The sequence below is a fragment of the Mycetocola sp. TRD_SC_2 genome, assembly GCF_055361225.1.
The window spans coordinates 1414276-1471586 of the sequence record NZ_CM143954.1 but is presented as its reverse complement, the minus strand read 5'-3'; the positions used below and the strand labels follow the sequence as shown (position 1 = coordinate 1471586).

Sequence of the window (57311 nt, the reverse complement as noted above, 5' to 3'; positions counted from 1 at the left end):
TCTCCGGATGCATCATGATGCGGGTCTGCCACCTCGACACCTGTCCGGTCGGCGTCGCAACTCAGAACCCCGTGCTTCGCGAGAGGTTCACCGGCAAGCCGGAATTCGTCGTCAACTTCTTTGAGTTCATTGCCCAGGAAGTCCGGGAATACCTCGCCGAACTCGGCTTCCGCACGCTCGAGGAGGCCATCGGCCACAACGAGTTGATCGACACCAACACGGCGATCGCCCATTGGAAAGCGTCGGGGCTCAACCTCGAGCCGATCCTCGTCGGGCCCGAGTTCCAACCCGGCGAGCCTCGTACTCACGCACGCGATCAGGAACACGAACTCGACAAGCACTTCGACGTGGAGCTCATCAAGCGCAGCCATAACGTTCTCGCGCACGGGGGCCAGGTCCGCATCGACCTGCCGATCCGCAACACCGAACGGGCCGTCGGAACCATGCTCGGTCACGAGGTGACGGTTCGCCACGGCGAGAACGGTCTCGCGCCCGGCTCCATCGACGTTCACCTGACCGGGTCGGCCGGGCAATCGTTTGGCGCCTTTGTGCCTGCCGGGATCACGCTCCGCCTCGAGGGCGACTCGAACGACTACGTCGGCAAGGGACTCTCCGGCGGCGAAATCATCGTCCGTCCACCGGCCTCGTCGAGTTTCGAGGCCTCCGAGAATGTCATCGCAGGCAACGTGATCGGATACGGCGCCACCCGGGGAAGCATGTTCATCTCGGGAACCGTCGGTGAACGATTCCTCGTGCGAAACTCCGGTGCCACCGCTGTCGTCGAGGGCGTCGGCGATCACGCCCTCGAATACATGACGGGTGGGCTCGCGCTCATCCTCGGGGCGACGGGGCGCAACCTCGGCGCCGGAATGTCTGGCGGAACCGCATACGTTCGTAATCTGTCGACCGACTCGGTCAACCGCGAGGCACTCGCGACCGGCGAACTTCAGCTCACCGAGCTGGGGAGTGCCGATTCCGTGATCGTCCGTGATCTGCTCGAACGGCACCTCGCCGAGACCGGGTCCGAGCTCGCCGCACGACTGCTCTCAACCTTCGACGAGAGCATCCAAACATTCGTGAAAGTACTGCCCCGGGACTACGCAGCCGTGCTGCAGACCCGCAGCGATGCCGTCTCCGAGGGGCTCGACCCCGACGGCGACGTCGTCTGGGGCCGAATCCTGGAGGTAACCGGTGGCTGATCCCAAGGGATTCCTGAAAGTCACGGAACGTGAACTGCCGAAACGGCGGCCCGTTCCGATCCGCCTGATGGACTGGAAAGAAGTCTACGAACAGGGCGACCCGACGCAGCTGCGCCGGCAGGCCGGTCGTTGCATGGACTGCGGTGTTCCGTTCTGCCACCAGGGCTGCCCGCTCGGGAACCTCATCCCCGAGTGGAACGACCTGACCTGGCGCGGGGAAGGCCGGCAGGCCATTGAACGGCTGCACGCCACCAACAACTTCCCCGAGTTCACCGGCAGGCTGTGCCCGGCTCCCTGCGAGAGTTCGTGCGTGCTCGGCATCAACCAGCCCGCAGTCACGATCAAGCAGGTCGAGGTGTCGATCATCGACCAGGCCTTCGCGAACGGGTGGGTTGATTCGCACCCGCCGGAGAGCCTGACCGGCAAGACGGTCGCCGTCGTCGGCTCTGGCCCTGCCGGCCTCGCCGCCGCCCAGCAGCTGACGCGCGCCGGACACACTGTCGCCGTCTTCGAGCGCGACGACCGGATCGGCGGCCTGCTGCGCTACGGCATCCCCGACTTCAAGATGGAAAAGAAGCACATCGACGCCCGTCTCAAGCAGATGGCCGACGAGGGAACCCGCTTCCGCGCCGGCGTTCACATCGGTGTCGACATCAGCTGGAGCGACCTGCGCTCACGGTATGACGCTGTCGTCATCGCAACAGGTGCCATGGTTCCGCGCGACCTTCCCATCCCGGGTCGCGACCTCGCCGGCGTTCACTTCGCCATGGACTACCTCGTTCCGCAGAACAAGGCGGGCGCGGGCGATGACGTCCCCGGCCAGATCACCGCGGAGGACAAGCACGTCGTCGTCCTCGGAGGCGGCGACACCGGTGCTGACTGCATCGGCACCGCGCACCGCCAGGGCGCTGCATCCGTTACGAACCTGGCCATCGGCAAGCAGCCGCCACCGGCGCGGACCGACGCGCAGCCGTGGCCGATGATGCCGACGCTGTTCGAAATGCAGAGCGCGCACGAGGAAGGCGGCGAGCGGCAGTACCTCGTGTCGACCGTCGAGTTCCTCTCCAACGAGTCGGGCGAAGTGCGTGCGATTCGCGTTGCCGAAACCGAATTCCTCGACGGCCGTCGCGTGCCGAAGAGCGGTACCGAACGCGAGATCCCAGCCGACCTCGTCCTGCTCGCGCTCGGCTTCACCGGTCCTGAAACGGATTCGCTTGCACCGCAACTCGGCGTGCCGTTCGACGACCGCGGAAACGTCGAACGTGACAACGACTACCAGACGAGCGAGCCGGGTGTTTTCGTCGCCGGCGACGCCGGCCGGGGCCAGTCCCTCATCGTCTGGGCGATCGCCGAAGGGCGGGCAGCAGCAGCAGCTGTTGACAGGTACCTCGAGGGTGAGACGAGCCTCCCGGCACCTGTCCGCCCGACCGATCGCGCGATCTCGCTCTAGACTCGAAGGGCGCGGCCACCGTCCGCCCTCATTTCATCCCTCCGCAATCCCGCCAGCGCATCCCTGCGCAGAACATGGAGCAGCATCAATGAGACGTGCAAAAATCGTCGCGACCCTCGGCCCAGCCACCTCGAGCTATGAGGACATCCGCGCGATCATCGACGCCGGTGTCAACGTGGCTCGAATGAACCTCAGCCACGGCACCTACGACGTGCACGAGGGCGTTTACGCCAACGTTCGTAAGGCTGCCGCGGATGCCGGAAAGCCCGTCGCCGTCCTCGTCGACCTCCAGGGGCCGAAGATCCGCCTCGGCAAGTTCGAGGGCGGCCCCTACCACCTCGCCGAGGGCGACATCTTCAAAATCACCACCGAGGACGTCCTCGGCACTCGTGAACTCTCCGGCACGACCTTTAAGGGTCTGCCGAACGACGTGAAGCCAGGCGACTTCCTGCTCATCGACGACGGCAAGGTCAAGGTCAAGGTTCTCGAGACCGACGGCGTCGTCGTCACCACAGAGGTCGTCGTCGCCGGCGCCGTCTCGCACAACAAGGGCATCAACTTGCCCGGCGTCGCCGTCAATGTCCCCGCCCTGAGCGACAAGGACGAGGCCGACCTGCGCTGGGGCCTCAAGCTCGGTGCCGACTTCATCGCCCTTTCCTTCGTGCGCAACGCAGAAGACATCCAGCGGGTACACGAGATCATGGACGAGGAAGGCACGCGCCTTCCCGTCATCGCCAAGATTGAGAAGCCGCAGGCGGTCGACAACCTCGAAGAGATCATCGACGCGTTCGACGGCATCATGGTTGCTCGAGGCGACCTCGGCGTCGAACTTCCGCTTGAGGCTGTTCCGATCGTTCAGAAGCGCGCTGTCGAACTGTGCCGCCGCATGGCGAAGCCGGTCATCGTCGCGACTCAGATGCTCGAATCAATGATTTCCAGCCCGATCCCGACCCGCGCCGAGACGTCCGACGTCGCGAACGCGGTTCTCGACGGCGCCGACGCCGTTATGCTCAGTGGCGAGACGAGCGTGGGGGAGTACCCCGTCATCACCGTGCAGACCATGGCACGGATCATCGCGTCGACCGAGGACCACGGCCTCGACCGGATCGCACCGCTCGGCACGAAGCCGCGGACCCAGGGCGGCGCGATCACTCTCGCCGCGAGCGAGGTCGCCGACTTCGTCGAGGCGAAGTTCCTTTGCGTCTTCAGCGAGTCGGGCGACTCGGTTCGTCGCATGGCGCGGCTCCGCACCCAGATCCCCGTGCTCGGTTTCACCCCCGACGAGGGAATCCGCCGCCGGATGCAGCTCAACTGGGGCGTCGAGGCATTCCTCGTTGACCGGGTCACCCACACCGACGCGATGTTCAGCCAGGTCGACGACGTACTCATCGGCATGCAGATGGCAGAAATCGGAGACAAGGTCGTTGTGATCTCCGGTTCCCCTCCCGGAATTTCCGGTTCGACCAATGACCTTCGCGTGCACAAGGTCGGTGACGCCCACCAGGGCGCTGCCCCGGCTTACCAGAACTAGGTCGCGGTAACCACTCAGCGCGGGCCGGAATCGGGCCCGCGCTGAGTCGTTGGTGCTAGAGGTCGTCCGGATCGAGGTCGTCGTCCGATCCGAACTCGAGTTCGTCGATCGGCCGCTCTTCATCGGGGAGAGCGACGACGTCGAAATCGAGGTCCTCGTCATCATCCGGAAGGACTGCGAGGTCTTCGTCTTCGCTGTACTCCACCGGGTCTTCGTCTGGAATTCGGTTCATCATGATGCGAGTTCCTCCCATCCTGGTCAGGCAGCGGGCCCTGGCCGCGCTCAAACAGTAAGCTGGCAACCCACGCCGCTCAAGGACTTGACCCGGTTCCGCGGGCGGTGTTAACACGGAGCAGAAGGACATCAGGGTCCTGAACTGGAGGCGAGATCATGTCATCCGGGAGCCCGAACACCGACACGGAGGGTGTGCCCGCCCGACTGGGCCGGCACGAGACACAACTGGAACGCTCCGACCGCAACTGGGCCGATGTGCTCCAGGAGTTGCGCGTCCTGCAGGCGGGAACGCAAATCCTCACCGCCTTTCTCCTGGCCATCGCGTTCCAGCCCCGGTTCACCGAGCTGGACGACTTCCAGCTCGTTCTCTACCTCACCCTCGTTTCTGTTTCCATCACCACGACGGTTCTCAGCCTGCTGCCGGTCAGCGCGCACCGCATCCTGTTCCGCCATCTCGTGAAGAGCGCAACGGTGAAGATCGGGCACCGGATGATCCGCGCCGTGCTCGTCGGGGTCTCCCTGTCGATGATCGGAACCGCGATGCTCGTCTTCGACTTCGTCGTCAGCCGCGAGGCCGGGATCATCGCCGCCGTCTCCGTCGCCACGATCGTCCTGCTGCTCGGACTCGTTGTCCCGCTTCTGGTCCGTAATACCATGTCGCGGCGGGAATCCCGGGACAACAGCAAGGGCTAGTCATCCCCATCCGCTCTGGTGTTCACTGGGGTGCATGAGAGCTATATGGAAGGGCGCGATCACCTTCGGGCTCGTCAACGTGCCCGTCAAGGTCTACAGCGCCACCGAAGATCACGACCTGCCGCTTCACCAGGTGCACGACAAGGACGGCGGCCGGATCCGGTATCAGCGCCGCTGTGAAATCTGCGGAAAAATTGTCAAGTACGAAAACATCGACAAGGCGTACCAGGACGGCGATTCAACGGTGATCCTCACCGCCGACGACATGGCATCCCTCCCGGAGGAGAAGAGCCGCGAGATCGAGGTCGTCGAGTTCGTGCCGAGTGACCAGGTCGACCCGATCATGTACGACCGCAGTTACTTCCTCGAACCCGACTCCTCGTCTGCGAAAGCGTACGTGCTTCTGCGCAGAACCCTCGAGTCCACCGACCGCACGGCCATCGTCCAGTTCGCACTCCGCCAGAAGACCCGGCTCGCTGCACTGCGGTCCCGCGACGGAGTACTTCTGATTCAGACCCTCCTGTGGGAGGACGAAGTGCGCAAGGCCGAGTTCCCGTCGCTCGACGAAAAGGTGCGGATCTCTGCGAAAGAGCTGGAGTTGTCGTCGTCGCTCGTCGACAGTTTCGCCGACGATTTCACACCGGGCAAATACCGGGACGAGTACCAGGAGCAGTTGCGCAAACTCATCGAGGCGAAACTCGAACAGGGCGAAGCCGTCGACACGGATGCCACCTTCGGCGAATCAGGCGAGGACGCTGGTGAGAGCGGCGAGGTGATCGACCTGATGGAGGCGTTGCGGCGAAGCGTGGAGAAATCCCGCGACGCGAAAAAATCCGCCAAGAAGCCGACGAAGAAGACTCCGGCGAAAAAGGCGAGCAAGCCCGCCTGACTCAGTCGGCGAGCGGTTTCACCGCCGGACCCTCGAGAACGGCACCGTCGGGCGCGAACCTGGAGCCGTGGAGCGGGCAGTCCCATGACGTCTCAGCATCGTTCCATGTGACGATGCCGCCGAGATGGGTGCAGACGGCGGAACGGCGCCGGGTGATGCCATCGACGGTGCAGACCGCGACAGGAGCGACACCGTCGCGGACGACGATCCCCGTTCCTTCGGCTGGCGCGTCTTGTGGATCCGCGGACAGCTCGGCGCCGAGCCAGCCCTGCGCGAGGTCCCCTGCGACCTTAGCTCCAGCGCCCAGAGTGCTTCCCACAGCGGTGAACGCTGGCGGCCTGCTCTCCAGGGTTTCGGCCCATGCAGGTCGGGTTCCCGCGATGCGGGAGGAGATGGCGATGGCAGCGGCGATCCCGTTGGTGAGTCCCCACTTGGCGTATCCGGTGGCGACGAGAACCCGGTCGTCCCCGGCGGTGATCGGTCCGAAGTGGGGGAGCTCGTCTGTCGACCGGTAGTCCTGAGCCGACCAACGATGCGAAGCGACAGCATCCGGGAATTCCGCTCCTGTCCACCGCACCAGGTCCTCGACGTTCTCCGACGTCGGTGTGTCCTTGCCGACCCGGTGACCGTTGCCTCCGATGACGAGATAGCTGCCATCCGCGCGATGGGCGTCACGGATCGTGCGGGACGGCTCGTCAACGGACAGGTACATTCCCTCGAGAGATCGGCCGGGCCACCGGAAGGCAACGGCATAGGACCGCTGAGGTTCCAGGGTGGTGAAATGGCCGCCGCGTTTGAGGAACGGCGACCCTGTCGCGACGACGACCCGGTCGGCTCGCACATCACCCCGCGTGGTGGAGACCACGCACGGGTCGCCCGAGTCGATCTTCGTCGCCCGGACCCCCTCGATCACCAGCCCGCCGTGCCGCCGGATGGTGCGGACCAGCGAGTCGAGAACGTCGACCGCATCGAGCTGGAACTGGCCGGCCAGGGCAACGGCGGCCGTTACCGGGAACGGAAGGTCGAGCGTGCGCCTGGCCGTGACCGCCAACCCGAGATCGGATGCCGCGTCCAGCTCCGCTTCGACGGTCGGGGCTCCGGCATCCGTCGACGCGTAGGTGACCGCTGTGCGTTCGTCGAACGCGACACCGTGGTCGCGTACGTGCCGCAGGAGCCAGTCCTGACCGGCACGGTTCGCGCCGACGTAAGCCTCCGCGAGGTCGCGGGAGACGGCATCCCGGATCTGGGACAACCGGGACCCCTGCAGCAGCGTCACCTTGCCTGTGGTGTTCCCGGTCGTGACAGCACCGACAGAGCGCGCCTCGAGCACGACGACCGACCTGCCCTCCTCAGCGAGCATCGCCGCGGTGGCCAGGCCCGAGAGTCCAGCCCCGAGCACGAGCACGTCGACGGTGTCGAGCGCGCGCCACTCGTCGGTGTCGACCGGTACGGGGCGGTCGAGCCAGAGGGAACGGTGGAGCGGTGAAGCCGTCATGAGGGCACCCTTCGTTGTCGTGACGCGCGCGGGCGGGCCGCAGCCGCACAACGCTACTGGGGATGCCGCTCGACCCGCCACCCCTTCCACTGTGTTCAGTACGCGGCGTATGGTTCTACGCACCGTTCGCTGGACGCGGCATTCACGCCGTTCCTGACACCGAGAGAGGCCTGCCGTGACCGCTGGAAACATTGACCCAACGTCGAAGTACACCTCCGAAGACTTCCCCCGCCAGGAACAGGACCAGCCCGGTCTCACCGCGAAGACGGAACCGCGCCCTGACCACGGTGAAGAGACCTATGTCGGTACGGGAAAGCTCGATGGCCAGGTTGCGCTGATCACCGGAGGGGACTCAGGAATTGGACGGGCAGTCGCGATCGCCTTCGCGCGCGAGGGAGCGGATATCGCGATCTCCTACCTTCCTGAAGAACAGGATGACGCTGAAGACACCGCTGAATGGATCGAGAAGGCCGGCAGGAGGGCGCTCCTGCTCCCGGGTGACGCTCGCGAGGAGCAGTACAGCACCGACATCGTCGAACTCACGGTCGAAGAATTCGGCCGGCTCGACGTTCTCGTTCTCAACGCCGCGTATCAGGAGAACCGGAACGGTCTCGAGAACATCCCAACGGCCGAGTTCGACCGCGTGTTCAAAACGAACCTCTACGCCCCCATGTGGACGGCACGCGCAGCAATCCCGCACCTCAAGCCCGGAGCATCGATCATCACGACGTCGTCGATCCAGGCGTTCCAGCCATCGCCGCAGCTCATCGATTACGCGATGACCAAAGCCGCGCAGGTGGCGTTCACCCGAGCCCTCGCTGATCAGCTCGGCGAGAAGGGCGTCCGGGTGAACGCCGTTGCCCCCGGCCCCATCTGGACTCCGCTGATCCCTGCGACGTCCTGGCCGGACAAGGTCGAAACGTTCGGGCAGGACACGCCGCTTGGTCGTGCCGGCCAGCCCGCCGAGCTCGCGCCGGCTTACGTGTATCTCGCGTCAGAACACGCGTCGTACGTCTCCGGCGCGGTCCTTCCCGTCACCGGCGGCAAAAACCTCTGACACCGAGCTACCCAGGAAAGACGATGCCCCAGAAGAAAAATCCCAGCCTCAAGGACCCGGATTTGTACGAAGAGCTCCGGGAGGACGGCGCCTCGAAACAAAAGGCAGCACGCATCTCCAATTCGGCTGCGCAACGCGGCCGGAGCGAGGTCGGTCGAGCCGGCGGCGAATCAGGAAGCTACGAGGACTGGACGGTCGCGGACCTGAAGAAACGGGCGAAGGAAATCGGCCTCACGGGCTACTCCAACAAGCGCAAGGACGACCTGATCTCGGAGTTGAGAAATTCCTGAGTTCCGGCAGCACGGGGCGGCCTGATGCCCCGTTTGCGCAGAAGTGACACAACGGGCCCCGGGCTCGGCAGGAGAAGAACCCGCTCAGGGTTCCGGTATGTCGATGAGGGCGGGCATCCGCTCCGGGACGAAGAGACCATCGAGCGGATCACAGCGCTCGTCATTCCTCCGGCATGGACGGATGTGTGGATCGCGCCTCATCCGAACGCCCATATACAGGCGGTGGGGACCGACGGAGCCGGTCGACGCCAGTACCTCTATCACGAGGCGTGGTCGCGCAAGCAGGCGGAACGCAAGTTTGACCGTGCGCTCGACCTGGCGTCCGCTCTGCCCTCTGCTCGCCGTCTCGTCACTCTCGACCTGCGCAGCGTGCCCGGGTCTCGTGAGCGGGCGCTTGCGGCCGGATTTCGTCTCCTCGATTCGGCCCGCCTTCGCGTCGGGACGGAACGGTTCGCCCTCGAACACGGCAGCCATGGCCTCACCACGCTGCTCAACGCGCACGCGACCGTCAGCGGCGACACCGTTCTGCTCGACTTTCCTGGGAAAAGCGGCCAGGCCTGGTCGAGCGAAACCGAGGACGCGGATCTGGCTGCCGTGATCCGGTCCCTCAAGACCCGAGGGCCCCGGGCCCGGCTCCTCGCGTGGAAGAGCGGGGACACCTGGCGCCCGCTGCGACCGCAGGAGGTCAACGACTACGTTCGTGAGCGCACACGCGGTGACTTCACGGCCAAGGACTTCCGGACCCTGCACGGAAGCATCATCGCTGCGACCGCTCTCCGGCGGCTCGGCGTCGCGCCGAACGCAACACGATGTGCGAGGAACGTCGTCACCGCCGTGAAGGAGACGGCTGACGCACTCGGCAACACGCCTGCCGTCGCGCGAAGCAGCTACATCGATCCCCGCGTTCTCGACCGCTACCAGTCCGGTGAGATTCTCAACGGCCGGGGAGTGGCGCCCGAGACGGCGCTCCGCCGGCTCATCCTCGGCGCCTGAGCCCGGCATAGTGTCAACCCCCTGTGGCTGATCTCCGCACGAAGCGAGAATTCTTGCATGACCTCTTCTGACCCCAGCATCACCCAGGCCATCGCCCTCGCCGAGTCGATCGCCAAGGCCGTCGAGGGGACCCATCTCAAGATCGCGGTCGCGGAATCGCTGACCAGTGGCCAGATCGCCTCACGGCTCGGAGCCGCCAACAATTCTTCGGCCTGGTTCGCCGGAGGGGTGGTCGCGTACATGAGCGAGACCAAGCACAGGGTCCTCGACGTTGCCCCCGGCCCGGTCGTTTCTGCGCGGGCCGCGGAAGAGATGGCGACCGGCGTCGCTCGCCTGCTCGGCGCGAACCTCGCACTGTCGGTCACCGGTGTCGGGGGACCTGACGAGCAGGACGGTCAGGAGGTCGGGACGGTCTTCATCGGCATCCGTTCCCCACGGGGCGAGTTACACGTGGTCGAACGCCAACTCGGGGGCAGTCCGGAGGAGATCGTCGATTCGACGGTTGTCGCGGCGCTGCGTCTGCTTGAGTCGAGGGTCCTCGCGCTCGTCCAGCACTATGCTGGCGCTCACTGAACGGAGCGGAAGCGCCTGCGCTGTCCCAGGCGGAGAAGGATTCCGTCAGCGAGCACGGCGGCGAGGCCACCGACCGCGCCGGTGACAAGATCCGTCCACACGAACGTCGTGCCGAGCACGAAGCGGATGGGTGGGAAAACGGCGCCGAGCGCGCTCGGCAGCCCGGTCAGCTGCAACAGTTCGATGGCGGTGCAGATCACTACGGCGGCACTGCCGACTCGTGCAGCGGACGCGGCTGGCGTGACCATCGCGATCAGGGAATAGATGAGCACCGCATAGAGGATGCCTCCGACCGCGTCTCCGACGGGACCGTGGACGGTGCGCACGGCGAGTCCGACCGCAACAACGAGAAAAACGCCACCGAGCAGGACCGGACGCTTGCGAGGGTCTGTACGGGGCGCGAGCAGGGCCGCACGGAGAGTGGTCGTCACCGCTCCAGTCTGGCTGACACCGACGCGCGCGGCGAGCCGCGACGCAGCTCGGCGCGTATCCTGATCCGATGACGACGGAGCCTTCGACCGAGCTGAGTGACGTGCTCCAGGACCTCTACCTGAGAACGCCGACGGAATTCGTTTCGGTGCGCACCGCACGAGCTCGATCGTTGAAGGACGCCGGAAACGCCGATCTCGCCCGGCAAATCGGGCGTCTTCCAAAACCGTCAACGAGCGCCTGGCTCGTCAACCTTCTGGTGGCACGTCGATCAGACGACATCGACCGGATCCTCGAACTCGGCGCCCTCCTGCGGGATGCCGAGAAGAACCTCGACGGGGATGACCTGCGTCAACTGGGCAGACAGCGCCTCCAGCTGCTGCGCGCCATGGCACGACAGGGCAAGGATCTCGCCGCGGAGGACGACCAGAAGGTCAGCGCAGCCGCGATCGCTGACGTCGAACAGACACTTCAGGCGGCGATGGCCGATCCGCAGGCAGCCGACGCCGTCCTCAGCGGCCGCCTCGTTCGCGCGCTGTCCTCGAACGGGATCGAACCCGTCGACCTCGACGGTGCCGTCGCCGAACCCACCGTGAAGACGCCCCGTCGCCGCCGGCCTGCACTCCGGGTCGTCGAAAACAGGAAGTCAGCAGAACAGATCGCGGAGGCGGAGAGAAAAGCGGAGGAAGCGCTGGCGAAAGCCGCGGAGGCCGACGCCGCGCGTGACGTGGTCCGGAAGGAGCGGACCGCCCTGTCCGAGCGCCGGGTCGAGCTCGGCAGGCGCCGCCAGGCACTCGAGGACGAGATCGCCGAACTCGGTCGGGACCTCGCCGCGACTGACCGGGAGGACGAGTCGCTCGGCCGCGCCGCGGCATCCGCTGATCACGCAGCCGAGGTGGCCGCGCGTGCCGCCGAGCGGGCGTCAGAGAGGCTTCGCGGGCTGCGCGAGAGCTGACATGTGGGAACGGCCATTTCGACATCAATCCGGCCCCCGGGCGGGCTCGGAGACTATCGTGCTTAGTGGGGGATCCTGCCCCGCGCGAAAGGGAAATCATGGCAAAGCTGCTGTACGGACTTCCGGCGGTCGAAATCGACGCGACCGACCGTGAACTGGCCCACCTGAAGGTTGTCGTCGTGACCAAACTTCGGCGGGGCGAAATGTTCACCCTCGCTGTGAACGGCCGTATCGACGATGCGGGGCCGGGACGGCGGATCCTGTGGGTGCATCCGTCCATCCCGATTCAGTTCCAGTTCGATGGTGCCGTCGAAGAGAAGCTCAACAGGGAATGGCTCGAAGAACTGATGGCTGCCGCCAATGCCGGCGGCAACCTGCAGATCACCCCGGAGCCGACCCCTCAGAGCTGACGCACCAGCGCACCCTTTTCTCCCAGTCCGCTGAAGGTCTGGACCGCCGGGGATTCCCGCGCCTAAACTATTTGAACGGCGACCCCGGACCCTGGTAGCCCCCATCCCATTCTCGGTTTGGAGGACACCATGACGTCCCAGGTTCCCGCTTCAGCCCCCGCCGTGCGCCGTACAGGCCGCCAGGACGGGACAGGCGACTACGCCGAACTCGCGAAGATGATCCATGCCGCCGGATTGATGCGCCGCCGATACGGGTACTACTGGACCAAGCTGATCGCGGTTCCCGTGGTGTTCGCGGCATCCGTCGTCGTTTTCATCCTCGTGGGCGACACCTGGTGGCAGTTGCTCCTCGCCGCGGGCTTTGCCGTCATGTTCACTCAAACGGCGTTCCTCGGGCACGACGCCGCCCACCGGCAGATCTTCCGCTCCGGCCGGTGGAACGACTGGACCAGCCTCGTGATCGCCAACCTCTTCGTCGGCATGAGCTACGGCTGGTGGCAGCACAAGCACACGCGTCACCACGCCAAGCCCAATCAGAAGGACGCCGACCCCGATATCGAACTCCCGGTGATCTCGTTCACGCCCGAGCAGGCGACGAAGCGCCGGAATCCCCTGACCGCGTGGGCGATCGCCCACCAGGGTGTGTTCTTCTTCCCGATCCTTCTGCTCGAGGGGCTATCTCTTCACGCGTCTGGCGTCCGCCGGCTCCTCAGCCGGGAACCCATTGATCGACGGTGGCTCGAACTGGCCTTCATCGCACTCCGACTCGGTGGCTATCTCACTCTGCTGTTCGTTGTGCTGTCGCCGGGCATCGCGTTCGCGTTCCTCGGCGTGCAGATGGGAGTGTTCGGCTTCTACATGGGAGCCTCGTTCGCCCCCAATCACAAGGGGATGCCGCTCGTCCCGCGCGGGATGAAGATCGATTTCCTCCGCAGGCAAGTGCTGATGAGCAGGAACGTGAAGGGGAACCGGTTCACCGACGTTTTGCTCGGAGGACTCAACTACCAGGTGGAACACCACCTCTTCCCGTCGATGCCCAGACCCCACCTGCGCACGGCCGCCCCGATCGTCGCAGCCTTCTGCCGTGAACGGGGCGTCACCTACACGGAGACCGGACTGTTCGAGTCGTACGGGATCGTGCTGCGCTACATCAACCGCGTGGGTCTCGGCGAGAGCGATCCGTTCGAGTGTCCGCTCCTCGCCCAGCGCTCGGCTATCTGAGCGGGAGCGTCAGGCGCGCTCGCTCTCGTTCCCGGGGAGCGCTTCGTGGTGGCGTTTGCCGTGCGTCCGGCGGTCCTCCTTCATCTCCGCTTCGAACAGGTGCCGCTTGCCTCCGACGAGCTCGCCGCGTGCATGTGCCTCCGCGTCGACGAAAGGACGGTAGTAGTTGTCGTCATAGTCCTCGACGATCTGGAAGGTCCAGCGACCCTCGATGACGTTGCGGCCGACGATCCGCTTCTCAATATCGTCCGCGAAGTCATCGTGCCCGGCCTTGCGCAGCAGCTCGACGGCTTCGCCGAGAGCGAGGTCCGCCGTTCCGGTCAGCCGGTGGAATCCATAGAGCAGACCACGGGCATGTTCGACGACCTCGAGAGCCTCGGAAAGCTTGCCGAGCGCTTCGACGGTGGCGTCGCTCACCCCCTCGGGGCGACGGTGGGCGGCGTTCGGTCCGGAGTTCGACGGTGCGTTCATAGCGCCCGATTATGTCGTGACCGTCGTGTCGCGCGCCATCCTCTTGCGGAACGACCTTCGCCGGCGCAGCGCCGGGGCAAAGGAAAACCCCCGGCCCTCCCGGCGCGAACGCCGACATGACCGGGGGTCCTCATGCTGTACCGGTGGTGGGACTCGAACCCACACAACGCCCCTCTCCGAACCAACGTTTCCGCGCAATTCCGGGCTTCTACGGACCCAGCATGTCACGAAATGACGTCGAATGAAGGGATGATCCCTTCATGTTGAGCCAAGAAACCCACGCGCGACGATGCGAACGAGGATAATGCCGGGTCGACAAACTATCGACGAGTGCGCCGCTCGAGGTTTCTGAGCGCACCCGCAGTCAGGCCAGTGCGCGATGCGTCTGCCTCTGAAACGATCGACTGGCTCTTAGCCGTGATAAATTCCTGAATCGCGTCCTCTGGGAAAGCCCAAGAACGGGAAATCTTCATGCTTCTGATCTCGCCCCTCCTCGCCAGGGTGGCTAGGTGCCGCGGGGTTGTGCGCAGGATGGCTGCGGCCTCATCTGCGGTGTAGATCTGCTGGATTGACATGGCTTCCTTTCAAGCTCGTCCCTCCTGCTTCTATGCGCGCTCGGCGTACCCGGGTGCAGTAAGCCTGAGACCCTGCGACGACCCTCTGCCGTGAGTCGTGCAAAGCGATCCAAGTGCGACGAATTGGCCTCGCGGCCCCTCACGGTGCAAGAGGCGTCACTCGATGAAGGAGTGGGGCGGCCGGGTCATGTCGCGGGCGTTGAGCGCCATCAGGCGAAGACCGACGAAGCCTCCGGTATTTTCAATGACACGAACGACGGCAAAGGAGCAAGGCAAGCCCCGGTTCATCGTTGACCTACTCGCCCCGGATCGTGACGGTTAGCCTTGAGGCTCTGAAGATCGTCAGGACGCTGCCGCCGTTGGACGATCTCGCCTAGGAGCCCGGGATTCGGGTCATAGGCGCGGCAGTGCGTAATTGAAGCGAAAATTCGTGTACTCGTACGTGTCCTGGTGGTGCCGGTTCTCGATGCAGATGTACTGCTGGTGCGGCAGTGCGATCTGCCGAGCTGCTTCCCAGAGAGCCTGGTTGTCCTCGACCCGGGATCGGTCGCCGAGGCGAACCGTGATCCCGTACCCAATTTCGGTCGTGTTACTCGTCACACGGAACGGCAGGTCAGGAGCGAGCAGGCCCGTCTTGGCCAGAGATCGGAGCTCCGACGAGCATCGCTTTCCGAGCTCCTTGATTCCAGGGAACTCCCCGTTGAGGTAGGCATCGCCAAACTCAACGAAGCTTCCGCCGCCGAGGTCCCCCGTCCATCCGTAGCGTTTGGTTGGAACTGTGATGGTGGGCCACGACGGACACCGAGGTTGGATCTATTACCTCGCCGTAGGTGCGCGTCAGCGCGGCACCGGGCTGGGGCGACACCTGATGGCTGCCGCGGAACACTGGCTCCGCGAGCAAGGCGCTGTGAAGGCTCAGCTCATGGTCCGCTCAACCAACGAGGCTGTGCTGGACTTCTATGAGCACCTTGGCTACGAGGATGCCGAAGTCCAAGTTCGATCGAAATGGTTGGCGTAGCGCTACATCCGAAAGAGGGACCTTCAACGGGATCCTCTAGAGGAGCAAGCAGCAACGGGGTTCATCGATTGCGCTTCCACACGATAAGGCAGACGGCGGCTGCGATGACCAGCACCGCCGATGCAACAGGGACCGACCAGGCCACGGACCAGTCGACGTTCGCGTTGGTACTTACAGCTCCGTAGATCAGCCCAAAGATCATCACTAGGAATGCTAGGCCGATCAGAATCATCGCCGTCAGGCGCAAAGGGTGCATGGCGTTGAGCATCTCACAAACAGCCGCGTTCCGACCCGGGCTCGCTAAGCGACCCTATCGAGGCGATCAGTGGAACGCGAAGCGAGAAGCCTCCACCGAAATCCCGACAAGAAATCTCGACAGCCATCTTCGCAGCGGTGGATAACCGGAGCCCACCGAGGACAGGGGGCCTGCTAGCGTCGCTAACTATCGGAGAGGACCGTCGGTGGGTGCTGGCGATGGCGAGCGGTCAATATAAGGGAGCGCGGAGTTGATGGTTGATGACAAGCAACGTGCGGACGAATTCTCACGCCGAAGTGTCCGGATCTGGGTGATTCTGATTGTGCTGACGGTCGGGCTGGCGGTTGCGCAGTTATGGATCCTCACGATTCTCGCCGCCATCGCTCTCCTGAGTTGGGCCGTCTACTTCGCGATCACACGCCGCCGCCTCAGGTGAAGCGTCCCGTCCTCAAACTGTCGATCAGAGTCGTTAGGGACACACTCTCCAGTGCACACCCCAGGATCGCCGGGTGAATCGCCGGAGCAGGTATGGCGGCCAAGTAAACGCATGCCGCTCCGCAAGAGCTTCAGCGTTCGAGGGTCTTGCAAGGGGAAAACCTGCTGCCTCTGCCCGATAGCCGTACCCTCAGCGGGATGTCTCAGACGGAGTCCCTGGGAAGTCGAGCCAGCGCCACGATTGATCTCGGAAAACCAGGAAGCGATGCCAGTAGTTGGACCAAACCCACAGGGTATCCACGCCGTCGAAGCCCTTGGGCGAAAGTTGAGGCGTCTCGAAGTCATCCGTGAAGAACCGCGCCGGTAGTACGTCATCGAGCGGGACCAAAAACAGATGCCGCTCGGCAACGCCAGGAGCCTTCTTCACCTTCTCGATATGCGACGCCATGTGAGCTTGCTCGTGCCAGCTCTCCACGACGAGGGAGAAATCAGCCGGTGCCGATTCTACGAACTCAGTGCGGATACTCGGATACACCGTTACCCCCGCGCTGAACGGCGACCGTCGCAGACTTCCCGTTTCATCGGCGAGGAACGCGTTCACTTCGCTCTCTGTTGCTAAGACGCCTACCGGGAGGTCTTCAGGCGAGTCGACGGACCATTCGTCGCATAGCTGCACAGCGCGTAGAACTGTTCGTCGTGTCCGCTTGTAGTGGAAATTGAGCTCGGCGGGGCGGAAGTCCCAGGACGTTTCTGATGGCCACCGCCAGCCGTCCTTGGCGGCCTTGCCCTGCCATTCGATGGACGTCGGCTCGATAACGAGTGTCACCTCGAGTGCGCCTCGCCTGCCATCCGGCCACTCGAGGAGGTAATCCACGGCGGACTGGCGGCCGTCTTTGTCGTGAGGAACAGCTACAGCTCCGGTTTCGTGGGTAACGAGGTGGGCCGCAATCTGCTCGGCTCTCTCAGCGAATCCCGTCATGAACTCCCTGATGCCGTGATGCCCACGCGGTGACCTATCGCGCGTGCCCCAGTGATCGTTTGTCGGAGTGGAACCTCGGAACGTCGTGCCGTATCTAACCCTGTGCGGGCACATCGCAGTCCGGCCTTCCGCTCACCGTGCGGCTCACGCTCCAGTGACTCGAGGACGCCATCGTCGCAACACAGGAGGGACCATTCCCTGCCGGTCGGTGCCTAAGTCTCTCATGTCAGAGGTCTTTGTCCGGCCACCGCTTTTTCTGCCACCACCAATAGCCGGTCGTCGCCGCCGGGGCAAAAATTATAGGTATCCAAACGACCCACAACGGCCACAATTCGCTGGCCGCTCCCCAAAATAGCCCAACGATCAGCACTACCAAAACAAAGATGACAACAGCGAGGCCGATGACGCTCGCGCGCCGAGAGCGTAGATACTCGGGGTTCGACATGAAGACACCTTAGGGGGCTACATGCGCGAAGACAACGACTCGTCTCGTCTCGTCCATTTGTTTCACCGGGGCAGGAGCCAGCTCCAACGCGACTGCTAGGAGCGATCGACGGACGTCCACCGGCTGGGCAACCCTCATCGCGACAGATGAGGGCCGCGCAGCTTCGACACGACATGCAACCGCTCAGATGCAGCCTCCGTAACCGTGGTCATCCGGAGAAGAGCACCACGGCACCAGTAGTTGGCTAGTGTCGATTCATAGCCGTCAAGCAATCATCGAGGAATTGGGGTCCCGCGTGAGCGAGCACAAGGAGCATTTCAAGCACCCGTCCTACCCGCTGGGATTCGGCGCAGTCTCTTTGCTTGTGGGATTAGTCGCAATTCTGATGCCCGGTCGAGACTCGACTGAAGGTACTGGAATCACCGCGGCGCTCGGTATCCCGCTCTGGGGTCTCGGTATTGCTTTGCTCGTCCTAAGCGCGCTCATGTTCTTCTGGGGAATTGGCCATGTCATACGAAGGCGGAGAAGCCGGTCACTCAACACCGACTGATTGCTCTTGGAGTCTTACCGTCTCGTACTTCGCGCAGCTTGCCACCGCTGTATTGAAGCTGTGACCAAGCAGTGAAATAAGGAACCCTCAACGCGACGGGGAGTGCCGCGGCCGCCTGTACGTCTACTTCGAGCGCGGGTGCCCATCGACGTTGAACCCCCGTGTAGACGGCGTAATAAGATCGGGCCATGACCGAGACTCCTGCGCGCAGAACCTTCAAGAAAGTGCTGGCATGGATCGCGGTAGTGCTTTTCGGGGCATCGGCAATCTGGTACCTATTGAAGGTCCTGGCTGATTCCTCCGATCGCGGATCTTGGTTCGGGCTGGTTAGCTTCAGCATTGCGACAGCAGGCAGCATAGTGATCGCTGCGGCAATCGCTCGGCAGACTTCGAAGGAGTAGTTCCGCACGCTCGGAAGAAGGGCAAGGCGGGAACCCTCAACGCGATGCCCTCGACACCCGGTCACGTCATAATGGCCACATGACCCTGCCGAACCGAGGAGAAGCCAAGTTTGCGACTTCGCTGAACTTCGCTGGGGCACTGGCGAGTGTTCTAGCTCTGATCTCAGCAAGCCTAATCTTTGCGACCGGTATGGGTGGTGGCTCGCTGGCGTGGAGCGTAAGCCTCCTCGCCGCAGTTCTCTTCGCGGCTGTGACCGTGTTCGTTCTGGTCGCTTCCATGCGCCCGGAACCACGCGTGATGCGGAATGGGACCTTCCTTGTGCAACTCACGTTTGTAGGAGCGGCGGCGGCAGCGCTCTTCGCCCTCGTGACGAGCATCGCTGCCGAAGTGATGCGATCTTCCGACACGGCCGGGATGAGCTGGTTCTGGAGTGCCGTGTTCACATTCGCCGCGCTAGTGGTTACGGGTGTGCCGCTCTGGATCGGACTCTTGGGGTTGCTATTGAAAACAGCCTTCTTTCGCAAGTAGCGGGCGACACTCAGAGAACTTGACGAAGACGGATCCGTTATCGACGCGGATTTATGCCTGTCGACGGCATCAGGAGAGCAACCCGGTGCGGGCATCCCTTCAACTGGATGACGCGCGTCGGAGAGCGCCGCGGGAAGACGAAGCGGTGTGCCGAAAGGTTCGGACGACGAGAATGACAGCGAGGGTGATAAGCAGCAGGCCTACGCCGAGGGCGATAGTCAGTGCCCAGCCTGGGTACGCGGTGAAGGGACTCCCGGAGACGCTACGGTAGGTGCATTCGAGACCCAGAGGAAACCAAGACGTCTTGCCGTCTATCTCCGCTTCGAGCGGTGTTGCCTCGGGTGGCTGATTCATCGAGCATGTGTAGCCCGGGTCCCTAACGTTGTACCAGTACTGGTAGATAGACGCAGCAAGAACGGTGAGGACACCGACAACGAGCAGGGCGCCAGCTACAACGGGCCGTCCAACTTCTTTCCACGTCAGGGCACCCGAGTTCTCACGCTCACTTTCGCTCACGTGCTGACTCTAGAGGGTCGCGCAATGTTGGCCCCCACCCGATGTCGCTCAGAAATCCCGACGGGAACCTAGAAGACGCTCACCGGTCGCTCGAGCGGTCAGCTTTCTCGCCTCGTCGCTGGCGAGGCGCCAGCAACACCTGGATCGCAATTCAAGTGAAACGACTCGCACCGGAAAGTTCTCCGAATAAGGGGATTCATCGCGAGTTGATTTACTTCGAGCTCGCGGCTCGGGCGTTGGCTCGAAGCTTCATGAAATTGACTATTGCCAGAGCAGTGAAGGCAAGCGCAGTTATGCCTAGTGCCAATTTAGCGTCCGAAGAAGGAGCCACAATCATCAATATGAACCCGAGCGTGGCACCGAATGTGGACAGCCAAGCTAGAAATCGCATTCGTCTCCCAACCGCGTCGTCCTCTCGCAAACCGCTATCGGGTTCGGCCGAACCACCATGGCAGGCAAAGCGTCCCGTCACCAGCCCCCATAGGGGACCGTAAGCGCGACGTCACTTCAGGCGGATTGCACCGCGCCAACAGGGAACGTTCAACGGACCAGCAGCGGAACGTGCCAGGGGGAGATATCACTTTCGGTCCACACCCTCAGTGACGGTTGCTTCGGCCACATCCACACCGGTCGACATCGAATACAACGTCTGCAATCTCCGCAACCTCGAGGCGAAGATCCCACGACACTGTCTTGCCTTCACGGCACCACTTCGCTTCACGCTCCGGCGAGTCCCACCCATGGTCGTAGTGGAAATGAGATTCCCAGAAGTCGAGCCACATACGAAGCCGCTGCGTGAGCTCCGGCGACAGGTCGAGAGACTCAGGTGTGATTTCGCACTCGTCCTCCTCGATGGGCCACTCGTAGCCATAGTCGAAGGCTACTTTGACGGTACGGCGATCAGGCATGTCTGTCTCTCCTCAAAGCCCTCTCATTCTGGCGGAGTGCGAGCGATCCGTTCTACCTCCCGCCAAGCGGAACCCTCAACGGCTAGTGACGGTCAGAGGGAGCGTCCACCGGATTCCGGCGAGCCCACCTCTGGAAGGAAGTCAATGGTCGCTCGAGCGGTCGGCTTTCTCGCCTCGTCGCTGGCGAGTCACGACTGCCACCTGGATCAAGGCGATAGTCACCACCGACGCACCAAACACGATCGCTGCCAATGTAGCCAGCGAAGAGTCATTGTTGATGAGAATCAGGGCGACAAGCCCAATGATTGTCACTATCAAACCTGCGACGCTCAGCTTCGTGATCTTCAATGACGTGTCCTAACGCGTTGGTTGTCGACGCTACTCATCGCCGTGGAGTGTTCTCGGGCCGCGGCTCGGTCGAAGGTTCCGCCCCGCGGTGAGGTCCGGAAACAGCGGACTGGTTCCACAGGGTCCGGGCGCTGAGGAGCGCGGACGCTACGAGAAGGATCGACGCAGCCAGCAACAGCCATCTGGGACTCGTCTGGTCGAAGAAGAAAAACGCAAGCATCGCGCCCGCGACAATCAGCAAAATCATCGTCAACCACTGCAACCGTGAGACCCGACGCAAACGTGTCATGTGGTCATGCTGGCATACGTCGGAAAATCTAGATAGGCCGCGCACTCGCCGCTGCGGTCGGGCCGGGTTGCCGCACTAGCTTTACCCGCCCAATGTCAGGAGTGCCCGCAAGCCGGAGGGCAACCGCTAGCGAACACCGAGGGCATACCGAGCACGTGCCGACCGCCCCAACACCAATCCTTCGCGGGAAACGTGCTGCTGCAACGGAGATGCCGTTTGTCGTTCGACACGCGTTCAGTTCTAGGACGAGTTGCGGTGGAACCATTCGCGCAAACGCATGGCCATCGAGCCGCGGGGAACAGTCATCTGACCGCGCCGAGTAGATGTGTGCACGGTCTGGAGGTCATCGACAATCCGAACCTGACACCGCACCGGTGCCACCTGGCCGGCGCTCCAGTCGCCGACTTTTACATCGAGCGAAGCTTCGTCTACCCAATTGAGAGGTAAGTGACGGGCATCGAGGTGACGGGCGAGATCGCGCTGGAGCATTGTCGACAGCGACTTGATGTGCTCGGAGGGCGGGTCCGTCTCACCGCTGAGTAGATCGAAAGAGTATGAGGTCCCGCCGCCGGCTCGAACGGCGTTTGCCACGTGCGCCAGCGGCCAGTCGGGATTCGCCGGGGAATCGAACATGAAGTGTCCAGAGATGCCGTGCGCGACATCAGCTAGTTCCCGCCTTCGGGCCATCTGGACCTCCTGCCGCAACACTATCTAGAGCGACGCCAAAATGGAGCGAATGCCGGACCCGTCACGCGCTTCAAGAGCAAAGGGCCGGTGCCCGTGTCCCATCTAGACATTCGATTCGCATACGACCCGTCCGTATGAAATTTCCGCTACCCCACCTCTTACGTACAGCAGATACTGAACGGCTAAGGCATTGCGGCCGCTGGCCTGCCCCTTTTTTTACAACCCCGCAGGAGCCCACACCGCTCCGCAAGCTCCGCGGGAGTCACGAACAGTCGGCGCCGCGGAGACTGAACGGTGCGGGAGGTTGTGTCGGGTGGCGGGGTGGGGCTCGGTTCGGGCTGCGGTGCGTGCGTGGAGCTGAGCTGGTGGTGCGTTGAGAGCTCTTCGATGTCGACGAGTTGGTACGGGAGGACGCGACGACGGAGTCGGCGCGGGTGCCAGACTGCGGCCATAGTCGCGCCCACGTCGGAGAGTGGGCCCTCACACTTGGTGCCTATTTCGTAGGAACGCTCTTGTTAGGAACAATATGGCCGCATCGGCGTCCGACTGGCTCAGCCTGTTCTCGAGCTCTTCAATGCGCGATTCCAGCTCCGCGAGCGACGTCGGTAGCACCTCAGGTTCAGGGGCAGCGGCCTCAAGTGCGGGCAGTTGCGTCGGCACAACATCACCTGAAACGCTCGCTGTGAACGGCGTCATCTCAGCGAGGATCTTCGAACCAGCATCAGACGATGCGTTCATCCGCTCGGGGGCCAGGTGGGAATACTTTTGAGTCGTAACAATCGATGAATGGCCGAGAAGCCGTTGCAGCGCGTCCATCGCGATACCTCCCGCGAGCATCCACGAGGCAAAGGTATGCCGTAGGTCGTGGATGCGGATCTCTTTGCCGAGCACGAGATCCGTTGAAACGGGCAGCTTGTCCCAGTCACCGCTTTCCTTCGGCTTGTAAACACCACCGACCGCCTTCCCGCTGTACTCGAATGCAGGCCGTCCGTTCGCGAGATTCCGTGCCGGCACCCAAACCCATTGCCAGAAGTACTGCTGACGGACGGCTTCCCCGTTCTTCTTCGTGAACAGGAGGTCTTGCCGGTTCCCGGAATCGAGGTCAGCGGAGAGCATTCGCAGAATCTCCTGCGGAAGGCGAATGTGGCGTTTGCTGAATGCCGTCTTCGGCGGGCCAACCTTTATTCCGCCGGCTGCCTTACTATCTTTCACCCAGGCTTTGGCTACCGCGATCATCCCGGTCTCACGGTTCACATCGGCCTTCGTCAGGCAGGTGACCTCTCCCCACCGCAGTCCCGTGAAAGCCATCGTCATCACCAGCGCCTTGTAGTGATCCGGGATGAACGCTAGGAGTCGGCTGAATTCGTCCCGTGAAAGCCATTCCATCTCTCGCGAAACCGTCCGGGGGATCACCGTTTCCTTGCAGGGATTGACGCGGATGTCACCTCGATCACGTGCTCTGTTCATAACCATGGCCACGAAACCATGGCGATTCCGCATCGTCTTCTCTGCGAGCCCGGTCTCGCTCAGGCCAGTAATCCAGAGCTGTATGTCCTCGGCGTGAACGTCGCCCAGCTGCTTGAAACCGAACGCGTCCTCAATGCTCGAACGCATCCAGTACGAGTAGTCGTCGATGCTCTTCTGGGAAATGCCGCGCTTGCTTTCGATTACCTTCCACGCGTAGGCAGTAAACGTCATGCCATCTTCGACGTCCGCGAGAAGAATCTGCGTTGCCCTCTCGGAGCCCACCCGACGAGTGTTACGGGCGAACTCCTCAGCGGATCGATCATCGTCGAATGAGATGGAGCGCTGCTTCTGCCCTGGGTCCGTATATCGGACGACGAACTTGGTCGCGCCTGATGCTGTAGTTCTAGTTTGGACGTTCGCGTGGGCGACATCTTTCGGGTTCTTCTTTGCTGCGGGCATGGGTGCCTCCGGGTCAGTGTGTCTGTACCCGATCTATGCGGCGCCGTCAGTCCCTGGTGCGCTCCAAGAACCTATGAAGGGATGAATGAAGGGATGCCCTTCTGCACCAAAAGAAAACGACCCCTCGACTTCCGCGTAAACGTTGGGAAGTCGAGGGGTCGATCTGAAGTACCGGTGGTGGGACTCGAACCCACACGTCCTTTCGAACAAAGCATTTTGAGTGCTCCGCGTCTACCATTCCGCCACACCGGCGCGTAACAACGTGCACAAGAGTACCGTAGGATTGGGGCGTGACCGAGCCAAACGCAACACCCCCAGCCCCTCGTCGAGTCGTCGTAGCCGAGGATGAGTCGCTCATCCGACTCGACATCGTCGAGATCCTCCGAGACAACGGCTTCGAGGTCGTCGGAGAGGCCGGAGACGGTGAGACCGCTGTTGCGCTCGCGACCGAGCTGCGCCCCGACCTCGTCATCATGGACGTCAAGATGCCTCAGCTCGACGGCATCTCGGCTGCCGAACGCCTCAACAAGGCACAGATCGCCCCCGTCGTGCTTCTCACCGCGTTCAGCCAGAAAGAACTGGTCGAGCGCGCGAGCGAAGCCGGCGCCCTCGCCTACGTCGTCAAGCCGTTCACGCCGAACGACCTGCTGCCGGCCATCGAGATCGCGCTCAGCCGCTACCAGCAGATCATCACCCTCGAGGCCGAAGTCGCCGACATGGTCGAGCGATTCGAAACCCGCAAGCTCGTCGACCGGGCCAAGGGCCTGCTCAACGAGAAGATGGGCCTGACTGAGCCCGAAGCTTTCCGCTGGATTCAGAAAGCGTCCATGGACCGCCGCCTGACCATGCACGATGTCGCCCAGGCGATCGTCGAACAGCTCACAGCGAAGAAGTAGAAGGTCGCACGAACGGGCCGGTTTTCCGGCCCGTTTTGCGTTTAACGTGCGCGTGCCGGGCGAATGCCGTCAGCGCGAGGGCGCGTCCTTGATGAGGTTCGTGATCCGGATGGTGGAACACCGCCGGCCCTGATCATCGGTCACCACGATCTCGTGCACCGTCATCGACCGGCCGAGGTGAATCGGCGTGCAGACTCCTGTGACGACACCTGAGGTCGCCGACCGGGTGTGGGTCGCGTTGATGTCGACACCGACGGCCAGTTTGTCCGCGCCCGCCCAGAGGTTCGCTGCCATCGACCCGAGCGATTCACCGAGCACGACGTAAGCGCCGCCGTGGAGGAGCATCGCCGGCTGGGTGTTGCCAGCGACCGGCATGGTCGCGACCGCTCGCTGCACCGTGAATTCGGTGAACTCGATGCCCATCTTGGCGGCGAGGGCACCGCTCCCGCGCTCCAGGACGTAGTCGAGCGCGTTCTCTGTGGTGTCGGTCATCGTCGCCTTTGCTCGTTCGGAAGCCACCGTCGGATGTCGCTTGTAGGCTGGGGTGGTGTCGGACAACGAAAAGCCTACCCTCCTCGTCATTGACGGTCATTCCCTCGCATTCCGGGCGTTCTACGCCCTGCCGGTGGACAGTTTCTCAACCAAAGACGGGCAACACACCAACGCGATCCATGGCTTCCTCGCCATGCTCATCAATCTGATCCGCGACCACAAACCGACCCACATCGCTGTGGCGTTCGACATCTCGCGCTTCAGTTTCCGCACCCGGGAGTACCCGGAATACAAGGGAACCCGCGGAGAGACCCCGCCGGAGTTCATCGGCCAGGTCCCGCTCCTGCAAGACGCCCTCGCCGCGATGAACATCACGACGATCTCGATCGAGGACTACGAAGCCGACGACATCCTCGCCACCCTGTCCGTCCAGGGCAGGGAGCAGGGCTACCGGGTTCTCGTCGTGTCCGGCGACCGCGACACCATCCAGCTCGTGAACGACGACGTGACGCTGCTCTACCCCTCCCGCATGGGAGTCTCCGACCTGACGATGTACGACGCCGCGAAGGTGATGGAGCGGTACGGCATCCAGCCCCACCAGTACCCGGAGGTGGCCGCCCTCGTCGGAGAAACGAGCGACAACCTGCCCGGAGTTCCCAAGGTCGGCGAAAAGACCGCGGTGAAGTGGCTCAACCTCTACGGCAGCCTCGACGGCATTCTCGAGAACGCCGACAAGATCACCGGAAAGGTCGGGGAGAGCCTCCGCGAGCACAAAGAGAACGCCATCAGGAACCGCAAGCTCAACCATCTGCTCACCGATGTCGACCTGCCCGTGACGATCGGCTCGCTCGAGAAAAAGCCGATCGACGAGAACGCTGTGCGCGAGATTTTCGCCCGGCTCGAGTTCCGCACGATGCTCGACCGGCTGTTCAAGGCGGAGGGAATCGGGGAGAACGGCGATAGCTCCGGTGCGACCACGACGGCAACGGGCGTTGCCGCTGAAGCCGCCCCCACCCCGCAGAACCTGCTCGATGAAGAACTCGAAGCGTGGCTGAGCCGCGCCGTGTCCGCTCACCCGGACGGGCTCGGGTTCACCGTCGACGTGCTCGACGGCACACCGGCGGGCATGGGTATCTCCACCCCGACCGAGTGTGTCTCAATCGCATGGCAACCGGGTCGCGCCGACTACGCGCCATTCGAAGCGTGGCTCGCGAGCCCCGCGCCGAAACTGATGACCGACGCCAAACGGCAGCTCAAGGCGCTGAAGAACGCCGGACTGCCCTTCGCCGGCATCGCTTACGACACGCACATCGCCGGCTGGCTGCTCCGCCCGAGCGGGCAGGAGAAGACGCTGTCCGACCTCGTGAGCCGCTACCTCGGCGAGACTCTCCCGATCTCCGACCCCAACCAGCTCGTCCCGGTGAACGAACCGGCATCCGCTCCGGTCGAGGCCTGGTACACCGTCCGCCTGGTGGATGCCCTCAGCGACGCGCTCGACCCCGGCTCCCTGCACGTGCTGACGTCGATCGAGATTCCGACGCTGCTGACCCTCGTCGACATCGAACTCCGCGGTGTCACCGTCAACCACGAACAGCTGACAGAACTCTCCTCCGAACTCGCCGCCAAAGCTGCGGACCTGGCGTCCCGCGCGTACGCCATCATCGGCCACGAGGTGAACCTCGGGTCGCCGAAGCAACTGCAGGAAGTCCTGTTCAACGAACTCGACATGCCGAAGACCCGTGCCAACAAGACCGGCTATTCGACCGATGCCGGGGCGCTGGCCGACCTGCAGGCGTCGAATCCGCACCCGTTCCTTGGACTGCTGCTCGAACACCGCGATGCCACCAAACTGAGGCAAATCGTCGAGACCGTCGACAAGTCCATCGCGGCTGACGGGCGCGTGCACACCAGTTATGTGCAGACCGGGACGACGACCGGCCGCATCTCGTCGACCGATCCCAACCTGCAGAACATTCCGGTGCGCACCGAGGAAGGGCGTCGCATCCGTGCGTCGTTCGAAGCGGGCGCAGGCTACGAGACCCTGCTGACCGCCGACTACTCGCAAATCGAGATGCGGATCATGGCCCACCTCTCCGGTGACGAAGGACTGATCGAGGCGTTCCGCTCAGGGGAGGACCTCCACCGGTTCGTCGGCGCGCGGATCTTCGGGGTCGAACCCTCCGATGTGACCAACGAGATGCGCACCAAGGTCAAGGCGATGTCATACGGCCTCGCCTACGGCCTCAGCGCCTTCGGCCTGTCGAAGCAGCTCCGGATCGATTCATCCGAAGCCAAGAAGCTCATGACCGACTACTTCGCCCGGTTCGGCGCCGTTCGCGACTACCTGAGGAACGTCGTCGAGCAGGCCGTCGACGACGGCTACACGACCACGATCTTCGGCCGTCGCCGCCCGTTCCCCGACCTGAGGAGCCCCAACCGGGTGCTGCGCGACAACGCCCAGCGCGCCGCGCTCAACGCACCCATCCAGGGCTCCGCCGCTGACATCATGAAGATCGCCATGGTCAACATCGAGGCGGACGTAGCCGCGCAGGCACTGGGGTCCCGCATGCTCATGCAGGTGCACGACGAATTGATCTTCGAGGTCGTGCCGGGGGAGTGGGACGCCCTGGAGGCCATCGTGCGCAACCGGATGGCGAACGCGGCGGAACTTGCCGTTCCCCTCGACGTGCAGGTCGGTCGCGGGCACAACTGGGATGCCGCCGCGCACTGATTCGTGACGGGCGGGGCGGTGCTGTCGTAGGCTTCTGCGCATGACTGAACCCACGCGCACTCCGTCTGCCATCGACGCCATCGCCGAGGACTGGGTGGACACGCTCGTCGAACTCGATCCCCTCGTCGGTACCTACATCGGTCGCGCCGAGGCGAACACCAGGTTCGGTGACTTCTCGCCGGCGGGCCACGAGCGTTACGTCGACGAAGCGAAGCGGGCGCTTCGCGCCCTCGAGGCCGCGAGTCCGGTCGATGACGTCGATGCCGTCAGCCAGACGGACCTTGCCGCGGAGCTGCGTCTCGATCTCGAGAGCGCGGACGCGGGACTGCACCTGCGCGATCTGAACGTCATCGCCTCCCCGGCCCAGGGCATCCGGGAGATCTTCGATCTCATGCCGACCGCGACCGTGGACGACTGGGCGGACGTCTCCACCCGTCTGAAAGGCCTCCCAGCCGCGGTCTCCGGCTACATCGACACCCTGCGGCTCGGCATCGAGCGGGGGATCACCCCCGCGAAGCGCCAGGTCCGCGAGGTCTTCGAGCAGGCCAGAAAGTACAGCGCAAACGAGGGCTTCTTCGTCGAACTCGGAGCAACGGCAAGCCCCGCCGCAGGGCAACTCCCCGCTTCGCTCGCGTCCGACCTGTCCAACAATGCCGGGCAGGCGGCCGTTGCCTACCGCGCCCTCGCTGACTTCCTTGCCCACGAACTCGAGCCGGTCGCCCAGGAACAGGATGCCGTCGGCCGCGAACACTATGCGCTCCAGTCCCGCAGGTTCCTCGGCGCCACCATCGACCTCGACGAAACGTACGAGTGGGGGATCGACGAGCTCGCCCGGATGGTCGATGAGCAGGAGCGCATCGCTTCCGAGATCAAACCGGGCGCGAGCGTGGAAGAAGCGATCGCCTTCCTCGACGGTGACGCCAGCCGCAAACTTCATGGCACAGACGCACTGCAGAAATGGATGCAGGAGACCAGCGACCGTGCTGTCGCAGAGCTGGGGAAGAGCCACTTCGACATTCCAGACGAGATCCGGACCATCGAGTGCAAAATCGCACCGACGCAGGAGGGCGGGATCTACTACACCGGCCCCACCGACGACTTCTCGCGCCCCGGGCGGATGTGGTGGTCGGTGCCGGAGGGAGTGACAGAGTTCGACACCTGGCGTGAGCTGACCACCGTGTACCACGAGGGTGTTCCCGGCCATCACCTGCAGATCGGGCAGGCTGCGTACAACCGGGCCAGGCTCAACACCTGGCGCAGGCAGCTCGCCGGCACGTCCGGTCACGCTGAGGGCTGGGCACTGTATGCGGAACGGTTGATGGAGAACCTCGGTTACCTCGACGACCCGGCCGACCGGCTCGGAATGCTCGACGGGCAGCGGATGCGCGCGGCGCGCGTCGTGCTCGACATCGGTGTGCACCTCGGCAAGCAGCACCCCGACGGCACCGGCACATGGACCTCCGATGACGCCTTCGCCTTCCTGCGCAAAAACGTGAACATGAATGACGGGTTCGTGCGGTTCGAGGTCAACCGCTACCTCGGCTGGCCCGGACAGGCACCGTCATACAAAGTCGGGCAGCGCATCTGGGAACAGCTCCGTGACGAGTGTGCACGCCGCGAGGGCGACGCATTCGACATCAAGCAGTTCCACCGTCGCGCGCTCGATCTCGGCGGGGTCGGCCTGGACACCCTCAAGCGCTCTCTCCTTGCCGGTTGACCGGGGTGACAACGCGTATTGTCCTCGCGGGGGCATCCGGCTTTCTCGGGCAGCACCTCACGACGGCATTCCGGCAGGACGGCGCTCTCGTGCAGACGATTGGCCGAGCGACGGCGGATGCCACGTGGGGCGACAGCGCTGCGATCACACGACTGGTGGATGGCGCCGACCTCCTGGTGAACCTCGCGGGCAAAAGCGTGAACTGCCGATACAACGAGGCGAACCGGGCCGAGATTCTCCGCTCCCGCGTGGAGACGACGCGTGAGCTGAACGCCGCTGTCCGTGCCTCGGTCGAACCGCCCGCCCTGTGGGTCAATTCGTCCACGGCGACGATCTACCGGCATGCCGCTGATCGGCCGATGACCGAATCCACCGGCGAGATCGGGAGCGGATTCAGCGTCGACGTTGCCCGGGCCTGGGAACGCGAGTTCTTCGCCAACGATCTTCCTGGCACCCGCAGGGTCGCGCTGCGGCTCTCGATCGTCCTCGGCAATGGCGGCGCGCTCGCACCGCTCCGCCTCCTGACCCGGTTCGGGCTGGGTGGGTCCCAACGCGACGGCCGCTGGCCGACATCGGCGCGTCGCCGAGCGGCCGGGACGACCCACGTATTCGGGTCTCCTGGCGGACGCCAGAGGTTCAGCTGGATCCACATCGCCGACGTCGAGAGCATTCTCCGGTTCGTCCGCGCTCACCCCGCGATCGACGGCGTCGTCAACGCAACCGCCCCACATCCGGTGACCAATCAGGAACTGATGGCCACGTTACGACGGCACTTGCGGATGCCGGTCGGCCTGCCCGCGAGCCGGGGGATGCTTGAGCTCGGCATGGCCGTATTGCGCACCGAGCCTGAACTCGTCCTCAAGAGCCGATGGGTTCTTCCCGAACGACTGACCGAGGCTGGATTTGAATTCCGCTACCCCCAGCTCGATGGCGCCCTTCGCGACATCCTCGGCGATTCAGGTCGTTCCGGCGGGAGGGTCGCAGCATGACTGCGATCGCGCTCGTCAGCCATGGCCTGACGGACCCCGCCTACCGCGACGACGATCTCCCGTTGCTCGTCGACGGACTCAGCGCCGCAGGGTTCTCCGCCGACATCGTGCTGTGGAATGACCCGGGTGTTCCGTGGGCGGACTACGATCTCGTCCTCATCCGGTCCCCCTGGGACTACACGGACCACGCGGCCGCGTTCCTCGACTGGCTCGACTCCGTGGCATCCGTCACTCGCGTGCTCAACAGCCCGGATCTCATTCGCTGGAACATCGACAAGACCTATCTCAGGGACATCGCGGGCGTTTCGGCTGTTCCGCTCGTACCGACGACATTCTGCACCAGCGTCACCGAGGTGACGGCCGCTGTCGAGCGGGTGGGCGCACGCCGCATCGTCGTGAAGCCGACGGTATCGGCCGGATCGCAGAACACCGGGCTGTTCGACGCCGGCGATCCCGCCGCGCTGGCTCTTGCGGACCACATCCTGTCTCTCGGCAAGACAGTGATGGTGCAGCCTGCGATCGAAGGAGTGCAGGAACGAGGGGAGCATGCTCTGCTTTACTTCAACGGTCGGTTCAGCCACGCTGTCTCGAAAGGCCCCCTGCTCGCGGTCGGAGGGGGTTTGCGCGGCGGCGTCTACGTCGAGGAGATTGCGCTGGTTCAGCCGGGGGAGGGGGAGCTCAGCGTCGGCGCCGACCTCATCGCCGCCGTGCGCACCGTGCTTCTGGGGAGAGGGTTCCCGGAATCCGACGCCCTGCCCCTCTTCGCGAGGGTCGACATCGTCGACGACCCGGACCGCGGGCCGCTCGTTCTCGAGGCCGAATTGTTCGAACCGTCCCTGTTTCTTCCGTTCTCCGCGGATGCTGTTGGGAACGTTGTGACGGCGGTGCGGGAGCGCCTCACGACACCGCGCTGAGATCACCAAACGACCCGAAAGTGCCCATTTGCGGGGCGTCCCTGTTTCTCGATAGACTGACATGTCACTTTTGTGACGTTCTATCCGTTCGCCGTGTACGGAAACTACCCCGACAGTACTCAGCAGTCAGGGTCGTGCCGGCCTGATATCAGTCCTTACTGGAGCAACCACTACATGACAACCGCAACGACCGCCAAGCAGGTCGCTATCAACGACATCGGATCGGCTGAAGACTTCCTGGCCGCGGTCGAGAAAACACTGAAGTTCTTCAACGACGGAGACCTCATCGAAGGTACCGTCGTCAAGATCGATCGCGACGAGGTTCTCCTCGATGTCGGCTACAAGACCGAGGGTGTCATCCCCTCACGCGAACTTTCCATCAAGCACGATGTCGACCCGAGCGAGGTCGTTCAGGTCGGCGACATGGTTGAAGCCCTCGTCCTCCAGAAGGAAGACAAAGAAGGCCGCCTCATCCTCTCCAAGAAGCGTGCTCAGTACGAGCGTGCGTGGGGCGACGTTGAGAAGATCAAGGACACCGATGGCGTCGTGACCGGTTCGGTCATCGAGGTCGTCAAGGGTGGACTTATCGTCGACATCGGCCTCCGTGGCTTCCTTCCCGCATCGCTCATCGAGCTGCGCCGGGTCCGCGACCTCACGCCGTACCTCGGCCAGGAGATCGAAGCGAAGATCCTCGAGCTCGACAAGAACCGCAACAACGTTGTGCTTTCGCGTCGCGCGCTGCTCGAGCAGACTCAGTCCGAGAGCCGCACCACCTTCCTCAACAACCTCCAGAAGGGCCAGGTCCGCAAGGGCATCGTCTCGTCGATCGTCAACTTCGGTGCGTTCGTCGACCTCGGTGGCGTTGACGGTCTCGTCCACGTCTCGGAGCTCAGCTGGAAGCACATCGAGCACGCATCCGAGGTCGTTGAAGTCGGCCAGGAAGTCACCGTCGAGATTCTCGAGGTCGACCTCGACCGCGAGCGTGTCTCCCTGTCGCTCAAGGCGACGCAGGAAGACCCGTGGCAGGTCTTCGCCCGTACCCACGCCATCGGCCAGGTTGCACCGGGCAAGGTCACGAAGCTCGTTCCGTTCGGTGCGTTCGTTCGCGTCGCAGACGGCATCGAGGGCCTCGTGCACATCTCCGAGCTCAGCGGCAAGCATGTTGAACTCGCCGAGCAGGTTGTCTCGGTCGGCGACGAGGTGTTCGTCAAGGTTATCGACATCGACCTCGAGCGTCGTCGTATCTCGCTGAGCCTCAAGCAGGCCAACGAGGGCGTCGACCCCGAAGGCACCGAGTTCGACCCGGCGCTCTACGGAATGCTCACCGAGTACGACGACCAGGGGAACTACAAGTACCCCGAGGGCTTCGACCCGGAGACCAACGAGTGGAAAGAGGGCTTCGACACCCAGCGCGAGAAGTGGGAGCAGGACTACGCTGCAGCCCAGGCTCGCTGGGAAGCTCACAAGAAGCAGGTTGCCACCGCCGCGACGGAAGAGGCTACTGCCGCTGCCGCTCCCGCAGCAGGCTCGACCTTCTCCAGCGAGACCGCCGGCGCCGGCACACTCGCTGATGACGAGTCGCTCGCGGCTCTTCGCGAGAAGCTGACCAGCAACTCCTAAGCTCGACAATTCGGCGGCTGGCCGGTCCCCTTTTCGGGGCCGGCCAGCCGCTGTCTTATGCGTCCACGCGCTCCGCCCCCGCAAGTGGGGGACTGGGCATGGTTTTCCGACTGATAACGTTGGAGAACTGCTGCGGGGGCGGCTCCCTACTTTTCACTGACAATTTAAGGCGCGATGTGGACGTTAGTTCTCTGAGGCAATACCTGGCGGCAGACATTTCGAACGAGAAATCGCTGCGCAATAACCCCCAGCAGGAAAGAAGTCGCCAGAGCCTCGGCTCCATCCTTCGGGTGTGCGGCGAGATCATCGACGAGTCGGGTCACGCTGGCGTGACGACCGCGGAGGTCGCGAAGCGCGCCGAGATGGCCATCGGAACCGTTTACCGGTTCTTCCCTGACCGCATCGCACTCATGCTCGGCGTGTACCAGTACATGCAGGACCAGTACGTCGCCCTCTGCATCGAGAACCTTCTCGAGGCAGAACCGGAGACCTGGCAGGAGACGCTTCGCATCATGATCGACACGTCGGTCGGAGCCCGCCGCAGCATCCCCGGTTACAAGGCCACCCAGTACCGGATCCTCGGTGACGACGAAAGCCAGGAGCAGTACCTGCGTGGATCCCGCGAGTACGTCGCCGCGCTCGCCGGTCTGCTCGAACAGTTCGACTTCCCGCGCGATGAGCGCTGGCTCGTGCACCTCAGCGTCGCCGTGGAACTCTCCCGCGCCCTGCAGCGGCTCGCCTTCGACGCTTCACCCGACGGAGACCCGTGGCTTCTCGCCGAGGCGCGTTCCGTGCCCGTCGCCTATCTCGAGGGCCACCTCGTTCCCAGCGCCTCGGCCTCAGCCTGACATGCAGCTGATCGGCCTCACCGGTGGTATCGCGTCAGGCAAGTCGACGATCGCTCAACGGCTTGCCGAACTCGGCGCCGTCCATATCGACGCCGACCAGCTGTCTCGTGAAGTCGTCGAACCAGGCACGCCGGGTCTCGCGGCAATCGCCGAGCGGTTCGGTTCCGACGTCATCGCTCAGGACGGGAGCCTCGATCGTGCGGCGCTCGGCGCGATCATCTTCGCCGACCGGGCCGCCCGTGAAGACCTCAATGCGATTGTGCACCCCGCCGTCCGGAAGCTCGGGCAGAGACGCATCGCCGCCGCGGCCGAGGCGAACCCTGAGGCGATCGTCGTGTACGACGTCCCGCTTCTCGTCGAGTCAAGGAACCCGTTCAGCTTCGACCAGGTCGTCGTGGCGAGTGCTTCACGCGAGACGCGACTCGGCCGGCTGATTCACACTCGGGGGATGGACGCGGATGAAGCCGCGCGGCGGATCGATTCCCAGGCGAGTGAGGCCGAGCGTCTCGCCGTCGCCGACGTCGTGATCGACACCGACAGCACGCTGGAGCGCACTCTCGCCCAGACCGACGAGCTGTGGCGGAGCCTCACGGCCGAACGGCGAGCATAGCCCTCGCAGGTCGATGTCAGTGGTCGCGCCTAAACTTGAGGTATGCAACCCACCCGCTCCGTGCACCCGTTCGAGGTCATCAGCGAATACACCCCCAGCGGCGACCAGCCCAAAGCGATCGCAGAACTCAGCGCCCGAATCAATGCGGGCGAGACGGATGTCGTACTGCTCGGCGCGACGGGTACCGGCAAGTCCGCGACGACCGCGTGGCTCGTCGAAGCGGTCCAGCGTCCCACGCTCGTCCTTGCGCACAACAAGACCCTCGCCGCCCAGCTGGCCAACGAGTTCCGCGAACTCCTGCCGAACAACGCCGTCGAGTACTTCGTCTCGTACTACGACTACTACCAGCCCGAGGCATACGTGCCCCAGACCGACACCTTCATCGAAAAGGACTCATCGGTCAACGCCGAGGTTGAGAGGCTCAGGCACTCCACGACGAATGCGCTGCTGAGCAGACGCGACGTCATCGTGGTCTCCACGGTGTCGTGCATCTATGGTCTCGGCAAGCCGGAGGAATACCTCAACGCGATGATGGCGCTGCAGGTCGGCCAACGTGTCGACCGGGACTGGCTGATCCGCAAGTTCATCTCGATGCAGTACAACCGCAACGACGTCGACTTCTCGCGCGGTAATTTCCGCGTGCGGGGCGACACGATCGAGATCATCCCCGTTTATGAAGAGCTCGCCATCCGGATCGAGATGTTCGGCGACGAGATCGAGGGACTGTACTCGCTGCACCCGCTCACCGGTGACGTTGTCCGCAAACTGGAATCCGTTTCCGTGTTCCCCGGCTCGCACTATGTCGCGAGCACCGACGTGATGCAGCGGGCGATCGTCACGATCCAGGAAGAACTCGAGGAGCGTCTCGCCGACCTGGAGCGGCAGGGCAAACTGCTCGAGGCCCAGCGGCTGCGGATGCGGACGATGTTCGACCTGGAGATGATGCAGCAGATCGGGTTCTGCTCGGGCATCGAGAACTATTCGCGGCACATGGACGGCCGGGCTCCAGGTCAGGCACCTCATTGCCTCATCGACTACTTCCCCGACGACTTCCTCGTGGTCATCGACGAGTCCCACGTCACCGTTCCGCAAATCGGCGCGATGTACGAGGGCGACTCGTCGCGCAAGCGCACCCTCGTCGAACACGGCTTCCGACTCCCGAGCGCACTCGACAACCGACCGCTCAAGTGGAACGAGTTCAAGGACCGGGTCGGCCAGACGGTATACCTTTCCGCGACTCCCGGTCGCTACGAGATGGGTATCGCCGACGGAGTGGTCGAGCAGATCATCCGCCCGACGGGCCTCGTCGACCCGCAGATCATCGTCAAGCCGTCGAAGGGGCAGATCGACGATCTGCTCGAAGAGATCCGGATGCGGGCCGATCGTGACGAACGTGTGCTTGTCACAACGCTCACAAAGAAGATGGCAGAAGAACTCACCGACTTCCTCACCGAGGCCGGCGTCCGCGTGCGCTACCTCCACTCGGACGTCGACACGCTGCGGCGCGTTGAGCTGCTCAGCGAGTTGCGCTCTGGGCTGTATGACGTCCTCGTCGGAATCAACCTGCTGCGAGAGGGCCTCGACCTTCCCGAAGTCTCGCTCGTCGCCATCCTCGACGCCGACAAGGAGGGCTTTCTCCGATCGTCGACGTCGCTCATCCAGACGATCGGCCGCGCCGCACGGAACGTGTCCGGCGAGGTCCACATGTACGCGGATGTTCTCACCGACTCCATGAAGAAAGCCATCGACGAAACGACGCGGCGGCGCGAGACACAGGTCGCGTACAACCTCGAGCACGGAATCGATCCGACCCCGTTGCGCAAGAAGATCGCTGACATCACCGACGCTCTCGCCCGCGAGGGTGCGGATACCGCGCAAATGCTCGCGAACCGCGACGGCAGGAAGAAGAGCCCGACACCGCGGCTGCGCAAGGAAGGAATCGCTTCTGAGGGCGCCGCCGAACTGGAGTCGATCATTGCGGACCTCAATGCCCAGATGCTGTCGGCCGCTGCCGAACTCAAGTTCGAACTCGCTGGTCGCCTGCGCGACGAACTGTCCGACCTCAAGCGTGACCTGAGGCAGATGGAGAAGGCAGGCCACCTCGGCTGATTCTCAGTCGTCGAATCGGCCCGGTTCCGTGCCGAAGGTGCCGATGAGCGGGACGAAGGTGACCCCGCCGAGGTCCTCGGACCGAGGTTCCCTGTGCGGTCCGAGGGTGATCCGCTTGAGCGACTGGCCGAAGCCTGGTCTGCCGACGGGCATCACCAGCCGACCGCCATCCGCGAGTTCCCGTAGCCACGGATCAGGAATCCTGGGGGCGGCAGCAGCGACGACGATCGCGTCGTACGGTGCGGCATCCGGCCAGCCGAGCGTTCCGTCGCCTGTGACGACGATGACGTTTGCGTAACCGAGGCGGGAGAGCACCTCCCTTGCGCGCTCCGCAAGTTCGCGATGCCGTTCGATCGTTATGACGTCGGCGGCGATCTCGGCGAGCACAGCGGCGGCGTACCCGGACCCCGTCCCGATGTCGAGCACGTGGCTCGTGTTGTCGATGCGGGCTGCTTCCATGGTGAGCGCGACGATGTACGGCTGCGAGATGGTCTGTCCGTGCGCGATCGGGAGCGGATGGTCCTCGTACGCGCCCGCCCGGGACCCCGGGCGCACGAACTCCTCGCGCGGAACCCGTCGCATGGCATCGAGGACCCGCTCGTCGCGGATGCCACGGGCAGCTATCTGCTCAGCGACCATCCGTTCCCGACGTACCAGAAACGAGTCCATGCCGCCCATTGTGCACCCCTCGGACGGCGATGTCAGTGGGTCGACGTAGACTCGTGGGGTGTCAATCTCGAAGGTAAATTCCACGTCAAAACTCAGCGTCCGCGGCGCCCGCGTGCACAATCTGCACAACGTCGACCTCGACATCCCCCGTGACTCGCTCGTCGTCTTCACCGGGCTCTCCGGGTCGGGCAAGTCATCGCTGGCTTTCGACACCATCTTCGCCGAAGGGCAGCGGCGGTATGTCGAATCGCTGTCTGCGTACGCGCGCCAGTTCCTCGGCCAGGTGGACCGCCCCGACGTTGACTTCATCGAGGGGCTGAGTCCGGCTGTCTCGATCGACCAGAAGTCGACGAACCGCAACCCGCGGTCGACGGTCGGAACCATCACCGAGGTGTACGACTACATGCGCCTGCTCTGGGCCCGCATCGGGGTACCGCACTGTCCCGAGTGCGGTGAGCCGATCGAGCGCCAGACGGTACAGCAGATCGCCGACCAGCTGATGGAACTCGAAACCGGTACGCGGTACATGGTGATGAGCCCCGTCGTGTCCCAGAAAAAGGGCGAATTCGTCGACCTGTTCAAAGAGCTCGCCGCCAAGGGATATGCCCGGGCGCTCGTCGACGGCGAACAGATCCAGCTCAACGAGCCCCCGAAGCTCAAGAAGTCGTACAAGCACGACATCTCCGTGGTGGTCGACCGGCTTGTCGCCGGGCCCGATGCATTGAGCCGCCTGACCGACTCGCTCGAAACCGCGCTCGGCCTCACCGATGGTCTCGTCCAGGTGAAGCTCGTCGACGAAGAAGGGCCGGACTCGATTCGGTCATACAGCGAGAAACTCTCCTGCCCGAACAACCACCCGGTTCAGCTCACCGAGATCGAGCCACGCACCTTCAGCTTCAACGCGCCGTTCGGCGCGTGCCCGGAGTGCTCGGGTCTCGGAACCCGGATGTCCGTCGACCAGGATCTTCTCATCGGCGACGAAGACCTCAGCATCAACGACGGTGTGATCATTCCGTGGACCACCCAGGGCAAGGGTCTCTACCAGTACTACGAGAAGCTCCTCGAGGGTCTCGCGCGTGACCTTGACTTCTCGCTCAAAACTCCGTGGAAGAACCTTCCCGCCAAGGTGCAGGAGGCAGTGCTCCGCGGTGAAAACTTCAAGGTCAAGGTCAAGTGGAAGAACCGGTACGGCCGTGAGGTGAGCTACACCTCCGGTTTCGAGGGCGTGATGCCGTACATCGAGCGTCAGTACAGCCAGGCCGAGACCGACGTCCAGCGCGCACGGTGGGGCGAGTACCTGCGCGAGATTCCCTGCCCGGTCTGCGACGGCAAGCGGCTCAAGCCCGAGGTGCTCAGCGTTCTCATCCACGGCTCGAACATCGCTGACATCGCCGAGCTGAGCCTCACTGACGCTCGCGAGTTCATGGACACGATGCACCTCACCGATCGCGAGGGCATGATCGGTGCCCAGGTTCTCCGTGAGATCAAGGTCCGGCTGGACTTCCTGATCCAGGTGGGCCTCAATTACCTCAACCTGTCCCGCACCGCCGGCTCCCTGTCCGGCGGGGAGGCACAGCGGATCCGGCTCGCGACACAGATCGGCTCCGGACTGACCGGTGTTCTCTATGTGCTCGACGAACCCAGCATCGGGCTGCACCAGCGCGACAACCGACGGTTGATCCAGACTCTCGTCACGCTCCGCGACCTGGGGAACACCCTCATCGTCGTCGAGCACGACGAAGACACCATCCGCACGGCAGACTGGGTCGTCGACATCGGCCCTGGCGCCGGCGTCAACGGCGGCACCGTCGTTCACTCCGGTTCGTACGACGACCTCCTGTCTAACACCCGGTCCCTCACCGGCGACTATCTCTCCGGCCGCAAGCAGATCGCCGTGCCCGAGAAACGCCGCCCCGTCGACCCGGACAGGATGATCACCGTTGTCGGCGCGCAGGCGAACAACCTCCGCAAGGTCACCGTTGATTTCCCCCTCGGAGTCTTCACCGCCGTCACCGGCGTGAGCGGTTCAGGTAAGTCGTCTCTCGTCAACGACGTCCTGTACCGGGTGCTGGCCAACAAGCTCAACGGCGCCCGAAAAGTACCGGGCAAGCACACCCGCGTGACCGGGGTCGAACAGCTCGACAAGGTCATCCACGTCGACCAGGCGCCGATCGGCCGCACCCCGCGCTCGAACCCCGCCACCTACACCGGAGTCTTCGACCGCATCCGGAACCTGTTCTCCGAGACCATCGAGGCGAAGACCCGTGGCTACCTGCCTGGCCGCTTCAGCTTCAACGTCAAGGGCGGCCGGTGCGAGGCGTGCTCGGGCGACGGCACGATCAAGATCGAGATGAACTTCCTCCCCGATGTGTACGTCGCGTGCGAAGTGTGCGGGGGAGCGCGGTACAACCGCGACACCCTCTCGGTGCACTACAAGGGCAAGAACATCGCCGAAGTTCTCGACATGCCGATCGCCGAGGCAGCCGAGTTCTTCGAGCCGATCACGTCGATCCACCGATTCCTCAAGACGCTCGTCGAGGTCGGACTCGGCTATGTCCGTCTCGGTCAGAGCGCCACGACCCTCTCGGGTGGAGAGGCGCAGCGGGTGAAGCTCGCGACCGAACTGCAGCGCCGGACCAACGGGCGGAGCATCTACGTCCTCGACGAGCCCACCACCGGGCTGCACTTCGAAGACGTCCGCAAGCTTCTTCTCGTGCTGAACAGCCTCGTCGACAAGGGCAACACCGTCATCGTGATCGAGCACAACCTCGATGTCATCAAGTCGGCGGACTGGCTGATCGACATCGGGCCAGAGGGTGGAGCCGGCGGCGGGAAGATCCTCGCGACAGGAACCCCTGAGAAGATAGCGACCGTGAAGAAGAGCCACACCGGGTACTACCTCAAGGAAGTTCTCGAGGCTGACGCGATTGTCGCCCGTAAGGCGGGCTAGATGAGCGGAACGCTCAGCTACCGGCCGCGCCCGGGAGAGATCCCGACGAGTCCGGGCGTGTACCGTTTCCGCGATGAGAACGCACGCGTCCTCTATGTCGGAAAAGCAAAGAACCTCCGGGCGCGGCTCAGCAACTACTTCGCGCCGCTGCCGAGCCTTCACGAGCGAACCCGCCGCATGGTCACGACGGCGAAAAGCGTCGAGTGGACCGTCGTCGGCAGCGACATCGACGCCCTGCAGCTCGAATACACCTGGATCAAGGAGTTTGAGCCGCCGTTCAACGTCAAATTCCGTGACGACAAGACCTATCCCTACCTCGCCGTCACACTCGCCGACGAAGCACCGCGCGTTCTCGTCACCCGCAACCCACGCATCCGTGGGGCCAAGTACTTCGGGCCCTACCCGAAGATCTGGGCGGTGCACGAGACCATCGACCTGATGATCAAGGCGTTCCCGATCCGCACCTGCTCGGACTCGAGTTACAAACGCGCCATGCAATCCGGACGACCGTGCTTCCCGGGGCAGATCGGCCGCTGCGGTGGGCCGTGCTCCGGAAAAGTGACGATCGAGCAACACCGTGAGATGGTCAACGACTTCGTCAGCTTCCTCAACGGCAATGACAAGCGTTTCGTCACCGAGGCGACGAAACGGATGCGCGAGGCAGCGGCCGCGCAGGACTACGAGGCGGCGGCCCGCTACCGCGACCGCCTGCAGGCCCTTGAGGCCGTCCTCGACAAGAGCGCAGTCGTGCTCAAGGATTCGGTCGACGCCGACCTCTTTGGCCTCGCACACGACGAACTGTCCGCTGCGGTGCAGCAGTTCCTCGTGCGTGGGGGGAGGATTCGCGGTGTGCGCTCCTGGACCGTCGACAAAGAGCTGGACCTGTCGACGGCTGAGCTCATCGACAGCGTGCTGCAGCGTGCATACGACTCGGGAAGCGTCGTCGACGTTCCCCGCGAGATCCTCGTTCCCGAGCTGCCCGACGACGCGACCGAACTCGAAACCTGGCTCTCCGGCATCCGCGGAAAAGGGAAAGTTCGCCTGCGGACGGCACAGCGCGGTGAGAAGGCTGCTCTCATGCAGACAGCAGAGATCAACGCGAAGGGCTCGCTCATGGTCTACAAGACCAGGCGGAGCGCCGACTTCGTGGCACGGTCGCAAGCGCTCACCGACATCCAGTCGGCGATCGGGATGGATGTGGCCCCGCTCCGGATCGAGTGTTTCGATGTGTCACACCTGTCCGGCACGAACATCGTCGCCTCGATGGTGGTGTTCGAAGACGGGCTGCCCCGCAAAGATCAGTACCGCAGGTTCAGCATCGCCGAATCCACCGATGACACCGAGTCGATCTACCAGGTGCTGTCGCGGCGCCTCGCCTACCTGACGCACCCGGAAGCAGAATCGGAGGCGACGGCCCAGGGGGAGGCGGACGAAGAAACCGGCAAGCCGCGCAAGTTCGCCTACCCGCCGCAATTACTCATCGTCGATGGTGGGCAACCGCAGGTCCAGGCTGCCCGCCGTGCTCTCCTCGAATCAGGACAGACCGATATCCAACTCGTCGGCATGGCGAAGCGGCTCGAGGAGATCTGGCTTCCGGACAGTGATTATCCGGTCATTCTTCCCCGGAACTCGGAGGCGCTTTTTCTGCTCCAGCGAATTCGTGACGAAGCGCACCGCTTCGCGATCACGTATCAGCGCACGAAACGCCGCAAGGACATCTCGAGTGTCCTCGCCGATATACCGGGCCTCGGGCCCGCCAGGGTGAAGGCGCTGCTGCGGCATTTCGGTTCGGTCGCGAAGCTCAAACAAGCCAAGCCGGAGGCGATCACCGAGGTTGCCGGTATCGGGCCCGCGCTGGCCTCTGCCATCCACGCGCAGTTGAACAGTCGGTAGGCTGGGAAGGCGGCCGGATCCCGTCGACCGCACAATCGAAAGCGCAGGAACCCGGTGGAACAGCCGACCCTTCAGCAGGAAGTCCTCATCGTCACGGGTATGTCGGGAGCCGGCAGGTCAACCGTCGCCAACGCCCTCGAAGACCTCGACTGGTACGTCGTCGACAACCTTCCTCCGCAGATGCTGCGTCCGCTCATCGACCTCGCCGAACGGGCCGGGGGAGCGCTTCCGCGCATCGCCGCCGTGGTCGACGTCCGTGGGCGCGATTTCTTCGGTGACCTCCAGCAGATGATCCAGTCGCTGCGCTCGGGCACGAAGCTCCGCGTGGTCTTCCTCGACGCGACGGATGCCGCCCTGGTGCGCCGCTTCGACGCCGTCCGCCGCCCGCACCCGTTGCAGGGCGGAGGCACCATCCTGGACGGCATCGTCAGCGAACGCGCCAGGCTGTCAACCATCCGTGAATCCAGCGACATCGTCATCGACACGTCTGATCTCAACGTGCACCAGCTCGCCACGAAAACGGCGGAACTCTTCGCCGCTGAGGGAACGCCGGGCGTGAAGCTCACCGTCATGAGCTTCGGTTTCAAATACGGACTTCCCTCCGACGCCGACACTGTTGCCGACGCCCGATTCCTGCCCAACCCGTTTTGGGTTCCTGAGCTCCGGGCGCATACTGGACTGGACGCCGAAGTCAGCGACTTCGTGCTCGACCAGCCAGGCGCCAGGGAATTTCTGGACAGCTATGCGACGGCCCTCGCCCCGGTCCTGGCCGGGTATCAGCGGGAGAACAAACGATTCGCCACCTTCGCCATCGGCTGCACGGGCGGAAAGCACCGCTCCGTCGCCATGGCGCTTCAGCTCGCCGACAAACTCTCTGAGTTGCCCGGCGTTGCTGCGACCGTCAAGCACCGCGACCTTGGCCGCGAGTGACAGCGGCCTGAACGACATTCGAATCAACACACGAGATAGGACAACGATTGGCACTGACTGCTGAAGTCAAAGAAGAACTGGCCGGAATCGTTGAACCGAAAACGGCGGTTCGCGCTGCTGAGCTGACCTCGATCCTTCGCTTCAGCGGAGGCCTTCACCTGATTTCGAGCCGCATCGCTATCGAATCCGAGCTCGACACGCCACAGCTGGCCCGCCGTATCCGCAAGGACCTGGCCGAACTGTACGGCGTGCGCAGCGAGGTGAGCATGATCAGCGGATCAGGTACACGCAGGGGCGAGTCGTATCTCGTCCGAGTCCAGGACGGCGGCGAAACACTCGCGCGGCAGACCGGCCTCCTCGACGCCCGGAGACGGCCGATCCGCGGCTTGCCCAACCGGCTGACCACCGGCACCAAAACCGAACTCGCTGCCGTGTGGCGCGGGGCGTTTCTCGCCGCGGGTTCGCTCACCGATCCCGGCCGCTCCGCAGCCCTCGAGATCACCTGCCCGGGCAACGAATCGGCGATGGCACTCGTCGGTGCCGCCGGACGCCTCGGTGTCGCCGCAAAGGCACGGGAAGTCCGCGGTGTTCATCGTGTCGTCATCCGCGAGGGCGAAGCAATCAGCGCGATGCTTGTCCTGATGGGCGCCCACGGCACCGTCAAAGCCTGGGAAGAGCTCCGCCAGCGCAGAGAAGTGCGGGCAACCGCGAACCGACTCGTGAATTTCGACGACGCCAACCTGCGCCGCTCGGCGCAAGCCGCGGTCGCCGCCTGCGCCAGGGTCGAACGTGCAATGGAGATCCTGAGCGACGACATCCCCGAGCATTTGCGTTACGCAGGGGAGTTGCGTCTCAACCACCGCGAGGCAAGCCTCGATGAACTCGGGCACCACGCAGACCCGCCGATGACAAAGGACGCCATCGCCGGGCGGATCCGGCGTTTGCTCGCCATGGCGGACAAACGCGCCCAGGACCTCGGACTGCCGGGAACCGACGCGAACCTGCCTCCTGACCTCGACGACGCCTGATCCTTCTTTACGGGGGCCTCCGGCGAGGAAGTCGACCTGACTAGACTGGAAAAGTCGCCCTGCGCCGCACCACCAGCGGCCGGCGTCACAAGAAGAGGAGAGATAGACAATGGCTGAATACACCCTCCCTGACCTTCCCTATGACTACGCGGCGCTTGAGCCGAGTATCTCGGGGGCCATCATGGAACTGCACCACTCGAAGCACCACCAGACCTACGTGACCGGCGCGAACACCGCTCTGGCACAGCTGGCTGAGGCACGGGACTCCGACAACCTCGCCAACGTGAACAAGCTCGAGAAGGACCTCGCCTTCAATCTCGGCGGGCACGTCAACCACTCGATCTTCTGGACCAACCTCTCGCCGAACGGCGGCGACAAGCCAACCGGCGAACTCGCTTCAGCGATCGACGAGTTCTTCGGCTCGTTCGACAAGTTCCGCGCCCACTTCACCGCCGCTGCGCTCGGCGTCCAGGGTTCCGGCTGGGCTGTCCTCGCCTGGGACTCGATCGGTCAGAAGCTCATCGTTCAGCAGTTCTTCGACCAGCAGTCCAACTTCGCCGCAGGTACGGTTCCCGTGCTCATGCTCGACGTCTGGGAGCACGCGTACTACCTCGACTACAAGAACGTGCGCGCTGACTATGTCAAGGCGTTCTGGAACATCACCAACTGGGAGAACGTCCAGCAGCGCTTCGTAACAGCCCGCGAGAAGACCGCCGGGCTGCTGCTACTGTCATAACCGACATGGTCGTCCGGGGGTTCCCGGACGACCATTTCCATCTTCCACAACACTGTTCAACAAAAACCGCGCTCCGGCGCCACAGAAACAGGAGAGATCCTTGTCCGTAAAGATCGGTATCAACGGGTTCGGCCGCATTGGCCGCAACTACTTCCGCGCCGCCCTCGCCAAAGGCAGCGACCTCGAAATTGTCGCGGTCAACGACCTCACCGACAACAAGACTCTGGCTCACTTGCTGAAGTACGACTCCATCACCGGCCGCCTCGACGCGACAGTCGAGTTCGACGGTGAGCAGATCGTCGTCGACGGCAAGGCCATCAAGGTGTTCGCTGAGCGCGACCCCGCCAACCTGCCCTGGGGTGAACTCGGTGTCGACATCGTCATCGAATCGACCGGTTTCTTCACCAACGCGGACGACGCCCGCAAGCACATCACCGCCGGCGCGAAGAAGGTTCTCATCTCGGCTCCGGCCAAGGGTGAAGACGCCACCTTCGTCATGGGTGTGAACGAAGACCTGTACGAGCCGGAGAACCACCACATCATCTCCAACGCGTCGTGCACCACGAACTGCCTCGCGCCGCTCGCCAAGGTCTTCAACGACGAGTTCGGCATCGAGCGTGGCCTGATGACCACGGTCCACGCCTACACCGCCGACCAGAACCTCCAGGACGGCCCGCACAGCGACCTTCGGCGCGCCCGTGCAGCCGCTGTCAACATCGTCCCGACCTCCACGGGCGCCGCCAAGGCGATCGGTCTCGTCCTGCCCGAGCTGAAGGGCAAGCTCGACGGCTTCGCACTCCGGGTTCCGGTTCCGACCGGTTCGATCACCGACCTCACGGTCGAGTCGTCTCGCCCGGTCACGGTCGACGAGGTCAAGGCCGCGTACAAGGCTGCCGCAGAGGGACCGCTCAAGGGCATCCTGCTGTACACCGAGGACGAAATCGTCTCGAGCGACATCGTCACCGACCCGCACTCGTCCATCTTCGACGCCGGCCTGCTGCGCGTCATGGGCAACCAGGTCAAGTTGGTCAGCTGGTACGACAACGAGTGGGGCTACTCCAACCGTCTCGTCGACCTCACCGAGTTCGTCGCAGACCGTCTCTAGAGACGAAAGAGCCGCCGTGTCGCTTCGTACACTCGAATCGCTGGGCTCGCTCGCCGGCACGCGCATCGTCGTTCGGTGTGACCTCAATGTTCCTCTCAAGGACGGGGTCATCACCGACGACGGGCGCGTGCGCGCGTCGCTGCCCACGCTGAAAAAACTTCTCGACGGAGGCGCGCGCGTCGTCGTCGTCTCGCACCTCGGGCGACCCGACGGGTCGCCCGATGCCCAGTACAGCCTCGCTCCCGTCGCAGAACGCCTCGGCGAACTGCTCGGAAAGCCGGTCGCGTTCGCCACCGACACCGTCGGCGACTCGGCGAAAGCCGCTGTCGACTCCCTCGAGAACGGGGAGATCGTCGTCCTCGAAAACCTCCGGTTCAACGCCGGGGAGACCAGTAAGGACGAGTCGGAGCGCACCGGCTTCGCCGAACAACTCGCCGCCTTCGGCGACGCCTTTGTCTCGGACGGATTTGGCGTTGTGCACCGCAAACAGGCGAGCGTCTATGAATTGCCCAGCCTCCTTCCCAGCGCAGGCGGGCTTCTGATCTCCGCAGAGCTCGAGGTTCTCGATCGGCTCACCGAGTCGCCTGAACGCCCGTACACCGTCGTTCTCGGCGGTTCGAAGGTGTCAGACAAGCTCGGGGTTATCGGCCACCTTCTCCCACGGGTCAACACGCTCCTCATCGGAGGAGGGATGTTGTTCACCTTCCTCGCCGCGCAGGGACACAGAGTCGGCTCCAGCCTGCTGGAGGAAGACCAGATCGATACCGTCAAGGGTTACCTTTCCGAGGCCAAAAAGCTCGGTGTCGAGATCGTACTCCCAACGGATGTCGTCGTCGCGGCGTCGTTCAGCGCGGACGCCGAGCACCAGGTGCAGCCGGCTGACGCGATTGAGGAGACCGATTTCGGCTCGTCCGGCCTCGGCCTGGACATCGGACCCGAGACGTCCGCTCGCTTTGCCGACATCATCCGTTCATCGAAGACGGTGTTCTGGAATGGCCCGATGGGCGTTTTCGAACTCGCGCCGTTCGCAGCGGGTACTCAAACGGTCGCCCAGGCGCTCACCGAGGTCGACGGCCTCAGTGTCGTTGGCGGCGGCGACTCGGCTGCTGCGGTTCGTGCCCTCGGGTTCACCGACGACCAATTCGGACACATATCGACCGGAGGTGGCGCGAGTCTCGAGTTTCTCGAGGGCAAGCGGCTTCCAGGACTTGAGATTTTAGGATGGCAACAGTGAGCACATCGGTACGCAGGACCCCGCTGATCGCGGGCAACTGGAAGATGAACCTGGATCACCTCCAGGCCATCGCATTCGTCCAGAAGCTGGCCTGGAGCCTCGCTGACGCCAAGCACGACGAAGCGAGCGTCGAGGTCGCGGTATTCCCACCGTTCACCGACCTGCGCAGCGTCCAGACACTGGTGGCAGCAGACAAGCTGCCGATCGCTTTTGGTGCACAGGACCTGTCAGAGCACGACTCAGGGGCATACACCGGCGAGATTTCCGGCGCGTTCCTGTCGGCACTCGACTGCGGGTACGTCCTCATCGGTCACTCCGAACGACGCACCCTGCACACTGAGTCCGACGAGCAGGTGGCCGGAAAGGTGCGTGCCGCTCTCAAGCACAACCTCGTCCCGATCATTTGCGTCGGAGAGACGGCCGACGACCTCGAGAAGCACGGCCCAAGTGCTGTCCCCGTAGCCCAGCTGAAGGCAGCTCTTGCCGGAATCAGCTCGACAGTCGACATCGTCGTTGCGTACGAGCCCGTGTGGGCCATCGGTTCCGGCCAGGCGGCGACGCCTGAGCAGGCAGAGCAGGTCGCAGCAGCGCTGCGAACGGTCCTCGTCGAGACTCTCGGTGAAGATGTCGCGCAGAAAACACGGATCCTGTACGGCGGTTCGGTGAAGGCATCGAACATCGCCGGTTTCATGCGTGAGCCGAACGTGGACGGAGCTCTCGTCGGTGGCGCGAGCCTCGACCTCAACGAGTTCTCGAGCATCGTGCGGTACCAGAAGCACGTGGGACTCTGACCCCGCGCGCTCACGCTATAATTGGGGGCGGTTCATGGAACTCCATGTCCGCCTCATGAAAGGTCCTTTGTGGAGATTCTTCAGGTAGTTCTGCAGGTGTTGCTCGGAATCACGAGCCTCCTGCTCACATTCCTCATCCTCTTGCACAAGGGGCGCGGCGGTGGCCTTTCGGATATGTTCGGCGGCGGCATGGGGTCGAGTCTCGGCTCCTCAGGTGTCGCTGAACGGAACCTCAACCGCTTCACCGTTGTACTTGCTCTTGTTTGGTTCAGCTCGATCGTTGCGCTTGGTCTCATCACCAAGTTCTCCGCGGGCGTGTAGGAGGAACATATGGCTGCCGGAGGTAGCGCAATTCGTGGTTCACGCGTGGGTGCAGGACCCATGGGTGAGCAAGACCATGGTTTCCATGCAGACCGTGTGGCGGTCTCGTACTGGGACATCCTCGGAAACGAGACGGTGAGGCACTTTTCTGCCAGCCTTCCCGACGAGGAAATTCCCGAGACCATCGACAGCCCGTCATCGGGTCTGCCGGCGGGCCGTGACCGGGCCAATCCGCCCGAGGTAGCGAAGCTCGAGCCGTACAAGACACACCTCGCGTATGTGAAGGAACGTCGTACAGAAGAAGAAGCCGAGGCTCTCCTCGACGAGGCGCTTCAGCAGCTTCGTGCGCGACGCGGCACAGCGACCGCTTCGTAGAGACTGCACCGCCTGAGCTGTTCCAGGTAGAAGAAGAGCCCCTGTCGACAACGACAGGGGCTCTTCTTCGTGCGCGAGCAGAATTCAGTAGGTGCGCGCGATGAGATTTTCGGGAACTTCAGAAGCGGCATCCGAGTCGACGAAGAACACCGTGCGTTTGCGTCCCTTCATACCGGCGATGGGAACTTCCGTGTACGCGGCGCCGGCGAGGGCCAGGCCGAGGACCGATGCCTTGTCTGCCCCGGAGAGGCTGACCCAGATCCGGTGCGACGAGTTGATCGCCGGACGCGTGAGGCTGATTCGTTCCGCGGGAGGCTTGGGGGAGTTGCGAACCGCAACGACCGTGGCATCCCGCTCGAGAACCTCTTTGCGATCGGGGAACAACGACGCGGTGTGACCGTCGGGGCCGACGCCGAGGAATGTGATGTCGAACCGGGGTAGGTTCCCCTCACCGTCGGCATTCTCCTCGAGTTCCGCGGCGTAGGCCGCTGCAGCGGCGTCAAGGTCGAGGCCACCGTCGGAGGTGGGGCATGAGTGGATGTTCTCCTCGGGGATCTCGATGTGGTCGAGCAGGGCCTCGCGTGCCTTCCGGTCATTCCGCTCGGGGTCACCGGCGGGAAGCCAGCGTTCGTCACCCCACCAGAAATGCACTCGCTCCCAGTCGACGCTGTCGCGGGCTGGAGACGCGTTGATGGCAGCGAGAACCTTCAAAGCGACACGGCCACCCTCGAGGACGACGTTGATGTGGTCGTTCTCGTCGAGCAGGTCGACGCTCTTGGTCAGGAACCTGGCGGTCATCGAGGCGGCCAGGGCATCGCCGTCGGCGTGTACGAGAACACGGCGTTCGTTGGTCATCGAGTTTTACCTTCCCCGGTGGCGAGCTCGACTTCGAGCTGACGCACACCCTTGGTGATTACTTCACCGTACAACGGATCCGGGTCGAGCCTGCGCAGCTCCTCCGCCAGACAATCGCGAAGGCTCCTGCGGGGGAGCGTCAGTTCGTGAGTTGGCTGGTTCGGCTGCGTCAGCTTGGCGATCGCGTCGAACGGGCGCTCGAGCACGATATCTCCGCTGGCTCGCGTCAGGCGCACGCCATGGATACCGGTGTCGCCCGAGCCCCGTTCGGTGAGTTCCTGAGTGACGGGCACCTGCAACTGCATCTGCAGCCACGCCGCGAGCAGCACGGTCGAGGCTGAATCAGCTGCGCCGGCAACGGTCACGGCAGTCACCTGCTCGTACGGCGGCTGGTCGAGGACCGCGGCGAGCTGGGCCCGCCACAGGGTCAGCCGGGTCCAGGCGAAGTCGGTGTCGCCGGGGGAGTGTGAGCGGGAGAGTTCGAGAAGCGCCGCGTGCGGATCGTCGTGCTCGGAGGCATCCGTGATCCTGCGTTGGGCGATGTGGCCGATGGCCGTGTGCGCGACATCCGCAGGAGCTTCGACAGGCCACCAGGCCACGACGGGGGCATCGGGAAGAAGCAGTCCGTTGACAAGGCTCTCTTCGTTGCCCGCCGCTTCGCCGTACGCGCGGAGGATGATGACCTCGCTCGCTCCGGCGTCCCCGCCGACACGGATTTGCGCGTCGATCCGGGGCGCAACGCCGGCGCCGTCCGGGATTCGGGAGAGAACGAGAACACGCATCGGATGCTCTCGCGACGCGTCGTTCGCCGCTTCGATCGCTTCTTCCTCCTCGCCAGGCTGGGAGACGATGACGAGGGTGAGCACCCGGCCGAGGGCGACGGCGCCGCCGTCCTCCCGCAGGGTAACCAGTCGCTTGGAAAGTTTGCTGACGGTGGTGTCGGGCAGATCGACAATCATGGTCGCCTCCAGGTGCGTCCGTCACGCGCGAGGAGCGCGTCGGCGGAATCGGGGCCCCACGAGCCCGGCCGGTACTGTTCGAGAGGACCGCCCTGAGCGGCCCAGTATTCCTCGATCGGGTCGAGGATCTTCCAGGACAATTCGACCTCCGCGTGGCGGGGGAAGAGGGGAGGGTCGCCGAGCAGCACATCGAGGATGAGCCGCTCGTAGGCCTCCGGGCTCGCCTCGGTGAAGGCGTGGCCGTAGCCGAAGTCCATGGTGACGTCACGCACCTGGGTGCCAGCGCCAGGAACCTTCGATCCAAACCGGATCGTCACTCCCTCGTCTGGCTGCACCCGGATGACGAGGGCGTTCTGCCCGAGCTCCGAGGTCTGGCTCTCCGCGAAAAGAAACTGGGGCGCGCGCTTGAACACGACAGCGATCTCGGTGACCCTGCGGCCCAGGCGCTTGCCTGCCCGGAGGTAGAACGGCACCCCATCCCAGCGTCGTGTCTTGATGTCGAGTCGCATCGCCGCATAGGTTTCGGTCGTCGAGTCCGGTGACATTCCGTCTTCGTCGAGGAAGCCGGGGACTTTCTCGCCACCCTGCCATCCGCCTGCATACTGGCCGCGCGCGGTCGCCGTTCCCAGGTCTTCAGGAAGACTGACGGCGGCGAGCACCTTTTCTTTCTCTGCCCGGAGATCCTTTGCGTCGAACGAGAGTGGCTCTTCCATCGCGGTGAGGGCCAAAAGCTGCAGGATGTGGTTCTGGATGACGTCGCGGGCTGCGCCGATGCCGTCGTAGTACCCGGCCCGTCCGCCGACTCCGATGTCTTCAGCCATGCTGATCTGCACGTGGTCGACATAGTGGGAGTTCCAGATCGGTTCGAACATCTGGTTGGCGAAGCGCAACGCCAGAATGTTCTGCACCGTCTCTTTACCGAGGTAGTGGTCGATCCGGAACACCGAGTCAGGAGGGAACACCGATTCGACGACAGTGTTGAGCTCACGTGCCGTCTTGAGGTCGGATCCGAACGGCTTCTCGATGACGACGCGGCGCCACTGGCCTTCGCTCGCGTCTGCGAGTCCTGACCGGCGCAACTGCTCCGTCACCTCGGGGAATGCCTTCGGCGGGATCGACAGGTAGAACGCGTGGTTTCCCATCGTGCCACGTTCGGCGTCGAGCTTGTCGACGGTCTCCTTGAGGTTTTCGAAGGCCGCGTCGTCGCCGAATTCACCCGAAACGAAGCGGATGCCCTGGGCGAGCTGGTTCCAGACTTCCTCACGATATTCCGTGCGGGCGTACAACTTCACTGCCTCGTGCACGACCTCCATGAAGTCCTGGTCCTCCCAGTCCCTCCGGGCAAACCCGACGAGGGAGAACCCGGGAGGAAGAAGACCACGGTTCGCGAGGTCGTACACGGCGGGCATCAGTTTCTTGCGCGACAGGTCACCTGTCACGCCGAAAATGATGAGACCGCTTGGCCCGGCGATGCGGTTCAGTCGGCGGTCAGAATCCAAGCGCAGGGGATTGGACTCGGGGGTGATATCCACGGGGGACATACAACTCCTCGGTTACGGCCAGCCAGCGAAAGCTAGTTGATGGCCTCAAAAAGGGACACGATGTTGTTTTCCGGGTCCGTCAGGTTGAGCGTGAGAACGGGACGTCCCGTATCGGCGAGCACACTGGCGTCGCCCTGGGCCTGCGCCTGGATCAGCTGACCGAACGTGAACGGACGGCCGGGGACTTCGAGGTCCGTCAGCTGATCCTGCGTGATCTGAAGAAAAACGCCAACCGCAGGTCCACCCTTGTGGAACTGTCCTGTCGAGTGAAGGAACCGTGGTCCCCATCCGAACGTCACCGGACGATCGGTGATGCCGGCGAGCATCGCGCGGATGCCCTCGAGCTGGGGCAGCGACACACGATCGACGTACGCCTGTACCGCCAGGTACCCGTTGTCAGGCAACTGGGCGACGAGGGTGTCGATGGCCTGCTTGACCGTGGTCGTGCCGGCGAGAACTGATGCGTCGCCGCGAACCTCGATGCCGTTCTCGGCGAACAGCGGTGCTGTCTGCTCCGGACGCGCGTCGAGAAGGCCGCGCGTTGCGATCTTGGCGGACTCGACGTCCGGCTGGTCGAAGGGGTTGATGCCGAGGATCCGGCCGGCGATAACCGTCGCGTACTCCCAGACCATCATCTGCGCGCCGAGCGTTCCCGAAACGAGGATTTCGCCCTCGTGCCGGTCGCGGGGGAACAGGTGCAGCTGGTCGGCGTCATCGACAAGTCGGACGACCTGCACGTCCGGGTACTCACCGGAGAGCTCGGGAGCGAGCGCGTCGACGACGACCGGGAGCAGTCCTGTTCCCTGCTTGCCGGTCGATTCTGCGATCAACTGCTCGGCCCAGTCGGGGAACCCGACGATGTGCGTTCCATCAGCGACGATCACCAGTTTGTCCCGGAGCGGTGAGGTTCCGGCGATGGCTGCGCCGAGGATGAGACCCGGGTTGTGCTTGTCATCGATTGAGAGTTCGACCGCGACCGAGTCGGCCTCGTCGAGCAGGGCTCCGACGTCGACGCCGGCAAGTCCCGACGGCACGAGCCCGAACGCCGTGAGAGCGGAGTACCGGCCTCCGACGTTGGGGTCGGCGTTGAAGACCCGGTATCCGGCTTCGCGGGCGGATGCGTCGAGCGGTGACCCGGGGTCGGTCACGACGATGATGCGTCCGCGTGGATCGATTCCGGCGTCGGTGAATGCCTTCTCGTATGCACGACGCTGGCTGTCGGTCTCGACAGTGGAACCGGACTTCGAGGAGACGACGAGGGCTGATGCCTCAAGCCTGTCGGCCAGGGCCGCGAGGACCTGTCCTGGTGCCGTGGAATCGAGCACGGTGAGGTTGCCGCCGAGAGTGCGGGTGATGACCTCGGGCGCGAGCGAGGAGCCACCCATGCCGGCGAGAACGATGTGCTCGACTCCAGCATCGGCGAGTTCAGCGCGGAGTGCCTCGATCTGCGGCACGAGAGCCCGGGAGACGGTCGTCGCCTCGGTCCAGCCCAGGCGCTTTGATGCTTCTTCTTCGGCCGCCGGGCCCCACAGGGCTGAGTTCAGCCCGGTGATGCCCGACGCGACCATGTCGGAGACGAGGGTCGGGACCACCGCATCAACGGCGTCCTTGGCGGCGCCGCTGACGTGGATCCGGAAGCTCATTTTGCGGCCGCCAGAGCAGCGGTGACCGTGTCGAGCAGCTCGTTCCAGGAGACGATGAACTTCTCAACGCCTTCCTTCTCGAGGAGTGCGGTGACCTCGTTGTACGAAATACCGAGGCCGGCGATCGCGTCGAGGACCTGATTGGCCTCGTCGTACGAACCGGTGACGCTGTCGCCCTCGATCTTGCCGTGGTCGAAGGTCGCCTCGAGGGTCTTCTCCGGCATCGTGTTGACGACGCCCTGCGCGACGAGCTGCGTCACGTAGAGGGTGTCGGGAAGGTTGGGATCCTTGACTCCGGTCGACGCCCACAACGGACGCTGTTTGTTCGCCCCAGCGGCAAGGAGGCCAGCGGCCCGCTCCGACGCGAAGGTCTGCTCGAACGCTTCGTAGGCCAGCTGAGCGTTGGCGACGCCGGCCTTGCTCTTGAGAGCGAGTGCTTCGTCGGTTCCGATCTCGACGAGGCGCTTGTCGATCTCCGTGTCGACGCGCGACACGAAGAACGACGCCACCGAGTGAATCGTTGACAGGTCGATGCCGGCAGCCTTGGCCTGCTCGAGACCGGTGAGGTACGCGTTCATGACCTCGCGGTAGCGCTGGAGGCTGAAGATCAGGGTGACGTTGACACTGATGCCGGCGCCGATCGCCGCAGTGATGGCTTCGAGACCCTCAACCGTTGCCGGGATCTTGATCATCGCGTTCGGCTTGTCGACCTTGGCCCACAGAGCCTTCGCCTCGGTGATCGTGCCCGCTGCATCGTGTGCAAGACGCGGCTCGACCTCGATCGAGACGCGGCCGTCGAAACCATTCGACGCATCGTAGATGGGGCGGAACAGGTCGGAGGCACGTGCGACGTCAGCCGTGGTGATCTCGAAGACCGCCTCCGTGACATCCTTGCCCGCTGCTGCGAGTTCGGAGACTTGCTCCGCGTAGCTCTCACCGTTGCTGAGTGCACTCGCGAAGATGGTCGGGTTCGTGGTGACGCCGACGACGTTCCTCGTGTCGATGAGCTCCTGGAGGCTTCCGGAGTCCATCCGGCCGCGTGAAAGGTCGTCGAGCCAGATGCTGACGCCTGCGGCGGAGAGCTGGGCGGTGGGGGTTGATTCAGTCATGATTCTTCTCCTCGTGCCCGGGCTACTTGCCGAGCGTTTCTTTTGCGGCGGCGACAACAGCTTCAGTGGTGATGCCGAACTCGCGGAACAGGGTCTTGTAGTCAGCGGAAGCACCGAAGTGCTCGATCGAAACCGAACGACCGGCGTCACCGACGATGCTCTTCCAGGTCAGGTCGATGCCCGCCTCGACGGAGACACGCGCGGTGATCGCCTTCGGGAGGACCTTTTCGCGGTAGGCCTCGTCCTGCTCCTCGAACCATTCGAGGCAGGGAACGGAGACGACGCGCGCTTCGACACCGTCAGCCTTGAGGGCTTCGCGGGCGTCGACTGCCAGCTGGACCTCGGAGCCGGTGGCGATGAGGATCACGTCGGGGGTGCCGTTGACAGCCTCGGCGAGGATGTATGCGCCTTTGGACACGTTGGACGCAGCAGCGAAAGTGTCGCCTGACGCTTCGCCGGTGCCACGCTCGAACACCGGGATGTTCTGACGCGTGAGTGCGATACCCGCTGGGCCGCCACGACGAGTGAGAATCTCCTGCCAGGCGTAACCGACCTCGTTGGCATCGCCGGGGCGGACGACAGCGAGGTTCGGGATGGCGCGGAGAGTCGCGAGCTGCTCGACCGGCTGGTGAGTCGGTCCGTCTTCACCGAGGGCGACGGAGTCGTGGGTCCAGACGAAGATCGATGGAACGTTCATCAGAGCAGCGAGACGCACGGCGGGCCGCATGTAGTCGCTGAAGATGAGGAACGTTCCACCGTATGCGCGGGTCGGGCCGTGCAGGGCGATGCCGTTGAGGATTGCTCCCATGGCGTGCTCGCGGATTCCGAAGTGCAGGACGCGTCCGTATTCGTTGCCGGTCCACTCACGGGTGGAGTGTTCGCTCGGCACGAACGAGGCAGCGCCTTCGATGGTGGTGTTGTTGGACTCTGCGAGGTCGGCCGAGCCACCCCACAGTTCCGGGATGACCGGTCCGAGCGCGTTGAGCACCTTTCCGGATGCCGCGCGCGTCGACACGTCCTTACCGGGCTCGAAGACAGGAAGTGCCTCTTCGATACCGTCAGGGAGTGCGCCGGTGAGCAGGCGGTCGAGCAGTTCACCCTTCTCGGGGTTTGCGGTCTTCCAGGCGTCGAAACCCTTCTGCCACTCGGCACGCTGCTCTGCGCCGCGGTCGACGGCCTTGCGGGTGTGGGCGAGAACCTCGTCGGAGACGACGAAGCTTTCGGCGGGGTCGAAGCCAAGGACTTCCTTGACTCCCGCGAGCTCGTCAGCGCCGAGTGCTGAGCCGTGGATCTTGCCGGTGTTCTGCTTCTTCGGGCTTGGCCAGCCGATGATCGTCTTGAGGACGATGAGGGACGGGCGGTCGGTCTCGGCCTTGGCCGCTTCGATTGCGTCATTGAGCGCCTGGATGTCTTCGACGTACTCGCCGGTCTTCTTCCAGTCGACCGTCTGCACGTGCCAGTGGTAGGACTCGTAGCGGGCCGCGACATCCTCGGTGAAGGCGATGTTTGTGTCGTCCTCGATCGAGATCTGGTTGCTGTCGTAGATCGCGATCAGGTTGCCGAGACGCTGGTGACCAGCGAGCGAGGATGCCTCGCTCGTGATGCCTTCCTGCAGGTCGCCGTCGCCGGCAATCACGTACACGAAGTGGTCGAACGGGCTCTCACCCTTGGCGGTGTCCGGGTCGAACAGCCCGCGCTCGTAGCGTGCGGCGTATGCGAAGCCCACAGCGGAGGCGAGACCCTGGCCGAGCGGGCCTGTGGTGATCTCGACGCCGTCGGTGTGGCCGTATTCCGGGTGCCCCGGAGTGAGCGAGCCCCAGGTGCGAAGCGCCTTGAGGTCTTCGAGCTCGAGGCCGTAGCCACCGAGGTACAACTGGACGTACTGCGTGAGCGAGCTGTGACCGACGGACAGGACGAACCGGTCACGCCCCAGCCAGTGCTGGTCGCTCGGGTCCCGGCGCATGATCTTCTGGAAGAGCAGGTAAGCGGCCGGGGCGAGGCTCATCGCCGTACCCGGGTGACCGTTCCCCACCTTCTCGACCGCATCCGCTGCGAGGAGACGGGCGGTATCAACCGCCGTGTTGTCAATGGAATCCCATTGCAAAGCTGCCACAGTAGTGACCCTTCTGATCGACGTCGTCGGGCCATCTCTGGCCCGCTAACTGAGCGTGAAACACGCACATTTGGCTTCATTGGCTCCGTCGGACACAACTCCGACGACGAGAACGACGACTGGGAGAGCACCACAAACGGTTTGGCGAGCGCTTTCAGTATAGGGAACGCCGCATGCATATGACGGGGAGGTTACGTCCTGAGGCCCAGTCTGGTAGCGGGCTTAATCGTTCCTACTCCTCGCCTAGAATGGGGGAGCAAGCCACCGTAAGAGGAGCGATGAACATTGCTGTAGAAGACCGCGTCACGCCACAACGCGTGAGCGCCGTCGACAAGGTCAAGGGATACATCTCCCTCACGAAACCCCGCGTGATGGAACTTC

General features: G+C 63.8%; 55 protein-coding genes and 1 tRNA gene (2 of these 56 only partly in view). 36 read left to right on the top strand and 20 right to left on the bottom strand.

Annotated features, from left to right (window positions below):
• From gltB to pyk, 3 genes are all read left to right on the top strand, one after another.
• Positions 1–1199: the 3' portion of a glutamate synthase large subunit gene (gltB, locus tag ACWA1Q_RS07020; protein WP_463760629.1), read on the top strand. It extends 3379 nt beyond the left edge of the window; 1199 of the gene's 4578 nt are visible here — the last part of the coding sequence; the start codon falls outside the window, past its left edge; the stop codon is at positions 1197–1199.
• On the top strand, positions 1192–2649 hold the full coding sequence (locus ACWA1Q_RS07015; RefSeq protein ID WP_121672228.1) for a glutamate synthase subunit beta: 1458 nt from the start codon (positions 1192–1194) through the stop codon (positions 2647–2649). The genes gltB and ACWA1Q_RS07015 overlap by 8 nt, the downstream gene beginning before the upstream one ends.
• A gap of 88 nt (positions 2650–2737) precedes the next feature.
• Positions 2738–4180, top strand: coding sequence for a pyruvate kinase (gene pyk, locus ACWA1Q_RS07010; RefSeq protein ID WP_463760628.1), 1443 nt, complete (start codon positions 2738–2740; stop codon positions 4178–4180).
• 55 nt (positions 4181–4235) lie between these two features.
• Here the strand turns inward: pyk and ACWA1Q_RS07005 are convergent, their stop codons facing one another.
• Positions 4236–4415: a hypothetical protein gene (locus ACWA1Q_RS07005; RefSeq protein WP_463760627.1), complete on the bottom strand. Its 180-nt coding sequence runs from the start codon at positions 4413–4415 to the stop codon at positions 4236–4238.
• Positions 4416–4570: 155 nt separating this feature from the next.
• Between ACWA1Q_RS07005 and ACWA1Q_RS07000 the strand changes: the two genes are divergently transcribed.
• Positions 4571–5107, top strand: coding sequence for a DUF6328 family protein (locus ACWA1Q_RS07000; RefSeq protein ID WP_463760625.1), 537 nt, complete (start codon positions 4571–4573; stop codon positions 5105–5107).
• Positions 5108–5141: 34 nt separating this feature from the next.
• Positions 5142–5996, top strand: coding sequence for a non-homologous end joining protein Ku (ku, locus tag ACWA1Q_RS06995; protein ID WP_463760624.1), 855 nt, complete (start codon positions 5142–5144; stop codon positions 5994–5996).
• 1 nt (position 5997) lies between these two features.
• Here the strand turns inward: ku and ACWA1Q_RS06990 are convergent, their stop codons facing one another.
• Positions 5998–7491 (bottom strand): FAD-dependent oxidoreductase, encoded by a 1494-nt coding sequence (locus ACWA1Q_RS06990; protein WP_463760622.1) that lies wholly within the window; start codon positions 7489–7491, stop codon positions 5998–6000.
• Between the two features lie 175 nt (positions 7492–7666).
• Between ACWA1Q_RS06990 and ACWA1Q_RS06985 the strand changes: the two genes are divergently transcribed.
• Genes ACWA1Q_RS06985 through ACWA1Q_RS06970 form a run of 4 tightly spaced genes read left to right on the top strand, consistent with a single transcriptional unit; the run spans position 7667 to position 10404 of the window.
• The gene (locus ACWA1Q_RS06985; protein ID WP_463760621.1) at positions 7667–8548 is read left to right on the top strand and encodes an SDR family oxidoreductase; all 882 of its coding nucleotides are present in this window, start codon (positions 7667–7669) and stop codon (positions 8546–8548) included.
• A 23-nt stretch (positions 8549–8571) separates the two neighbouring features.
• Entirely contained in the window at positions 8572–8838 is a 267-nt protein-coding gene (locus ACWA1Q_RS06980) for a DUF7218 family protein (protein ID WP_463760619.1), read from the top strand.
• A 24-nt stretch (positions 8839–8862) separates the two neighbouring features.
• Positions 8863–9831, top strand: a complete 969-nt coding sequence (locus ACWA1Q_RS06975; protein WP_463760618.1) for a DNA topoisomerase IB — start codon at positions 8863–8865, stop codon at positions 9829–9831.
• Between the two features lie 57 nt (positions 9832–9888).
• Positions 9889–10404, top strand: a complete 516-nt coding sequence (locus tag ACWA1Q_RS06970) for a CinA family protein (RefSeq protein ID WP_463760616.1) — start codon at positions 9889–9891, stop codon at positions 10402–10404.
• On the opposite strand, the gene ACWA1Q_RS06965 is transcribed toward ACWA1Q_RS06970, so the two are convergent.
• Positions 10398–10835, bottom strand: a complete 438-nt coding sequence (locus ACWA1Q_RS06965; protein WP_463760615.1) for a ribosomal maturation YjgA family protein — start codon at positions 10833–10835, stop codon at positions 10398–10400. The two genes, ACWA1Q_RS06970 and ACWA1Q_RS06965, sit on opposite strands and share 7 nt — an antisense overlap.
• Positions 10836–10903: 68 nt before the next feature.
• On the opposite strand from ACWA1Q_RS06965, the gene ACWA1Q_RS06960 reads away from it, so the two are divergent.
• The 3 genes from ACWA1Q_RS06960 to ACWA1Q_RS06950 all read left to right on the top strand — a co-directional run bounded on the left by ACWA1Q_RS06960 (position 10904) and on the right by ACWA1Q_RS06950 (position 13419).
• Positions 10904–11788 carry a hypothetical protein gene (locus tag ACWA1Q_RS06960; protein ID WP_463760614.1) on the top strand — a complete coding sequence of 295 codons (885 nt, stop codon included), beginning with the start codon at positions 10904–10906 and terminating at the stop codon, positions 11786–11788.
• A 98-nt stretch (positions 11789–11886) separates the two neighbouring features.
• The gene (locus tag ACWA1Q_RS06955; protein ID WP_463760612.1) at positions 11887–12198 is read left to right on the top strand and encodes a DUF7882 family protein; all 312 of its coding nucleotides are present in this window, start codon (positions 11887–11889) and stop codon (positions 12196–12198) included.
• A gap of 129 nt (positions 12199–12327) precedes the next feature.
• Entirely contained in the window at positions 12328–13419 is a 1092-nt protein-coding gene (locus tag ACWA1Q_RS06950) for a fatty acid desaturase family protein (protein ID WP_463760610.1), read from the top strand.
• Positions 13420–13428: 9 nt separating this feature from the next.
• Here ACWA1Q_RS06950 and ACWA1Q_RS06945 read toward each other — a convergent pair whose 3' ends face one another.
• The 3 genes from ACWA1Q_RS06945 to ACWA1Q_RS06935 all read right to left on the bottom strand — a co-directional run bounded on the left by ACWA1Q_RS06945 (position 13429) and on the right by ACWA1Q_RS06935 (position 15065).
• Positions 13429–13890: a hypothetical protein gene (locus ACWA1Q_RS06945; RefSeq protein ID WP_463760609.1), complete on the bottom strand. Its 462-nt coding sequence runs from the start codon at positions 13888–13890 to the stop codon at positions 13429–13431.
• Positions 13891–14210: 320 nt separating this feature from the next.
• Complete coding sequence (locus tag ACWA1Q_RS06940; RefSeq protein ID WP_463760608.1) at positions 14211–14465, bottom strand: helix-turn-helix domain-containing protein; 255 nt, start codon at positions 14463–14465, stop codon at positions 14211–14213.
• Between the two features lie 393 nt (positions 14466–14858).
• On the bottom strand, positions 14859–15065 hold the full coding sequence (locus ACWA1Q_RS06935; protein WP_463760606.1) for a hypothetical protein: 207 nt from the start codon (positions 15063–15065) through the stop codon (positions 14859–14861).
• A 181-nt stretch (positions 15066–15246) separates the two neighbouring features.
• Between ACWA1Q_RS06935 and ACWA1Q_RS06930 the strand changes: the two genes are divergently transcribed.
• The gene (locus ACWA1Q_RS06930; protein WP_463760605.1) at positions 15247–15483 is read left to right on the top strand and encodes a GNAT family N-acetyltransferase; all 237 of its coding nucleotides are present in this window, start codon (positions 15247–15249) and stop codon (positions 15481–15483) included.
• A gap of 509 nt (positions 15484–15992) precedes the next feature.
• Entirely contained in the window at positions 15993–16175 is a 183-nt protein-coding gene (locus ACWA1Q_RS06925) for a hypothetical protein (protein ID WP_463760603.1), read from the top strand.
• 189 nt (positions 16176–16364) lie between these two features.
• Here the strand turns inward: ACWA1Q_RS06925 and ACWA1Q_RS06920 are convergent, their stop codons facing one another.
• The gene (locus tag ACWA1Q_RS06920) at positions 16365–17000 is read right to left on the bottom strand and encodes a hypothetical protein (RefSeq protein ID WP_463760602.1); all 636 of its coding nucleotides are present in this window, start codon (positions 16998–17000) and stop codon (positions 16365–16367) included.
• A gap of 1336 nt (positions 17001–18336) precedes the next feature.
• On the opposite strand from ACWA1Q_RS06920, the gene ACWA1Q_RS06915 reads away from it, so the two are divergent.
• Both ACWA1Q_RS06915 and ACWA1Q_RS06910 read left to right on the top strand, forming a co-directional pair.
• Positions 18337–18549 (top strand): hypothetical protein, encoded by a 213-nt coding sequence (locus ACWA1Q_RS06915; RefSeq protein ID WP_463760600.1) that lies wholly within the window; start codon positions 18337–18339, stop codon positions 18547–18549.
• 79 nt (positions 18550–18628) lie between these two features.
• Positions 18629–19078 (top strand): hypothetical protein, encoded by a 450-nt coding sequence (locus ACWA1Q_RS06910; protein WP_463760597.1) that lies wholly within the window; start codon positions 18629–18631, stop codon positions 19076–19078.
• A 1112-nt stretch (positions 19079–20190) separates the two neighbouring features.
• Here the strand turns inward: ACWA1Q_RS06910 and ACWA1Q_RS06905 are convergent.
• The 5 genes from ACWA1Q_RS06905 to ACWA1Q_RS06885 all read right to left on the bottom strand — a co-directional run bounded on the left by ACWA1Q_RS06905 (position 20191) and on the right by ACWA1Q_RS06885 (position 24004).
• Complete coding sequence (locus tag ACWA1Q_RS06905; RefSeq protein WP_463760596.1) at positions 20191–20502, bottom strand: hypothetical protein; 312 nt, start codon at positions 20500–20502, stop codon at positions 20191–20193.
• A gap of 141 nt (positions 20503–20643) precedes the next feature.
• The gene (locus ACWA1Q_RS06900) at positions 20644–20850 is read right to left on the bottom strand and encodes a hypothetical protein (protein WP_463760594.1); all 207 of its coding nucleotides are present in this window, start codon (positions 20848–20850) and stop codon (positions 20644–20646) included.
• A 529-nt stretch (positions 20851–21379) separates the two neighbouring features.
• Entirely contained in the window at positions 21380–21772 is a 393-nt protein-coding gene (locus tag ACWA1Q_RS06895; protein WP_463760593.1) for a hypothetical protein, read from the bottom strand.
• 534 nt (positions 21773–22306) lie between these two features.
• Positions 22307–23752 carry a tyrosine-type recombinase/integrase gene (locus ACWA1Q_RS06890; protein WP_463760592.1) on the bottom strand — a complete coding sequence of 482 codons (1446 nt, stop codon included), beginning with the start codon at positions 23750–23752 and terminating at the stop codon, positions 22307–22309.
• 169 nt (positions 23753–23921) lie between these two features.
• Positions 23922–24004, bottom strand: a tRNA-Leu gene (locus ACWA1Q_RS06885).
• A 38-nt stretch (positions 24005–24042) separates the two neighbouring features.
• On the opposite strand from ACWA1Q_RS06885, the gene ACWA1Q_RS06880 reads away from it, so the two are divergent.
• Positions 24043–24648 carry an ANTAR domain-containing response regulator gene (locus ACWA1Q_RS06880; protein ID WP_463760590.1) on the top strand — a complete coding sequence of 202 codons (606 nt, stop codon included), beginning with the start codon at positions 24043–24045 and terminating at the stop codon, positions 24646–24648.
• 69 nt (positions 24649–24717) lie between these two features.
• Here ACWA1Q_RS06880 and ACWA1Q_RS06875 read toward each other — a convergent pair whose 3' ends face one another.
• The gene (locus ACWA1Q_RS06875) at positions 24718–25140 is read right to left on the bottom strand and encodes a hotdog fold thioesterase (RefSeq protein ID WP_463760588.1); all 423 of its coding nucleotides are present in this window, start codon (positions 25138–25140) and stop codon (positions 24718–24720) included.
• A 55-nt stretch (positions 25141–25195) separates the two neighbouring features.
• Here ACWA1Q_RS06875 and polA point away from each other — a divergent pair, with 55 nt between their 5' ends.
• From polA to uvrB, 8 genes are all read left to right on the top strand, one after another.
• The gene (gene polA / locus ACWA1Q_RS06870; protein WP_463760586.1) at positions 25196–27871 is read left to right on the top strand and encodes a DNA polymerase I; all 2676 of its coding nucleotides are present in this window, start codon (positions 25196–25198) and stop codon (positions 27869–27871) included.
• Positions 27872–27911: 40 nt separating this feature from the next.
• The gene (locus ACWA1Q_RS06865; protein ID WP_463760584.1) at positions 27912–29588 is read left to right on the top strand and encodes a DUF885 domain-containing protein; all 1677 of its coding nucleotides are present in this window, start codon (positions 27912–27914) and stop codon (positions 29586–29588) included.
• Positions 29589–29593: 5 nt separating this feature from the next.
• A complete protein-coding gene (locus tag ACWA1Q_RS06860; RefSeq protein ID WP_463760582.1) occupies positions 29594–30577 on the top strand; it encodes an epimerase in 984 nt (327 codons plus the stop codon).
• Positions 30574–31491 (top strand): ATP-grasp domain-containing protein, encoded by a 918-nt coding sequence (locus tag ACWA1Q_RS06855; protein WP_463760580.1) that lies wholly within the window; start codon positions 30574–30576, stop codon positions 31489–31491. Before ACWA1Q_RS06860 ends, ACWA1Q_RS06855 begins: the two co-directional genes overlap by 4 nt.
• Before the next feature lie 174 nt (positions 31492–31665).
• On the top strand, positions 31666–33111 hold the full coding sequence (gene rpsA, locus ACWA1Q_RS06850) for a 30S ribosomal protein S1 (protein ID WP_121672211.1): 1446 nt from the start codon (positions 31666–31668) through the stop codon (positions 33109–33111).
• Positions 33112–33287: 176 nt separating this feature from the next.
• Positions 33288–33959: a TetR/AcrR family transcriptional regulator gene (locus ACWA1Q_RS06845; RefSeq protein ID WP_463760579.1), complete on the top strand. Its 672-nt coding sequence runs from the start codon at positions 33288–33290 to the stop codon at positions 33957–33959.
• 1 nt (position 33960) lies between these two features.
• A complete protein-coding gene (gene coaE / locus ACWA1Q_RS06840; RefSeq protein WP_463760577.1) occupies positions 33961–34569 on the top strand; it encodes a dephospho-CoA kinase in 609 nt (202 codons plus the stop codon).
• A 42-nt stretch (positions 34570–34611) separates the two neighbouring features.
• A complete protein-coding gene (uvrB, locus tag ACWA1Q_RS06835) occupies positions 34612–36678 on the top strand; it encodes an excinuclease ABC subunit UvrB (RefSeq protein WP_463760575.1) in 2067 nt (688 codons plus the stop codon).
• A gap of 3 nt (positions 36679–36681) precedes the next feature.
• On the opposite strand, the gene ACWA1Q_RS06830 is transcribed toward uvrB, so the two are convergent.
• The gene (locus ACWA1Q_RS06830) at positions 36682–37347 is read right to left on the bottom strand and encodes a protein-L-isoaspartate(D-aspartate) O-methyltransferase (RefSeq protein WP_463760573.1); all 666 of its coding nucleotides are present in this window, start codon (positions 37345–37347) and stop codon (positions 36682–36684) included.
• 58 nt (positions 37348–37405) lie between these two features.
• Here ACWA1Q_RS06830 and uvrA point away from each other — a divergent pair, with 58 nt between their 5' ends.
• The 10 genes from uvrA (at position 37406) to ACWA1Q_RS06780 (ending at position 48710) form a co-directional block, all read left to right on the top strand.
• Entirely contained in the window at positions 37406–40297 is a 2892-nt protein-coding gene (gene uvrA, locus ACWA1Q_RS06825) for an excinuclease ABC subunit UvrA (RefSeq protein WP_463760571.1), read from the top strand.
• Positions 40298–42190, top strand: a complete 1893-nt coding sequence (uvrC, locus tag ACWA1Q_RS06820; protein ID WP_463760569.1) for an excinuclease ABC subunit UvrC — start codon at positions 40298–40300, stop codon at positions 42188–42190.
• 99 nt (positions 42191–42289) lie between these two features.
• Positions 42290–43120, top strand: coding sequence for an RNase adapter RapZ (rapZ, locus tag ACWA1Q_RS06815; protein ID WP_121672336.1), 831 nt, complete (start codon positions 42290–42292; stop codon positions 43118–43120).
• A gap of 47 nt (positions 43121–43167) precedes the next feature.
• Entirely contained in the window at positions 43168–44148 is a 981-nt protein-coding gene (whiA, locus tag ACWA1Q_RS06810; protein ID WP_121672204.1) for a DNA-binding protein WhiA, read from the top strand.
• Between the two features lie 109 nt (positions 44149–44257).
• Positions 44258–44884 carry a superoxide dismutase gene (locus tag ACWA1Q_RS06805; protein ID WP_463760567.1) on the top strand — a complete coding sequence of 209 codons (627 nt, stop codon included), beginning with the start codon at positions 44258–44260 and terminating at the stop codon, positions 44882–44884.
• 100 nt (positions 44885–44984) lie between these two features.
• Entirely contained in the window at positions 44985–45989 is a 1005-nt protein-coding gene (gap, locus tag ACWA1Q_RS06800; RefSeq protein WP_463760565.1) for a type I glyceraldehyde-3-phosphate dehydrogenase, read from the top strand.
• A 16-nt stretch (positions 45990–46005) separates the two neighbouring features.
• The gene (locus ACWA1Q_RS06795) at positions 46006–47223 is read left to right on the top strand and encodes a phosphoglycerate kinase (protein WP_463760564.1); all 1218 of its coding nucleotides are present in this window, start codon (positions 46006–46008) and stop codon (positions 47221–47223) included.
• A 44-nt stretch (positions 47224–47267) separates the two neighbouring features.
• Positions 47268–48014, top strand: a complete 747-nt coding sequence (tpiA, locus tag ACWA1Q_RS06790) for a triose-phosphate isomerase (RefSeq protein ID WP_463760797.1) — start codon at positions 47268–47270, stop codon at positions 48012–48014.
• A gap of 69 nt (positions 48015–48083) precedes the next feature.
• A complete protein-coding gene (secG, locus tag ACWA1Q_RS06785; protein WP_121672199.1) occupies positions 48084–48335 on the top strand; it encodes a preprotein translocase subunit SecG in 252 nt (83 codons plus the stop codon).
• Positions 48336–48344: 9 nt separating this feature from the next.
• Positions 48345–48710, top strand: coding sequence for an RNA polymerase-binding protein RbpA (locus tag ACWA1Q_RS06780; protein WP_121672198.1), 366 nt, complete (start codon positions 48345–48347; stop codon positions 48708–48710).
• 84 nt (positions 48711–48794) lie between these two features.
• Here the strand turns inward: ACWA1Q_RS06780 and pgl are convergent, their stop codons facing one another.
• From pgl to tkt, 6 genes are read right to left on the bottom strand one after another with little or no spacing between them, the layout of a single operon-like run.
• Positions 48795–49565: a 6-phosphogluconolactonase gene (gene pgl, locus ACWA1Q_RS06775; RefSeq protein ID WP_463760563.1), complete on the bottom strand. Its 771-nt coding sequence runs from the start codon at positions 49563–49565 to the stop codon at positions 48795–48797.
• Positions 49562–50524 carry a glucose-6-phosphate dehydrogenase assembly protein OpcA gene (locus ACWA1Q_RS06770; RefSeq protein ID WP_463760561.1) on the bottom strand — a complete coding sequence of 321 codons (963 nt, stop codon included), beginning with the start codon at positions 50522–50524 and terminating at the stop codon, positions 49562–49564. Before ACWA1Q_RS06770 ends, pgl begins: the two co-directional genes overlap by 4 nt.
• The gene (gene zwf / locus ACWA1Q_RS06765) at positions 50521–52065 is read right to left on the bottom strand and encodes a glucose-6-phosphate dehydrogenase (protein WP_463760560.1); all 1545 of its coding nucleotides are present in this window, start codon (positions 52063–52065) and stop codon (positions 50521–50523) included. Before zwf ends, ACWA1Q_RS06770 begins: the two co-directional genes overlap by 4 nt.
• A 32-nt stretch (positions 52066–52097) precedes the next feature.
• Positions 52098–53708: a glucose-6-phosphate isomerase gene (locus ACWA1Q_RS06760; RefSeq protein WP_463760558.1), complete on the bottom strand. Its 1611-nt coding sequence runs from the start codon at positions 53706–53708 to the stop codon at positions 52098–52100.
• Entirely contained in the window at positions 53705–54817 is a 1113-nt protein-coding gene (tal, locus tag ACWA1Q_RS06755) for a transaldolase (RefSeq protein ID WP_463760556.1), read from the bottom strand. The genes ACWA1Q_RS06760 and tal overlap by 4 nt, the downstream gene beginning before the upstream one ends.
• Before the next feature lie 22 nt (positions 54818–54839).
• Entirely contained in the window at positions 54840–56930 is a 2091-nt protein-coding gene (tkt, locus tag ACWA1Q_RS06750) for a transketolase (protein ID WP_463760554.1), read from the bottom strand.
• A 278-nt stretch (positions 56931–57208) separates the two neighbouring features.
• Between tkt and ACWA1Q_RS06745 the strand changes: the two genes are divergently transcribed.
• On the top strand, positions 57209–57311 hold the 5' end (the start) of the coding sequence (locus ACWA1Q_RS06745; RefSeq protein ID WP_463760553.1) for a heme o synthase. 818 nt of this gene lie beyond the right edge of the window; the window shows 103 of its 921 coding nt (coding positions 1–103); the start codon lies at positions 57209–57211; the stop codon falls past the right edge of the window.

Coding starts and splice junctions, on each gene's coding strand:
- ACWA1Q_RS06770 (WP_463760561.1), bottom strand. CDS start 50,524: ATGATTGTCGATCTGCCCGACACCACCGTCAGCAAACTTTCCAAGCGA.
- ACWA1Q_RS06955 (WP_463760612.1), top strand. CDS start 11,887: ATGGCAAAGCTGCTGTACGGACTTCCGGCGGTCGAAATCGACGCGACC.
- ACWA1Q_RS06915 (WP_463760600.1), top strand. CDS start 18,337: ATGACCGAGACTCCTGCGCGCAGAACCTTCAAGAAAGTGCTGGCATGG.
- ACWA1Q_RS06950 (WP_463760610.1), top strand. CDS start 12,328: ATGACGTCCCAGGTTCCCGCTTCAGCCCCCGCCGTGCGCCGTACAGGC.
- ACWA1Q_RS06865 (WP_463760584.1), top strand. CDS start 27,912: ATGACTGAACCCACGCGCACTCCGTCTGCCATCGACGCCATCGCCGAG.
- ACWA1Q_RS06760 (WP_463760558.1), bottom strand. CDS start 53,708: ATGAGCTTCCGGATCCACGTCAGCGGCGCCGCCAAGGACGCCGTTGAT.
- ACWA1Q_RS06780 (WP_121672198.1), top strand. CDS start 48,345: ATGGCTGCCGGAGGTAGCGCAATTCGTGGTTCACGCGTGGGTGCAGGA.
- ACWA1Q_RS06960 (WP_463760614.1), top strand. CDS start 10,904: ATGACGACGGAGCCTTCGACCGAGCTGAGTGACGTGCTCCAGGACCTC.
- uvrC (WP_463760569.1), top strand. CDS start 40,298: ATGAGCGGAACGCTCAGCTACCGGCCGCGCCCGGGAGAGATCCCGACG.
- ACWA1Q_RS06925 (WP_463760603.1), top strand. CDS start 15,993: ATGGTTGATGACAAGCAACGTGCGGACGAATTCTCACGCCGAAGTGTC.
- ACWA1Q_RS06930 (WP_463760605.1), top strand. CDS start 15,247: ATGGTGGGCCACGACGGACACCGAGGTTGGATCTATTACCTCGCCGTA.
- ACWA1Q_RS06975 (WP_463760618.1), top strand. CDS start 8,863: ATGCCCCGTTTGCGCAGAAGTGACACAACGGGCCCCGGGCTCGGCAGG.
- ACWA1Q_RS06875 (WP_463760588.1), bottom strand. CDS start 25,140: ATGACCGACACCACAGAGAACGCGCTCGACTACGTCCTGGAGCGCGGG.
- rpsA (WP_121672211.1), top strand. CDS start 31,666: ATGACAACCGCAACGACCGCCAAGCAGGTCGCTATCAACGACATCGGA.
- ACWA1Q_RS06830 (WP_463760573.1), bottom strand. CDS start 37,347: ATGGACTCGTTTCTGGTACGTCGGGAACGGATGGTCGCTGAGCAGATA.
- ACWA1Q_RS06970 (WP_463760616.1), top strand. CDS start 9,889: ATGACCTCTTCTGACCCCAGCATCACCCAGGCCATCGCCCTCGCCGAG.
- ACWA1Q_RS06990 (WP_463760622.1), bottom strand. CDS start 7,491: ATGACGGCTTCACCGCTCCACCGTTCCCTCTGGCTCGACCGCCCCGTA.
- ACWA1Q_RS07005 (WP_463760627.1), bottom strand. CDS start 4,415: ATGATGAACCGAATTCCAGACGAAGACCCGGTGGAGTACAGCGAAGAC.
- ACWA1Q_RS06890 (WP_463760592.1), bottom strand. CDS start 23,752: ATGCCCGCAGCAAAGAAGAACCCGAAAGATGTCGCCCACGCGAACGTC.
- pyk (WP_463760628.1), top strand. CDS start 2,738: ATGAGACGTGCAAAAATCGTCGCGACCCTCGGCCCAGCCACCTCGAGC.
- uvrB (WP_463760575.1), top strand. CDS start 34,612: ATGCAACCCACCCGCTCCGTGCACCCGTTCGAGGTCATCAGCGAATAC.
- ACWA1Q_RS06895 (WP_463760593.1), bottom strand. CDS start 21,772: ATGTTCGATTCCCCGGCGAATCCCGACTGGCCGCTGGCGCACGTGGCA.
- ACWA1Q_RS06805 (WP_463760567.1), top strand. CDS start 44,258: ATGGCTGAATACACCCTCCCTGACCTTCCCTATGACTACGCGGCGCTT.
- ACWA1Q_RS06940 (WP_463760608.1), bottom strand. CDS start 14,465: ATGTCAATCCAGCAGATCTACACCGCAGATGAGGCCGCAGCCATCCTG.
- pgl (WP_463760563.1), bottom strand. CDS start 49,565: ATGACCAACGAACGCCGTGTTCTCGTACACGCCGACGGCGATGCCCTG.
- ACWA1Q_RS06855 (WP_463760580.1), top strand. CDS start 30,574: ATGACTGCGATCGCGCTCGTCAGCCATGGCCTGACGGACCCCGCCTAC.
- tal (WP_463760556.1), bottom strand. CDS start 54,817: ATGACTGAATCAACCCCCACCGCCCAGCTCTCCGCCGCAGGCGTCAGC.
- zwf (WP_463760560.1), bottom strand. CDS start 52,065: ATGTCCCCCGTGGATATCACCCCCGAGTCCAATCCCCTGCGCTTGGAT.
- ACWA1Q_RS06980 (WP_463760619.1), top strand. CDS start 8,572: ATGCCCCAGAAGAAAAATCCCAGCCTCAAGGACCCGGATTTGTACGAA.
- ACWA1Q_RS06905 (WP_463760596.1), bottom strand. CDS start 20,502: ATGCCTGATCGCCGTACCGTCAAAGTAGCCTTCGACTATGGCTACGAG.
- ACWA1Q_RS07000 (WP_463760625.1), top strand. CDS start 4,571: ATGTCATCCGGGAGCCCGAACACCGACACGGAGGGTGTGCCCGCCCGA.
- ku (WP_463760624.1), top strand. CDS start 5,142: ATGAGAGCTATATGGAAGGGCGCGATCACCTTCGGGCTCGTCAACGTG.
- ACWA1Q_RS06945 (WP_463760609.1), bottom strand. CDS start 13,890: ATGAACGCACCGTCGAACTCCGGACCGAACGCCGCCCACCGTCGCCCC.
- rapZ (WP_121672336.1), top strand. CDS start 42,290: ATGTCGGGAGCCGGCAGGTCAACCGTCGCCAACGCCCTCGAAGACCTC.
- coaE (WP_463760577.1), top strand. CDS start 33,961: ATGCAGCTGATCGGCCTCACCGGTGGTATCGCGTCAGGCAAGTCGACG.
- ACWA1Q_RS06910 (WP_463760597.1), top strand. CDS start 18,629: ATGACCCTGCCGAACCGAGGAGAAGCCAAGTTTGCGACTTCGCTGAAC.
- tpiA (WP_463760797.1), top strand. CDS start 47,268: ATGAACCTGGATCACCTCCAGGCCATCGCATTCGTCCAGAAGCTGGCC.